Source organism: Bacillus sp. RC242 (genome assembly GCF_044908245.1).
In the GTDB taxonomy this organism is placed as follows: domain Bacteria; phylum Bacillota; class Bacilli; order Bacillales; family Bacillaceae_G; genus Bacillus_A; species Bacillus_A mycoides.
In genome coordinates, this window is the sequence record NZ_JBIYCZ010000001.1 from 632,615 (window position 1) to 686,460 (window position 53,846).

Sequence of the window (53,846 nt, forward strand, 5' to 3'; positions counted from 1 at the left end):
ACGGACCTTGATTCGTATAAATTTTCATTACACTTCCGTGCTCTTCCATATGCTGAGTGTCCAATCTATATTGCCTCACAATGGGTTCATAGCGATTTCGTAATTCAATATCCATACGAATAACCCTTTCTTATTCAAAACATAGCTTCTAGGAAAAGAAAAGAGGTGAGTGAAAAAACTCACTCACTTATTTCACTGTTGCTTTTGAAACAGGAATATATATAATTTGCCCTGTAGTTAAATATATATCTTCTGATTGATTTACACGATATAAGCTTTGTACAGTCGTTTCATAACGTTCTGCAACCGATTCAATTGTATCTCCTTCTTGTACGAAGTACATTCTTAACTTCGTAAATTCTTCTTCTGGTTCTTTCGTAAATAATTTCGTTAAATAAAGTGCATTTTCATCTCGCTGTGAATATGCTTCTTCCTCTGGCTCTTCCTGCTTTTTCGCTTTTTCTTTCTTGAAATTTTTCCGCCCGAACAATTCAAATTGTGGCGTCTTTTCTTGCTCCTCTTCACGCTCCACAAGTTCATGTTCTTCTAATGCCTCTTCTTCTATTTCTTGCTCTTTTCTTTCCTCTAGCTGAAACGGTTCAAATGCATAATCTTCCCATCCATCTGATTCTTTATAGACTGGTACCTCTTCGTGCAGCACAGGTCTACTTTCATCCTCTTCAGCTGAATCAGCTTCCAACTCAGCATACACCGTCTCTTCCTCTTCATCCTCGGTTCTTTCCTCATCACATAAGCCTGTAATAGATATATCCGCTAATAGTTGTAAGCAACCATTTTCCTTTAATTCATAATCAAATTCCTCGATTGATACATATAATTCTTCAATTACTTTCACTCGATTTCTTGGAATTGATATTTCGAGCGGAAAGGAATGGACAAGCTCATTAACCCCGTCTCCCCTTGTTTCTACATAATCAATTGCCTTTGCTGGTGATAGCTCTCTTAATGAATAAGCTGAATCATCTTGCCTTGCAACGTACTCTCCCGTTAAATCTAATTGCCCCCTCACGATAACTTCATGATCGAGCTCCTCTATCTCAACGTCTGGATCTAACGAAATTGACAAAAGTTCTTCGACTTCCTGTCCCTTCTGGAACCAAACAGATTCTTTTAATGAAAATCGTAATGAATGATCTGTTGCCACTTCTTTTCCCCCTCCCAAACTATATGTCATTACAGATTTATGTTCCCTAAGGCTACTTTATGAATAAAAAAAATCGCTCCCCTAATGGAAAGCGATTTTCTCTAAGAAATTATGCTTTTAATTTTGACATTGCAATTTCGGCCGCTGCAATTGTCGCCTCAATATCTGCATCACTATGTGCTGTCGATAAGAATAAACCTTCAAATTGAGAAGGTGGTAAAAATACACCTTGTTCTACCATTTCACGATAGTAAGCTGCAAAGAATTCTAAGTTTGAAGATTTTGCTGCATCATAATTAATAACTTGCTCATCCGTAAAGAAAATACCAATCATAGAACCTGCACGATTAATGTGATGCGGGATATTATGCTTTTCAGCTGCCTTACGTAGTCCAGCCTCTAATATTTCTGCTTTACGCTCAAATTCCACATATGATTCTGGCGTTAACTGCACTAACGTTTCATAACCTGCTGTCATTGCAAGTGGATTACCCGATAATGTTCCAGCTTGGTAAATCGGTCCGCTTGGTGCAACTTGACGCATAATCTCTGCCTTCCCACCGTATGCTCCTACCGGCAAGCCACCACCGATTACTTTACCTAAACAAGTTAAGTCAGGAGTTACACCGTAATAACCTTGTCCACAATTATAAGCAACACGGAATCCTGTCATTACTTCATCAAAAATAAGTAGTGCACCGTTTTGCTCTGTCACTTCACGAAGTCCTTCTAAAAACCCTGGTTGCGGGGGAACAACACCCATATTCCCTGCCACTGGTTCTACAATTATACAAGCGATGTCATCACCGAATTGTTCGAAAGCATATTTTACACTTTCTAAATCGTTATACGCTACTGTAATCGTATTTTTCGCTACACCTTCTGGTACACCAGGGCTATCTGGTAAACCTAGCGTTGCTACACCCGAACCTGCTTTAATCAATAAAGAATCACCATGACCGTGATAACAACCAATGAATTTCAAAATTTTGTTACGTCCAGTGTAACCACGAGCTAAACGTAGTGCACTCATTGTCGCCTCTGTTCCAGAGTTAACCATACGCACAATCTCAATTGATGGTACACGCTCAATAACAAGCTGCGCTAATTTATTTTCAATTTCTGTTGGTGCACCAAAGCTTGTTCCTTTTTCAGCAACAGCTTTTAAAGCCTCAACAACACGATCATTCGCATGACCATGAATTAAAGGTCCCCACGATAATACGTAATCGATGTATTCATTCCCATCGATATCATATACTTTAGAGCCTTTTCCGCGCTCCATAAACAGCGGATTCATACCAACAGACTTAAAAGCACGAACAGGGCTGTTTACGCCTCCAGGCATTAAATTTTGAGCCTCTTCAAACGCCGCAATCGACTTATCAAATTTTTTCATTATTTAGCGCCTCCTTCTTGTAACCATCTTGCTGCATCTTTTGCATGATACGTAATAATCAAGTCTGCTCCTGCGCGTTTCATGCTAATTAATTTCTCAAGTACAACTTCTTTTTCATTAATCCAACCATTTTGTGCTGCTGCTTTAATCATCGAATATTCACCACTTACGTTATAAGCAACGACTGGTAAGTTAAAGTTATTTTTCACATCACGAACGATATCTAGATAAGAAAGAGCTGGCTTTACAATTAAGAAGTCTGCCCCTTCCATTACATCTGATTCTGCTTCACGGAATGCTTCCATACGGTTCGCTGGGTCCATTTGATATGTTTTACGGTCACCAAACTGCGGTGCACCGTGTGCTGCATCACGGAACGGTCCGTAAAATGCTGATGAATATTTCACAGCGTACGACATAACTGGTACGTGCGCGAAACCATTTTCATCTAATGCATGGCGAATTGCTGTTACAAATCCGTCCATCATGTTAGATGGTGCAATAATGTCTGCCCCTGCTTTCGCTTGACTTACAGCTGTTTTTGCAAGAGCTGCAAGAGACTCATCATTTAAAATAACGCCATCTTCAATAACACCGCAATGACCATGGCTTGTGAATTGACATAAACATGTATCTGCAACTACTACTAGCTCTGGGAACTCATCTTTAATTTGCTTAATTGCACGCTGTACAATTCCATGCTCACAATATGCCGATGATCCAACTTCGTCCTTTTCAGCAGGTAAACCAAATACAATAACAGAACGAATACCTAAATCAACGACCTCTTGCATTTCAGCTTGCAATAAATCTAAAGACATTTGATATACGCCTGGCATAGAAGGAACTTCATTACGAGTATTTTCTCCTTCTAATACAAAAATAGGGTAAATAAAATCTTCTGTATGTAAAAATGTTTCACGTACAAGCGCACGCATGCCCCCGCTTTGTCTTAAACGACGATGACGATTAAATTGTAAAGAATTCATAGATTTCTATCCCCATTCTTTTATTTTATAGATTCACAAATGCATTGCAGTAATGCTTCTACAGTGTACTCTTTTGGCACAATAACATGTGGAAAATAGAGGTTCGCCTCTTTTTCCGTAATAGGCCCTATACAAGCAATTGTACATTTTTTCGTCCATTCTCTCCAGTTTGTACCCTCAAGTAAACGAACAAAACTATCAACAGTTGAAGGGCTCGTAAATGTAATAATATTTACTTCTCCTAATTTCAATGCTGTTATAAGTTCTTGTTTTTTCTCTACATTCACCTTCGTACCATATACAATTAACTCATCTAGAAAAACACCAAACTCCCTAAGTTTAACCGGGATTACATCTCTTGCTAAATTCCCTTTCGGAAATAAAATACGCTCGTTTCCACTTAATTCTTTTAGAAACTCTTCGGCAAATGTTTCTGCAACAAACGAGGTCGGAACAAAATGAACTTGATAGCCCCTTTTTTCTAACTCTAATTTTGTTTTCACGCCTACCGCAGCGATTTTAATAGTTAATGGTATTTTTGTTTCTAAACCATCTAGAAAAAAAGCTACACCATTTTTACTCGTAAAAATAACCCAGTCATACGAATGTAGTTGCCTTGTTATACGTTGAATTTGCCTATGAGATGTGCCTTTCATACGCAAAAGCGGAATTTCCAATGGAATTCCGCTCCTTTCTTTCACTGCTACACTCATTTGTTTCGCTTGATGCTGGGCACGTGTAATCAATACTGTTTTGCCAGCGAGAGCGTTCATATTTATTGTTGCTCCTTATTTGCAGCAAGGATGAGCTCTTTTGCTCCTTGTTTAATTAAACGGTCCGCAGCCTCTAATCCAACTTGCTTCGGATCATTGCCTACTACTATCTCTTTCAATAAAACAGAACCGTCCATAGAACCGACAAGCGCTGTTAATTCGATTGCATCATTTTCTTTAAGAGTTGCATATCCAGCGATTGGAACTTGGCATCCACCTTCAAGTTTATGAAGAAATACTCGTTCAGCAGCCACTGTTCTTTCTGTTACTGCATCATTAATATGCGCTAACAACTGAAGTAAATCCGTATCATCCTCACGACATTCAATCGCTAATGCACCTTGTCCTACGGCTGGTACACATAACGTTTCATCTAAATGTTCTGTAATAACTTCTCCGTCCCAGCCCATTCTCTGTAATCCAGCTGTCGCTAAAATAATTGCATCGTAATCTTCATCTTTTAACTTACGTAAGCGTGTATCGATATTCCCACGAATCCATTTCACTTGTAAATCTGGTCTCGCAGCTAGTAGTTGTGCACTACGTCTCAAACTACTCGTTCCTAAGATCGCGCCTTCTGCTAAGTCTTTAAACGATTCTCCGTTTTTAGAAATAAAAGCATCACGAGGGTCAACGCGCTTTGGCGTACAACCAATCGTTAATCCATCTGGAAGTACAGCTGGCATATCTTTCATACTATGTACAGCCATATCAATTTCTTTCGTAAGTAACGCATGTTCAATTTCCTTTACAAATAAACCTTTTCCGCCTACTTTTGAAAGAGTAACATCTAAAATAACATCACCTTTTGTGACGATTTCTTTCACTTCAAATTCATATGGTAAACCAAGCGCTTTTAATTGATCAATAAACCAATTAGTTTGTGTTAATGCTAGTTTACTCTTTCGTGAACCTACAATAATTTTGCGCATAATTCTCTCTCCTCATTATAAATACCAAAAGTGGAAATTAGATAAACTGCTTAATAGAAAAATGTTAACTAGCATTACGAGAAATGCCCCGATATTCCACTGCACAATTTTCTTACCTTGCAACACATCTGCCGCTCGTAAATATAAGCCCACGCAATATACAAATAGAACGACAAAAGACCCAATTACTTTCGTATCATACCAATGGAAATTATCCAATTTTGTATATCCCCATATGCATCCTAATATAATTGCTAATAAGAAAAACGGAACAGAAAATAAATTTAATCCGTAAGACATAGATTCAAGCTTCGGCAAATTTCCTAATCTTCTTAATCTCGCATTCCACTTTTTCTTTTTTAATAGTCGGTATTGCAATAAATACATAATAGAAAAAATAAACGATACAGTAAACGTTGCATAAGAAATAATCGCCATACCGACATGCACGTATACAAGTTCTGAAACTAGTTGCTCTGCAAGTACTGGCGACATCTTCCCGAGCGGTGTAAAAATAGAAAAAGCGCTTACGCCAAATGCTACAACATTTGTAAAAAAGACTAAAAAGTCAATACGCATAAATCGATTAATGACTAATGACATCGTAATCAATAACCAAACATAAAAATAAATCCCTGATAATAAAGTTAAAATAGGATTCGTTTCTGAATCTGTAGCCCTAAGCAACATAAAGATAGACTGCAGAACCCATACAATCGAAAGTAACCAAAAAGCAAAGCGGTTCGCCTTTCGGTTACTTTGGAAATAATCTATAAAATATAAACTAATGCTACAAGCATATAAAATAATTGCAATATGATAAATAATACTGTTATTTAAAAAACTCATCCGATCATCCTTCCAAGTTATAAAGATGGAACGGATGGTGTCCACGCTCTTTTATGTTCTACTTCTTCCGTATTTCCCGCTTCTTCCACTTCTAAATCAAAAATCTTCGCAAATAAAGCTAATTTTTCGCCAGCTCCCTCTTCAACAGCTAATTCTTTAGCTACTAAAATTGGGTCTTTTAACAATTGGTTAATAATACTTTTCGTATGTTTACTAATTACTTTTTTCTCACGATCACTAAGGTTTGGTATTTTTCGCTCAAGGCTTTCCATCGTATCACTTTGAATTGCTAGCGCTTTATCACGAAGAGCTGATATTAACGGTACAACACCTAGCGTACTTAACCACGTTTTAAATAAAACCATTTCTTCTTCAATCATAAATTGAATTTTCTCTGCTTCTTTTAAACGTTCAGCACGGTTTGCTTCAACTACACCTTGCAGATCGTCGATATCATATAAGAAAGAGCCTTCTAATTCATCAATCGCCGGATCAATATCACGTGGTACTGCAATATCAACCATAAATAACGGACGACCAGAGCGCATTCTCTCTACTTTTGTCATCATTTCTTTCGTAATGACATATTCTGATGCACCCGTTGAACTAATTAAAATATCCGCTTCTAATAATGCACATTGCAATTCACTTAAAGGCTTTGCATGTCCCATATATTTCTCAGCCATCACTTCCGCTTTCGTAAGCGTCCTATTCATAACCGTTACTTTACGAGCTCCACTTCCGTATAAGTTTTGCAGTGCAAGTTCACCCATCTTACCCGCACCAAGAATAAGTACATGACAATCTGTTAAATCGCCAAATATTTTCTTTCCGAGCTCAACAGCAGCATAACTAACAGACATCGCACTTTCACCAATCGTTGTTTCTGAGTGCGCACGTTTTGCTAACGTAACCACTTGCTTAAACAACTCATTAAAAATTGTACCTGTCGCTTTTACTTGTTGTGCTTCTAAAAAGCTATCTTTTATTTGACCTAAAATTTGCGTCTCTCCAACAACCATAGAATCCAAACCGCATGTTACGCGGAATAAATGATCTATTGCGCCATCTTGTTCAAAAATAGACAAGTATGGTGCGACTTCTTCTATTTCAAGCTGAAACCAATCAGCTAAAAACTTCTTAATGTAATACCGTCCCGTGTGTAATTGATCGACAACAGCGTAAATCTCAGTGCGATTACAAGTTGATACAATGACATTTTCTAGCACGCTCTTTTGGTTTTGTAATGTAGTCATTGCTTGCTCTAGCTCTGCTGCCTGAAATGTGAGTTTCTCACGAAATTCTACAGGGGCTGTTCGATAATTTACACTAACAACAAGAATATGCACGCAGCATGTCCCCCTTCACCCGTTTTATCACTTTATCTACTATCATAATACAACTTTCCTCTTATGAATCTGACAATCGTGTGAACAACTGATTATTTTTTATTTATTCTCCATATGTAATAAAGGAGCTTCAGTAAGATTAATAAAGAACTTTCTACTTTATAATAATTATAAAATAATAACTCTATTTGTACGTTACCAAAAAAAGTCCTCATAATCAAGTGATGGAAACTATTCCATATTAATTATAACATCATCTTTTCTATCTTCTTTCATCATGAAGGAAAATATGTATGATTGTTCCAAAATATAGTACTCACTTTCTCGATGCAATGCATTTGACATTGTATTTCTTTTTCGTTATATTGGTTTTACAAAATTAAATTGTGCACAACTTAAAAATATAAGGAGTTGCCTATGAAAGAAAATCCTTTGCATCTAGATAACCAACTTTGTTTTTCTATTTACGCTTGTTCTAGAGAGGTTACCCGTTTTTACCGCCCCTATTTAGAAGAAATGGGCATTACGTATCCCCAGTACATTACTTTACTCGTACTCTGGGAACAAGACGGACTAACAGTGAAAGAAATTGGAGAACGTCTATTTTTAGATTCTGGTACTTTAACACCTATGTTAAAACGGATGGAATCATTAAAACTTGTACAACGTGTTCGTTCAAAAGAAGACGAGCGAAAAGTTTGTATTGAATTAACAGAACAAGGTAAAGATTTAAAAGAAATAGCTTGTTCATTACCAACAACGATGGCTACAAATTTAGGAATTACAGAGCAAGAATATCATTCTTTATTAATCCAATTAAACACATTAATTGAAACAATGAAAAAAATTAATGACAGAAAAGGGGAATAAACATGGATAAATTATATACTGCTTCAGTAACAGCAACAGGTGGAAGAAACGGTAAGGTAGTTTCAGATGATGGCATATTAAATCTTGATGTAAAAATGCCAAAAGCATTAGGTGGCGCAGGCGGAGAAGCAACAAATCCAGAACAATTATTTGCAGCTGGTTATGCAGCTTGCTTTGATAGTGCATTGCAACTTGTAATTCGTACAAAACGTATGAAGGTGGAAAGTACAGAAGTGGCTGCACACGTTTCTATCGGTAAAGATACAGATGGTGGTTTCGGACTATCTGCTGTACTTGACGTACATGTTGCTGGTGTTTCTCATGCCGAAGCACAAGAACTTGTAGAAGCCGCTCACGGTGTATGTCCTTACTCTAAAGCAACAAGAGGAAATATTGAAGTTACATTAAACGTACGCTAAAAATTTAGTAAATAAAAAAAACGCGCGACATTCGTCACGCGTTTTTTGTTTTTGTCATTTTATGAATTGCTTTCCATGCTTCTTCTTTTCCAAGTCCTGTTTCAGAAGAGAATAGAACGATTTCATCGCCAATTTCAACAGCAAGCGTTTCTTTTACAACTTTTAAATGCTTTTGCCATTTCCCTTTCGGAATTTTATCGGCTTTCGTTGCAATAATAATTGTTGGGATTTCATAATGCTTTAAGAAATCATACATCATAATGTCATCTTTTGTTGGTTGGTGACGTAAATCAACTACTAATACAGCTGCGTCTAATTGCGTACGTGTTGTAAAGTAAGTCTCAATCATTCTGCCCCATGCCGCGCGCTCTGTTTTAGATACTTTCGCATATCCATAACCTGGAACGTCAACAAAATGCATCATTTCATTGATTAAGAAAAAGTTCAGCGTTTGCGTTTTTCCTGGTTTAGAAGAAATACGTACTAACTTTTTACGATTTAAAATTTTATTAATAAAGGAAGACTTCCCGACATTAGAACGACCTGCTAAGGCAATTTCTGGTAAATCACTGTCTGGATATTGTTCCGGTTTAACGGCACTAATTACAATATCTGCTTTTGTTACTTTCATTGTTTCACTCCTACTAATGCGTGCTCCAATACTTCGTCTAAATGAGATGCAAGCACAAACGTAAGGTTTTCTTTTACGCTCTCTGGAATATCATCTAAATCTTTCTCATTTTCCGCCGGTAAAATAATTTTTGTTAATCCCGCGCGGTGAGCACTTAATGTTTTTTCTTTCAAACCACCAATCGGTAATACACGACCACGAAGTGTAATTTCACCTGTCATACCAACTTCTTTACTTACAGGAATACCTGTTAGTGCAGAAATAAGTGCCGTTGCCATCGTAATACCTGCTGACGGTCCATCTTTTGGAACTGCTCCTTCTGGAACATGAATATGAATATCGTTTTTCTCATGGAAATCCGGATCAATATGAAGTTCTTCTGCACGAGAACGAATATAGCTAAACGCGGCTTGTGCGGATTCTTTCATAACATCCCCAAGTTTCCCTGTTAAAATTAATTTCCCTTTTCCTGGCGCTACAGACACTTCAATTGCAAGTGTATCGCCGCCCGCTGCTGTGTAAGCTAAACCTGTTGCCATACCAACTTGGTCTGTTTTTTCAGCTTGACCATAACGGAATATATGCTTACCAAGTAAATCAACAATATTTTTCTCTGTTACAACAATGCGCTTGCGTTCTGCTGTAACGATAATTTTTGCTGCTTTACGGCAAACTTTTGCAATTTGACGCTCTAACGTACGAACACCAGCCTCGCGTGTATAATAACGAATAATTTCAAGAAGCGCTTCATCACGTACTTGCAAATTACCTTTTCGCAAACCGTGCTCTTTTAATTGTTTCGGCAATAAGTGCTCACGAGCAATATGCACCTTTTCAAGTTCTGTATAACCAGCAATCGAAATGATTTCCATACGGTCAAGCAATGGGCCTGGAACACTTGCAAGTGTATTAGCAGTTGCAACGAACATAACTTTCGATAAATCATATGGCTCTTCAATGTAATGATCACTGAAGTTATGGTTTTGTTCTGGATCTAACACTTCAAGTAACGCCGCTGATGGGTCTCCCCTGAAATCGTTAGACATTTTATCAATCTCATCTAATAAGAAGACTGGATTAACTGTTTTCGCCTTTTTCATACCTTGAATAATACGTCCTGGCATCGCTCCTACATATGTACGACGGTGACCACGAATTTCAGATTCATCACGCACACCACCAAGAGAAACACGTACAAAATTACGATTTAACGATGTTGCAATAGAACGTGCTAACGAAGTTTTCCCAACCCCAGGAGGTCCTACTAGACAAAGAATTGGCCCTTTTAATGAATTCGTTAACTTCTGTACAGCTAAATATTCAAGTACTCGCTCTTTCACTTTTTCAAGACCGTAATGATCTTTATTTAAAATTTCTTCCGAATGAGTGAGGTCAATCATATCCTCTGTTGCTGTTGTCCATGGGAGAGCTAATAACCAATCAATATAATTACGAATGACACCACTCTCAGCAGAACTTACAGGTAATTTTTCATAACGATCTAATTCTTTCAGTGCAGCCTGCATTGTTTCTTCAGGCATTCCTGACTGTTCAATTTTCTCACGAAGTTCTTCAACTTCCCCGCCCTTGCCTTCTTTATCACCAAGTTCAGTTTGAATTGCCTTCATTTGCTCACGTAAGAAATATTCTTTTTGCGTGCGCTCCATTGAACGTTTCACTTTTTGTCCAATTTTCTTTTCTAGGCTAAGTAACTCTTGTTCATCTTGAATAATTGAAATAAGTGTATGTAGTCGTTCTTTCACAGATACAATCTCTAAAATCTCTTGTTTCTGCTTCGTTTTAATCGGTAAGTGAGAAGCAATTAAATCAGCTAGTCTTCCCGGTTCTTCTACATCAGCTACCGTTGCAAATGTTTCATTTGAAACTTTTTTCGAAACTTTAATATATTGTTCGAAATGCTCCAGTAACGTACGCATAAGAGCCTTCTCTTCTAAATCATCTTCTACTTCTTCCGTTACCGTTTTAATAGAAACTTGCACTATATTTTCTTCTTCGATAAACTCTACTACTTCTGCTCTATGTAAACCTTCTACAAGGACACGAAGCGTACCGTTCGGCAATTTTAACATTTGCTTCACTTTCGCCACTGTACCTACACTATATATGTCATCTTCTTTCGGATCGTCGATATTCATTTCTTTTTGCATTGCTAAAAAGATGATATTTTCATCCATTGCCGCCTGCTCTAGTGCTTGTATCGATTTATCACGTCCTACATCAAGATGCAGAACCATCGTTGGATATACGAGAATGCCTCTTAATGGTAGGAGGGGCACAATTCTTTCATTCGTATTCATACTAGACATAGCACCTCCATAATAAATTAAACTCCTGTTCAACTATTTTATATTACAATACATCTAGATGCAATTGCAGAGATTCTTCGCAATTGTTAATCCCCTGTTTTTTTGTGCCTCACGAAAAGAAAAAAGACTCCGCTTAAGCATACAAACTTAAACGAAGTCTGGCAAATTTTTATTATTGTATATTCTCACATTGATTGTGCATCTGTTTCGTCCAAATCATTATGTGCATCAAGCTCACGATGCATATTTTCCTGCATAAATGTTAATTCAAATACTTCTTTTAATTTGCGAACAGGAATGATCTCAATTCCCTTTATTGTATACAAAAATGGTTGCATGTTTTCAGCCGGAATGATGACTTTCTTAGCTCCCGCTTTTTTCGCAGCTTTTATTTTTGCGTACACACCACCAATAGGTTTCACTTCTCCGTGGATACTTATCTCACCTGTCATCGCTACTTCATTATTCACATACGTACGATGCACTGCTGAATAGACACCTGTTGCCATAGCAATACCTGCTGAAGGACCATCAATCGGGATACCACCAGGAAAATTAATATGTATATCATATCCTTCTGGCAACACATCTAGAGAACGAAGTACTGTTAACACATTATCAACAGAACCTTTCGCCATACTTTTACGGCGGATTGATTTCGTTTGATTTCCAATACTTTCCTCTTCTACAATTCCAGTGACATTTACTGATCCTTTATCTTTCGCAGGAATAGCTGTTACCTCAATTTCTAATAACGCACCTGTATTCGGCCCATATACAGCAAGCCCGTTCACAAGACCGATTCTCGGAATTGGATAAATACGTTTTTCGTACTTTGGTGTAAGCTGACTAGAATGAACAACCCACTCAATATCTTCATCTTTAATGAAAGGTCGTTCTTCATTTATCGCCATACCAGCAGAAATTTGCACGAGATTAATTGCTTCTCGTCCATTTCTTGCATACATTCCAATCATTTCGATACCGTTCTCACCTACTTGCATCTCCACTTTGTCAGCTGCATTTTTCGCTACTTTTTGAATTTCTTCTGTATCTAACTCACGGAAGAACACTTCTAAACAACGCGACCTAATTGCAGGAGGAATTTCCTCTGGTGAACGTGTCGTTGCACCAACTAAGCGAAAATCTGCAGGTAAACCTTTTTGAAAAATATCATGTATATACGTTGGAATCATCGAATTTTCTTCACTATAATACGCACTTTCCAAAAACACTTTCCGATCTTCTAACACCTTTAGCATTTTATTCATTTGAATTGGATGTAATTCACCAATCTCATCAATGAACAAAATACCACCATGCGCATCTGTTACAGCCCCTTTTTTCGGTTGCGGGATACCCGCTTGTCCCATTGCACCTGCTCCTTGATAAATAGGATCATGCACTGAACCAATTAATGGATCCGCAATACCACGCTCATCAAACCTAGCTGTCGTCGCATCAAGTTCGATAAATGTTGCATTTGTACGAAATGGAGATTTCGGATTTCGTTTCGCTTCTTCTAATACAAGGCGTGCTGCCGCTGTCTTTCCGACACCTGGCGGACCGTATATGATCACATGTTGCGGATTAGGACCACAAAGAGCCGCTTTTAACGACTTAATCCCGTCTTCTTGCCCTACAATGTCTATAAAGGATGTAGGACGTACCTTTTCCGCAAGCGGCTCTGTTAAAGAAACCTCACGCATTTTACGAAGCTGCTCTAATTCTTTTTTCGATTCTCGATCAATTGAAACTTTTTGTGTTCGCTGATTTCGAAGTAAATGCCAAAAATACAATCCGACAATTACGCCAAAAACAAGTTGAACAAGTAAAAATATATTTGTCCAGCTCATAATTCATTTCCTCCCGCTATGTTTTACCTTTTAGTATTTCCTGGGAGGAATAGTGCTAAACATAAAGAAAAACAGCAATTATAAAAATTGCTGTTTCTTCTTCGAATTATGCAGATGTTTTTGTATCAAGTACAGTACCGTCTTGTAACACCAATTTCGGCGGTTCATTATCAGCTACTGTTTCTTTCGTAAGAATACACTTCTCGATATCTTTGCGAGATGGAAGTTCGAACATTACATCAAGCATCAAACCTTCAATAATAGAACGAAGTCCACGAGCACCTGTTTTACGTTCAATTGCTTTTTTCGCAATCTCAACTAGTGCACCTTCTTCAAACTCTAACTCAACATCGTCAAGCTCCAATAATTTTTGGAATTGCTTAACAAGTGCATTTTTCGGTTTAGTTAAAATATCTACAAGAGCATCTTCATCAAGCGGCTCTAGGTTCGCAATAACTGGAAGACGACCGATAAACTCCGGAATTAAACCGAATCTTAAAAGATCCTCTGGTAAAACGTGAGATAAAACATGCTTCTCATTTACATCAGCATTTTTCTTCTCAGCACCAAATCCAATTACTTTCTCACCAAGGCGACGTTTAATAATAGGCTCGATGCCATCAAACGCTCCACCACAAATGAATAGGATGTTCGTTGTATCAATTTGAATAAACTCTTGATGTGGGTGCTTACGACCACCTTGAGGTGGAACGCTTGCTACAGTACCTTCTAAAATTTTCAGAAGTGCCTGCTGTACACCTTCACCAGATACATCACGTGTAATTGATGGATTTTCGGACTTACGTGCCACTTTATCAATCTCATCAATATAAATAATTCCTTTTTCCGCTTTTTCTACATCGTAATCAGCCGCTTGAATTAGTTTTAGTAAGATGTTTTCTACATCTTCCCCAACGTATCCAGCTTCTGTTAAAGATGTTGCGTCCGCGATTGCAAATGGAACATTTAAAATACGCGCTAATGTTTGTGCCAATAATGTTTTACCACTACCAGTTGGCCCAATAAGTGAAATATTACTCTTCGCTAATTCTACATCATCAATTTTGCTGTTAGAATTAATGCGTTTGTAATGGTTATATACCGCTACCGCTAGTGCTTTTTTCGCGTTATCTTGTCCGATGACATACTCATCTAAGATTTCACGAATTTCTACCGGTTTCGGTACATCTTTGAATTCTACTTCTTCGTCCTTCGCAAGCTCCTCTTGTACAATTTCAGTACAAAGCTCGATACACTCGTCACAAATGTAAACACCTGGACCTGCAACTAACTTTCGAACTTGCGTTTGTGTTTTACCACAGAAAGAACATTTTAATTGACCTTTTTCATCATTAAATTTAAACATATTTTCACACCCCTTACAAAGTGCTAACCTCTTGCCTTCGTATGTACACGATAAATGTATCGTATGTAAATACATATTATGTCACTACGTAGCGAGAAATACAAATAATATGACTAGTTATGTACAAATAAAAAAATTTTAAAACTTTTGAAATATGTATATTCGACTTACAAAGGCACTTTTCCTTCTTCATCGAAAAGTTTTATAAATATATTTCTATATTTATAAAACAAGGCACGATTAAAATCGCGCCTTGTTATTTTATTATGCAGCGTTGTCTACTAAGAAGTCTACAGCTTTACGCACTTTAAGATCTTCAGATAAAGCGTCTACGCTTCCAAGAGCTTGCTTGATAGCGTCTACTGGCATACCGTACATTTCAGCCATTTTTTCAACTTCTGCAGTTACTTCTTCTTCAGTAACTTCGATGTTTTCAGCTTCAATGATAGCTTCAAGAACAAGATTGATTCTTACACGTTTTTGTGCGTCCTCTTTCATTTGCTCTTTTAATTTGTCAGCGTCAGTACCTGTGAATTGGTAGTAAAGCTCAAGGTTCATACCTTGTTGGCTTAAACGTTGCTCGAATTCACGAACCATACGATCTAACTCAGTGTCGATCATAGCTTCTGGAATGTCGATTTCAGCGTTAGCAGCAGCTAATTCTACTACTTCGTCACGTACTTTGTGCTCAGCTTCGTGCTTTTTGCCTTCTTCTAAGTTTGTACGAAGTTTTGTTTTTAATTCATCAAGAGTTGCAACTTCTTCGTCAGCATCTTTAGCGAACTCGTCGTTTAACTCAGGAAGTTCTTTTGTTTTGATTTCGTGAATTGTTACTTTGAATGTTGCTGGTTTACCAGCTAATTCAGCAGCATGGTACTCTTCTGGGAATGATACTTCAACTTCTTTAGAATCACCAGATTTAAGACCAATTACTTGCTCTTCGAAACCTGGGATGAAAGTACCAGAACCGATTGCAAGAGAATAGTTTTCGCCTTTTCCGCCTTCAAATGCTTCGCCATCAACGAAACCTTCGAAGTCGATTACAGCTGTATCACCATCTGCAGCAGTTCCTTCTTCTTTAACAACTAGTTCAGCTTGACGCTCTTGTAAAGCTTTTACTTCGTTTTCTACATCCTCGTCAGTTACAGTTGTTTCAACTTTTTCTACTGCTAAACCTTTGTAATCACCTAATTTAACTTCAGGTTTTACAGTAACTTTTGCAGTGAAAATTAAGTTTTGGCCTTTTTCGAATTTCTCGATGTCAATCTCAGGATGAGCAACTGGGAAGATACCAGCTTCATCGATTGCTTCACCGTATGCTTTTGGTAAGATGATATCTAAAGCATCTTGGTATAAAGATTCAATACCAAAGCGTTGTTCGAATAATGGACGAGGCATTTTCCCTTTACGGAAACCTGGTACATTAATTGTTTTTACTACTTTTTTGAATGCAGCGTCGATAGAGTTATTTACTTCTTTAGCATCAACTTCGATTGTTAAAACGCCAACGTTACCTTCTAATTTTTCCCATTTTGTAGACATTTATTCTTTCCCTCCAACTATAATAATGTATGCACATACCTTTATAGATCAAAATTTTTATTATCTCTTTCTTGAAATAACAAATGTACAAATAACCCTCTAGCAAAAAGCTTTCAGATACAATGTTCCAATCTACTAATTGTCTAAAAGACAACTACGGTATATTTTGTTCGAGACTAATATGAAACATATTAAGTAAGAGAATTATACTCCTCTTCTCTTACAAACAGGCAGATTTCTGCCTTTTGCAACCCTTACATTATAACATAGAATGTGCTCGTTTCAATAACTGAACGATTCTTTTTCATAATTATACGGGCAAATACCCTTCTCTTTCAATGCGCAGTAACCATTGATAGGCAATATGAAATTCCTCAAACTCAATATTGTATGCTGTCATAAGTTCTTCTTCATCAATAGCCAATCCGAAACGCTTTCTTCCAATTCTCTCTAAGACAGCAGCCCAAATTTCTACTTTATCCATTAATAGAGGGAACGGAAAAATGCTAATTTGTAATTCTTTCCAGTATGTAACCATCGTACTAAATATATCTGGATAATTTTGCTCTAATCGGTTTGAGAATTTATGTATAATTTTATCGGATTGCTCCTCATTATGACCTGTAAATGCTGGAATCACCTTTATCGTATTTCCAAACTTCTCTACTTCTATCTCTTCTTCTATTTGATTTTCTACCATTTTATACAAAATAGAAGTTTTTAAATAAGGATGCTGATCTTCGTCTATTAAAAATTTCTTTAAAGTAGGAAGTGCGAGATCCAGGTCTTTTAACGAAAGTTTCTGGATCACTCTTAGCTTTTGACCAAAGTTTTCTCCAAAAAGCCCATCGGTAAATTCTTCTAATTCAAAATTCGAATCCACTAGCGGTTTATCTTCTTCATTCAGCATCCCTTGCGCAAACAAAGCAAGCTGCGCCAATTTTTCCTTTTGCTCAGGAATTATATCTTTCGTTTGCAAAACTTCCTCAACAGTTTCAATGACACCTTCATAATCATTTGTTTGAACTAAAATAGTTACATACGTTTCAAGAATATCACCAAATAATACAGCTCCTGTTTCAAGCAACTGCTCACATTTTTCTTTCGCTTCTTCCATACGTTTTAATTCTAGCAAACAAATAACGGAAGCTAATTCTGTTTGTTCCGTTTCTGCATTATACTGACGTAATATTTCAAAGCAGCGCAATGCATCTTCGAATTCCCGCTCTTTCAACGCTAAAAAACCTTTATCAATATAGCGTTCTGATAGTTGCGGAAACAATACGACCGTATTTTCTTTTTTATCCATACGTCCGCCTCTTTTTCTAGATTTTAATGATCTTCAAAGTAAATATATCAAATGCGTAATGAGAACACAACATTCCAAAATCATTTATTCGAAATATAGGAATATTCTATTTTCATAACAAAAAAGCAACAAACTTCTAAATGAAATTCATTTTTCACAAACAAAAACCCTCAGCAACAGACGGCAGAGGGTTCATCATTAATGGAAAGCTTTTATAATTGTGGGGTATATAACAAGGGTAATAATTTGGAGAACAATAATTGCCATAACAATCATGCTAAAATAGAAGATTGGTTTACTTCGCTTCATTAAAAACATAATAATGAGCATCGTACAAGCAAACAAACTTAAAAAAAACAAACTCGTTGTCGAACTGAGTATACCACTCGGGACAAAGAACAATAAAACTACACTACAAGTACCTATAATTCCAAATAACCATTCCATTCATTCACTCATTCCCTTTCCCTCTCATGGCAGTTTTTTCTACGCTACTAAATGTTTTACAACATCAATTACATATGTTAACTTTTCATACGCCACAAACCCAAAAGCTACTGTTAAACCCGTTACGATTAATCCTTTCATCATCTCTTCCTCCTCATTTATCGTTGTTATCTTCATTATATAGGATTAGTAATTTGTTACCATCGAACTTCCTTACACTTACCTTACAGAATTGTAAGATTTCAAAAATAGATTTAAAATCATGTTAATATATTTTTGTACAATTAAGAATTTAATTTACAAGGGGGATTATATATGTTCAAAAAAATGGCAGCTGACGTTTTAGGATTAAGCGATGTAGGTTCCGTTATCACACCAAAAGATTACGATAAGGTCGATGCTGATGATTACGTAATGCATGAAGATGGGGAGAAAATTTACTTTCTTATTAAATCAAAATCAGATGAATATTGTTTCACAAACAAAGGATTAATTCACCTAGATGGTACAAGTGCCACAAGCAAAAAACGTACATTACGCCGCTTTAGCTATAGTAAATATCAAATTAAAAACGTAGCACTTGAAACTGCAGGAACGATTGATTTAGATGTAGAAATTAAATTTCAAATGGGAGATGAGCATTACTCAATTGATGTTCATAAAAAACATATTGAAGAATTAAAAGATTTATATAAGGCTCTTCTTAAAATCGAAGAAATTTCATACGACAACGACATTAAATTGCAGTATGCACATAAAAGTTTAGATATGGCATCTAACGCTTTCAGCCGTATTTCAAATGCACAAGTAAATTTAGCAGAACAGTTTAAAGAGATGAACGAGATCGCCTTTAACTGGCTCGTTGATACGAAAAAGCAATATAACGTGAAAGATTACGGTTTTGTCTTTGAAAAATTTATTAATAACTAATTTAAAACAAACAAAAAACCTTGTTATCAAAAGATAACAAGGTTTTGTTAGCGTCCCAGGAGAGATTCGAACTCCCGACCGTACGCTTAGAAGGCGTATGCTCTATCCGGCTGAGCTACTGGGACATGGAGCGGGTGAAGAGAATCGAACTCTCGACCAGAGCTTGGAAGGCTCTTGTTTTACCACTAAACTACACCCGCATATGTTATTTTATTTTTCTTCGTTAGCGCCGTTGCCCTATCGACAATATTTATTATATTCATAACTACTTATAAAGTCAACACTTTTTTAAAAGAGGATAATTTTTCTTATCCTCTTTTAAAAATTGCTTGTTCCACCAGCTGTCCATCTAATGTTTCAAAACGAACTTCTATATGATTTTCATCCATTTCTAATAAAGCGAATGTCTTTTCCACACGAGAGCGTGGGAGCAAAATACTTCCTGGATTAATAAATAAAATCCCATCAATTAATTCTGCCCCTAATATATGAGAATGTCCAAAGCATGCTACTTGCGCTCCTACTTCTCCTGCATGATACGCTAACGTTTGTAACGTCATTTTCACATTATGACGATGACCGTGTACAACTAAGAAACGAATTCCATCTACATCAGTTACAATTTCATCTTGAAAGTTAGCATAATCACAATTCCCTTTTACAACTTGGAAACCTTGTAGCTCTTCGTGAGCAGGCGTTAGCTCTGAATCACCACAATGAATCATGGCATCTACTTTCCCTTCGTAATTCTCTTTTAACTGCTGTAATTCCTTCACAGAGCTATGACTATCGCTTACGATTAAAGCTTTCATCAATCTCTCTCCCTTATTCTTCTAAAAACCATTCTGGGATTTTTTCTTCTAATTTACGAAGAGCGCGTCCGCGGTGACTAATCGCATTTTTCTCATCCGAATTTAGCTCAGCCATCGATTTTTTATATTCTTCTACATAAAAAATCGGATCGTATCCGAAACCATTTTCCCCGCGGCGCTGTTCTAGAATTTTCCCTTCGCACGTTCCGTTTACAATAACCGGCTCTTTATCCACTTCAGGGAAAGCAACTGCTAGCGCACAGTAAAAACGAGCTGTACGTTTTTCTAAATCGAAGTCAGTTAACCCTTGTAACACCTTATCTATATTCGCCTGATCATCTTTCGGCTCCCCAGCAAAACGAGCTGAATACACACCTGGTTTCCCGTTTAAGGCATCTACAATAAGACCAGAGTCATCCGCAATTACGATGGAATTCAACTGTCTACTAAGACTGTCCGCCTTTAAAATTGCATTTTCTTCAAATGTTTCACCAGTTTCTTCGACTTCTTCAATATGAGGAAAATCGTGTAAAGATTTCACTTCTAAGTCAAATCTCTCAAATAACTCAGCAAACTCACGTACTTTCCCAAGATTTTTCGTCGCTACAACAACTTGCTTCATATTTTCCACCTCTACTCTATATGAGATACGATGTCACCTAATGCTTCTTTTTGCTTTTCAACAAGTTGGAAAATCCCTTGTTCAGCAGCATCAAGTAATTCATTTAATTCAGCTCTGCTAAACGTCGCTTCTTCTCCAGTTCCTTGCACTTCAACAAACTGACCTTTTCCAGTCATAATAACGTTCATATCAACGTCTGCTTTAGAATCTTCAGCATAATTTAAATCTAAAACAACACCTTGTTCTTCAACAACACCTACTGACGTTGCCGCTAAATAATCTTTCACCGGAATTTTAGATACTTTGTCTGCTTGCAATAATTTTTCAAAAGCTAATACCATCGCTACATAAGCACCTGTAATAGAAGCTGTTCTCGTTCCGCCATCCGCTTGAATTACATCGCAGTCAATCCAAACCGTTCTTTCGCCAAGCGCTTCTAAATCAACAACCGCACGCAATGCTCGTCCAATTAAACGCTGGATCTCCATTGTGCGCCCTGTTACTTTCCCTTTACTTGACTCCCTGATTGTACGTTGCTCTGTCGCACGTGGAATCATTGAATATTCTGCTGTTACCCAGCCTTTTCCTTCTCCGCGCATAAACGGCGGTACACGCTCTTCAATTGTCGCTGAACAAATTACCTTTGTATCCCCAACTTCAATTAGTACTGATCCCTCTGGATGTTTTAAATAATTTGTATGAATATGTATATGGCGTAGCTCTGCTTTTCCTCTACCATCTACTCGCATAAAAATAACCCCCTCATAAATACTCTCATTAGTATAGCCAAATTTAAATGTACGATATGTATAACAATAAAAGAAGGGGAACTCAAAAAGCAATTCCCCTTTCTTACATAAGTATATCAAATTATTCGCGATTAAAAACTACCTGTATTCACGTTTTGTGGACGATTAACAGGTTTTATTAACTTTTCACCTTTCTCATCCATAAGATTTGCTTTCCCATTCACTTCAATAGAAACATTTTTCACACCTTGTTTTTCCGTTAAAGATAAGACTAACGATTTCAACACATAATTTGAAATCATATTTTTGTCTGGGTTCACAAATATATTTTCATTAAAGTTTAATGTAATATTTCCGTCCTTCACTTTCGGATTCGTAATAAGCTTAGCTCCTGGATTAAAATCATTTAGTAGTGATCCTTGAATCGGACCTTTTACAAGCTCATCCACAATTGCCGAGTAATCATTTTCTTTTCCTTCTGCAACGCGCCTTGTTACCGGTACGTAATATTGCTGCTTATTATTTTGCGCCATAAAGTAAAGTGTAACCGGTTTTGTATGCGTCACATCTGCTACTTGTTCATCATCAAAGTTAATTCCATTCGCACGACTTACACCTTCACCAAGCGGTGTACCCGCAACAGGCATCTTCGCTAACTTTTCACCATTTATTTGGAACTGCACTTGTTTTATTTCTGTAAATTGAGTCAAAGTCCACGCTACTGATTCAACAATTTGACGTTCTTCTTCTTTTGAATAATTTTTCATTTCTTTAGAGAAATCAATTACTGCTGTCCCGCCTTTTTTCAAATTCAAGGTCATCGTCGTATTCGCTGGAAGGACTGCTCGAAATCCATTTGGCAATAAATTTGTAACTGGTCCATCTTTCACAAGATACTCTAACGTTTGCTGTACAACTTCATTCGCTTTCGGAGTAGGCATTGCAATAGTTTGCGGTACGACATATCCATTTTTATCAACGAGGTATAACTCTCTATTTACTGTTTGCTCTTGTTTATCTTTTTTAGCAGTTTCTTTCTTTTCACCTTCTGTATACGTAACTTTTTTTGGCGGATCAATTTGTTCTGTCGCTTTCTCTTGATTTAACAAGCCACACCCTGATAATAAAATCGCACTCACAGTAGCACCAACAACCCATTTAAAAGTGGATTTAGGCATGCCATTCCCCCCTAAAATCTAAGTTTGTACTTTTATGTATACGAGCTGTTTCATATTTTAGAACAAGCTATAGCTACTTACACAGAAAAAACCCCTGATTTCTCAGGAGTTCTCTTATATGAATCTACTATTATTCTGTTTCTAAATTGATATGCTTCACATTTTCAATCGGCTGACCGAACCACTTTGATGCAATTTCTTTAAACAGACCTATTTTACCAGTCGTTAAGAAGAGATGATCACTTTGTTCTTCTCCCTCATTTAACATCTTACTATGGTATAAAATCGTGCTTACCTCACGCGCTGTTTCATCACCCGAACTAATTAATTGTACTTGATCCCCCATTACCTTTTTAATAACAGGACCTAAAATCGGATAATGTGTACATCCTAGAATAAGCGTATCAATGTCAGTACTTTTCAACGGTTGCAATGTTTCTCTTACAACTTCATACGCCATTTCACTTTCGAAATTCCCACTCTCTACAAGCTCAACGAAAGGTGGGCACGCTAAACTTTCTACCATAACACGGTTATTAATAGACTTTAGTGCCTCTTCATAGGCGCCACTTTTTACTGTTCCAATCGTTCCAATAATCCCAACATGATACGTATTTGTCACTTTTAAAGCTGTACGTGATCCTGGATGAATAACTCCAACTACTGGAATTGGTAATTGTTTCTGCATTTCTTCTAAGACAACCGCAGTTGCTGTATTACACGCAATAACTAACATTTTGATATTTAAATCTAATAAATGCTCCGTCATTTCCCACGTAAATTGACGCACTTCTTCACGAGAACGCGGACCATAAGGGCAACGTGCTGTATCTCCTAAATATATAATACGTTCTTTCGGCAACTGACGAATTAATTCCTTCGCTACTGTTAAACCGCCCACTCCTGAATCAATAACACCGATCGCTCTATTCAACTTAATCACCCGTTTTCTCATTCATCATCTTATTTTATCATTATATTTTATACACTTTAAGTTCGCTCACTTAAACTGCTTCTGTATGAAAATTTTCATTTGTACCTGTATAGACTAGGACCTTTTTTATTTTGCTCCTTTTTTTCATAATTTGCAAGACAGAAAAATAACCGACCTTCTATATGAAAGTCGGTTTCTTCCATACAAAATACGCATTTATCCCACTAATTAAAGTTTCACTTTATTGCTCCATCTTTTTTTGGAAAGAAGACATCCCTATTAATAAGAAGAAATGAGCAGAAATTAAAATGATGATTAAAATAAAATTCAAACGATAACTATTTGTAGATTCCATAACTTTGCTCGCTACAGCTGGTCCAAATGCCATACCGAAAAAGTTAATTAAATTATATAAACCAAGACCGACTCCAACTTTAGCTGGATGTAATGTTTTCGGTATAAATGTGTTTAATGATACTTGAATAGCTGAATAACTCATAAATGTTAAAATAATCGCCAATACAATAACGACTATGCTTCCATTCGGAATAAACCCTAAAATTAAAAAGCCAACGATCATAATGACAGACGCTACATAAATCATATTCACATTTCCAAACGAAGGGACAATCTTTCCCGTAATAAAACTAGATACAATACCAAAGAGTGATGCAACAAACAGTGCAATTCCGATAACGAATGGCGACAATCCGTGCACTCTTCCTAACAGTGATGGCAATAATAATAGACTAGCACATAACGCCACATTAATTATAAACCCGACCGCTATTAAACGAAGAAATGGTTTGTTCGAAAATAACTCAATATCAATAAATGCATGCTCCGCGTTCTTCATACGAACCGTGAATAAAAATAAGAAAGCTACCGATAACACAAATAGCCAACTATTAATATTGACACCTAATAAAACAGTCGTAATGAATGCAAATAATAACGCCGCTCCAATGTAATCAAAATGAAACGCTTCATCCGTATGCTGCGCTTCTTCTGGCATAAATTTTATAAGCAAGAAAATCCCAACTACTGAAATAACCATAAATAAAAATAAATATGGCCACCCTAATGTATTTGTAATAGCCCCGCCAACTAAAGGACCAATGCCTATTGCTAATGCAATAGAAGAACTAATCATCGCTAATGCACCAGGCTTCTTAGCAGGAGCAACTAATTTTGCCACTACAATCATACTAAGCGCAATAAACGCCGCGCCCCCACTCGCCTGCACTAATCTTGCAAGAATGGTAATCGCATAAGATTGATTCATAAATCCAATAATAGAACCCGCTACAAATATGATAATTGAAATAATCAATAGTTTTTTTACGCTATAACGATCAGCCAACTTCCCATATATCATCGAACCAATACCGACAACTAAGGAATAACCTACTACAACCCAACTTACTTTCTATTGACTAATAGATAAATCATTAGCAATATCCTCTAACGCTACATTAAATAAAACCGCATTCATCGGTCCTAATAAAACGATAAAACATAATGTGAAAACAAACCATTTTGAATGGTTACTTATATCTTTCCCCATGCGTAACACCTCTTCTGATTGTAGTAACTGTAAATGAAAAATAAAGTTGTTTAGCTCCTCTATCACTACTAAACAACTTCATCAAATGTATAAATTTATCGCGCGACAAATTGAATTCGAAACGTAACATTATGTTGTTCGATATTCATGGAACTATCATAGTTTCAGCATTACAGTTTGTCAACGAAAAATATACAAAGTAAACTAATTTAGTGTTTTTAGTTTACTTTGTCCAAAAATTGTTATACACTAATTTCGAATCCGGTATAAGGGGGACTGACATGGTTATTCAAATTTGCAATTTCTAACTTAATAAAATCAAGTAAATAAAGAACTTTTATATAGAAGAAACATTACAGGAGGATTATGATGAAGAAAAAAATGTTAGTTGTATTAACGAGCGTAGAAAAATACCCAAATTTAAATAGAGCTACTGGGCTTTGGCTTGGTGAAGCTGTCCATTTCGTTAAAAAAGTAGAAGAAGCTGGTTACGAAGTAGATTATGTCAGTCCACAAGGCGGCTATACACCGATTGATCCGCATAGTTTAGCGATGGCGGAGAGCATCGATTGGGAATGGTATCAAAAGAAAGAATTTATGAATCGTCTCGGCTCTACAATGAAACCGAGTGAAGTGGATCAAGAAGACTACGCTGTTATTTATTACGCGGGTGGTCACGGAGTTATTTGGGACTTCCCAGAAAACAAAGAACTTCAAAATATTAGCCGCAACATTTATGAAAATGGCGGAATTGTTTCCTCTGTTTGTCACGGAGCTGCTGGTTTATTCCATATCACATTAAGTAACGGGGATCGTTTAATTAACGATAAAAAAGTAACAGGATTCTCAAATGAAGAAGAGAAACTAGCTGAATTGGATCAATTCGTTCCATTTTTAACAGAAGATGAACTCATTAAAAATGGAGGGCTTTACGAAAAAGCTGCGCAGCCTTGGGAAGCTTACGCTGTAGAAGATAATCGTGTAATTACTGGTCAAAACCCTGCTTCAGGTGGTCCAGTAGCTGAATTAGTATTAAAACAGTTGCAAAAATAATATGTACTAAAAAAGCAGATTTCCCTCTAGTAAGGGAAATCTGCTTTTTTTACGAAATCATTTGTAAATTAGCTTTAATTTCTTTTTCAATTTCAGAATCATCAACTACATCTAAAAATTCCGGTTTAAACAGTTGATATTTCTTCAAATTGTAGAAATCAAGTATCGCTTGCTTTAACGTAATATCGTACTGAATGCAAAAAGTATGATCTATAATGCGTCTTAACATCACATCATCTTGCACCATAAATAGTTGCGCATTCATTTTATTAAAGTAACCTTGTTCCATACCCGACTCAAAAAACATTTGCAAATTACGATTGCGATTTTGTTGTGCAGCGACTAATTGATCCGACAAATGCGGATACGCTTCTTTCAAATCTTGTAAAAAGACATCCGAAATATACGTCACACATTTTAAAGAATGGATAAACGTCTTTTGGAAACGTTCTGTAAACGACATACTTTCATCTTGATTATCCGCATCTCCTTCAAGAAGATAGTTTATAAAATCCTCTACTACTGCCTCAATAATCTCATCTTTCGAAGAAAAACGTTTATATAAAGTAGCTTTACTAATATCCATATATTTCGCAATTTCATCTATTTTTAATTGGCTAAAACTCGTCTTTCGAATAACGGGCTTTATTTTATTAATATAAGTATTTGCACACGCTACTTTTCTCATTTAAAAGAGCCTCCTCTTTTGTTCATACAAAATAGTATAGCAAATTCATGAATGTTTATAAATGAAGTTATTATACTCATTACGTCTTTTTAGTTTATTACAATTTCAATCTACGCTATACATAAAAAGTACCCGCTACCTTTGTTAGTAGCGGGCACCTTTTCTATAACTTATTTACAGCTCTTTTTATAGCCTTACCTATTCCCATACTAGACTGCGGATTCTGCCCTGTAATCAAACGCCCATCTACTACAACATGCGGCGTGAAATTAGGTGCTACATAAAATAATGCCCCTTCTTCTTTCAACTTACTTTCTAGCAAAAAAGGAACTCGATTTTCTAAATGTACAGCTTTTTCTTCATCGTTTGTATAACCTGTTATACGCTTACCAGCAACAAAAAACGAGCCATCTTTATTTTTCACACCAACTAAAGAACTTACCCCGTGACAAACAGCCGCTACAACCCGGTTATTGTTATACATATTTACAATCAAATTCGCTACATATGTATTACCAGGAAAATCTACAATAGCCCCGTGCCCACCACCAAATAAAACTGCATCATAATCTGAAAAATGAACCTTCGAAATCGGCTTCGTATTTTGCAATATCGTAGCTACCTGCTTAAATTCACGAGGTATCCCATTTGGAATTGACACTCTATCAATAGGTACCCTTCCACCTTCTATAGATACAAGATCAACATCGAACTTAGCCTTTTTAAATAAATTATACGGAGCTGCGAGCTCTTCAAGCCATAAACCAGTCGGGTGTCCATTCAAGTTATGAGCGCTTGTTGAAACTAATAATACCCTTTTCAACATATCCCCTCCTTACTACCTATTTATGTAGGAAACATTCTTATCATTCATATGGAGCATGAAATAAATAGAAAAATAGCCGACCTCTTTTATAAAAGTCGGCTGCTTTCTTATAGTTCGAGCTCTCCCATACGAAGAAGCTCAACAACTGCTTGTGAACGTCCTTTAACCCCTAGCTTTTGCATTGCGTTTGAGATGTGATTACGTACTGTTTTTTCACTTATAAACAGTTCACCTGCAATTTCCTTCGTCGTTTTATCTTGAACCAGTAATTCAAATACTTCTCTTTCTCTCTTTGTGAGTAACGGTTTAGATTGATACGCTTTTTCCTTCAACTGGTATAACCCTCCTTGCTTAAGCCAGAGCTGTATATGTGTAAGTTGGGTGTTTATTTAGTCAAGATATTGTATGAACGAAATGTGCAGGTGGTGAATGAAAATGGGCTTTATTTCTTATGTTATTTTAGACTTTTATACAGTGCGTACACTCTTTTTATCCACTTACTTTTCAGTACGCCATATTTGTTCTAGTAATATGCTGACAACTGTACCTACGAACAAGCCATTTCCGAATATATATTGCATCACAGACGGCAAGGATTGGAGTGCTCCAGACGGTAAAAACATAACACCACTTCCAAATAATATAGCAACTCCTAAAATCGTTATATTCCTTTCGCTCATTGGCACTTGTTTTATATTATGAAACCCAATTCCAATTAACTGTACGAACGAAGCCATTAAAACCGCAGATGCGACCGCGGATGGCAGAGAGGCTAAGTAGCGGATAATACTTGGAAATAGCGACATACCGACTAATAGTACACATGCAAATAAGAATGAACGCATGTACTTTTGATTTGTTAAACGTATGAAACCTGCCGTTGCTGGTAATGGAACGACACCTACAGTTGAAAACAAAGAGGAAATCATATGCGAAATCCCTCCGACCCACGTACCATTTCTCAACTGTTTTTGTTCAATAGTCGCTTTATGAATCGTAGCTTGATTGATTGCTATAATAGCTGCCACTGTATTTGAAACTAAAATACATACCATAACGAAACTTGATACAGCCATACCTGTATTCCATTTTGGAATTCCCCACGCGAATATATGTGGAAGTTGCACAAAATGAGTTACTTGAGATGGGATCGTCACTTTTCCTGCAATGAGAAAAATAATCCAGCCACTAATTAACCCTATTAAAACCGCATAACTTTTAACAAACCCTTTTCCGAAGTTGGAGAGTATGACTACGAATAAAAATATGCCAAAAGCAATTAATGCTGTAAATCCATCAATTTGAGAAACAGTAGCTGTAATTCCTAGCATTCCTTTTAAAAATACACCACTTAATTGTAAACATAATAAAAGTAAGAACGTCCCTGTCACGAGCGGCGTAAATAAAAATAAAATACGCCCAATAACTCCCGTTACTCCTAGCGCTATTAAAACAACTCCCGCAACCATCATTCCTAATTCTAAAATTTGCAATGTACTATGTAATTGATCCTGCCCTACAGTTGCATAAGCAAGCACGGTAAATACACCAACCCAAGATCCAGCTGGTCCATCCGCAATCGGAAGCTTATGTCCAAGCCATCCTTGTAAAAAAGAAGATATACCAACTACGAAAAACGTACGCTGCATTAAATAAAATACTTCTTCCGTCGTAAGATGAAATAATCCGCCAACAACAATTGGTAGCGCGATTGAGTTTGCTAATAAAAAAATAAACCATTGCAAAGTTCCCATAATATGATTTTGATTATGTTGATTGTCCAAACTTTTCATCCCTTCTTGCTTCCTTATAAGGAAGTATAGTACTTCCCTGTTTCTACTAAATAAAAAAGAAGGGTTCTATTTTCACAATTAGAACCCTTCTCAAAACATCTAAACGATTCCTCTATACAAGATTATCAGATTTCACTTGATCTAAATCTCCTATAACAACATTCCCTTTATACATAACTACACGCTTCTCTGTTTGACGAGCCACTGCTTCCGCGGCGCATGTTGCATTCGTCAAGACAAAACTTGCCTCATCTCCTACATTTGGCCATAATCTCTTGCCTTCATCGTTTAGCGTAGCTTTCCCTCCTGTAATAAAACGAAGAGCTTTTCCTAAAGATTTTTCATCACTCCAACCAAATCGTTCTGCCAATCGATTTGCCTTTTGAAGCATATCACCTGTGCCAAACGGAGACCAATGATCTGTAATACTATCATTTCCTAATGAAACTTTAACTCCTTTTCGATCTAGTAACGGAATTGGGATTACTTGTTTACCGATTGGAACGGTTGAAGTGATATCAATCTTTAATGCTGCTAGTCTTTCTGCCACTTCTTCAGCTTCTTTATTAGTAACACCACCAAGTCCAAGCGCATGACTAATTGTTACACGACCTTGCCATCCTGCTTCCTCTGTTAGACTTGCCAATCTCTTCATTGTAAACGTTCCAAGGTTATTTGCATCATGCAAATGAATATCAACATCCGCGTTAAATTCTACCGCAATGTCCATAATCGTATGTAATGATTTTTCAATATCATTATCTACTGTAGCTGGGTCCACTCCGCCAACTAATTGTGCGCCCATACGCATCGCATCTTTCACAAGTTGCATAGAATTACTTCGCAATAATCCATGTTGCGGAAATGCAACTATTCTACCAGACAACCGATCTTTATATGTTTCTAAAGCTGCTAACGTTGCCTCTAAATTACGAAGTCCAATAACCGGATCCACATTACAATGAGTTCTAATATTTGTTGCGCCATTTCGAAGCAATAACTCTAGCATATTTTCCGCCCTGTCTTGAGCAGTTGCTAATTGCTTTGGTAAAATCGTTTTTTCTTCATTAAAACGTGTAAAAATATTTTTTGCTGGCATACAAGCTTTCCAAGGCCCACTATAATATGTTTTATCAATATGAATATGCATCTCTTCAAAAGCTGGTAAAACTAATAAACGATTAGCATCAAAAGTTAACGTCCCTTCCTCTTGGGCGATTCCCGATATAATTCTTTTAATTCGCCCATCTTCAATAAGAAGACTGCATATCTCAGTTTCCGTTTGTGAAATTTTCGCTTCTTCATATGTATAACCTGTTTCAAGCTTTACATTAGTCAACCAATATAATGTCATTACCATTTCCCCACCTTATATTAGAAAATACGTCACACCCTCATTTTCATTTTAATACCAACTGAAAATTAAGACAATTAATCCACTGTATTGTCCTTTCACAAAAAAATGTAATATAACCTAATGGTCTTCTCATAAAGTGAAACTATAATCAGTGGGGGGGTTCATCCTCCACTGATTATTAGCCTTCACCAATCGGGCGTTTACGGGCAGTTGATCTCCCACCTAACTTCTTTGCTTCAGCCGAATTTTGAGGTGGGAGTTTTACTGCCCACAAATAGCGGGATAAATTTCCATATAGAATAAAAGTACACTGTATCACTCATACATAACAGCGGTGATATAAAAAGGAGAGGATCATAATATGTCGAAGAGGTTATATAAATCCGAAACTGATAAAATGTTATTTGGTATATGCGGTGGTTTAGGAGAATATTTTGATATTAGCTCTACTCTCATTCGTATTATTTGGGTCATTGCTATTCTATGTTTTGGAACGGGATTTTTAGTTTATTTTATTTGTTTATTACTTATGCCACGCGCGTACTAACTGGTATCATTCCATATACGTAAGAAGAGCATATAAAAAATCACCTATAGAATTCTTTTCTATAGGTGATTTTTTCATGAAGAATATTTCATCGTTAAATGTAATACCGCCACTTCATCCTCTTCATTTTTATAACTATGTTTCTTATTCGCTTCAAACTGAATGGAGTCAAACTCATTTAGCACATATACGTCATTCTCAACTTGAATAGAAACTTTCCCTTTCATTACTGTTACAAGCTCAATTGCTCCTTCATGATGAGCTTCCGGTTCATATATACTATTCGCTCTTAAACAAGCACGGTGCATTTCCATCCCTGTTTCTTTCGTGTAACGGAACATCGTTTCTAAATGCCATGCTTGTCCTACATCTACTGCAAATCCTTCTCCGCAGCGCGCAACAGCTACAGGTTCTCCAACAACCATTAATCTCGATAAAGGAATCGATAACCCTTTCGTTATTTTCCAAATGACAGCTAACGTTGGATTCGTTTCACCTCTCTCAATTTTCCCTAATGTTAATTTACTAACCCCTGTTTTTTGGGCTAAATCTTCTAAACTTAATTTTTGTTCATTTCGAATTTGTCTTAATAACTGACCTACTTGCTGGATCACTTCTTTTGTTTGCATGTCCTCATTTTCTTTCATCTATAAAACCACCTTAAAATATAAAATAGTTTACTTTTATTCACTTTAAGTATATTATACTATACATAAATACTCAATTTCGAAAGGAGTGCCATACTTCATGCGCGCAATACTACTAGGTCTTTTATCATCGGCCTTTTTTTCTGCAACCTTTATTATTAACAGAGCAATGAATGTATCTGGAACAAGCTGGGCTTGGACTGCTTCCTTCCGTTTTCTATTTGCTCTCCCTATTTTATTCCTTATCGTTTTATTTCGCAAAAACTTAGGAGCTTTATGGGAAGAATTAAAAAAACATCCATTTGTATGGATCGGGTGGGGCTCTGTCGCTGGCATCGGCTTCTATTCTTTATTAAGTTTCGCAGCTGTTTTTTCTCCAGCTTGGCTCGTTGCTGGAACTTGGCAAGTTACGATATTAGCAGGTTTACTTTTATCGCCATTATTCTTCATTAAAATAGAAACAAAATCAGGTACAAAACTTGTACGTGGAAAAATCCCACTGCGCAGTTTATACGTCGCTTTATTTATTTTACTTGGTGTACTTTGTATGCAAGCTACTGAAGCAGGGCATATTACAATGACTCAATTCATTTCTGGTTTTTTACCTGTCGTTTTAGCAGCTTTCTTATATCCCTTCGGTAACCGAAAAATGATGGAACTTGTTGGCGGGCGTCTTGATACATTCCAACGTGTATTAGGAATGGCAATCGGAAGTCTCCCTATTACAATTCTACTTGCTATATACGGATTTTCCACTACCGGTATTCCATCATCAAATCAAATGATGCAAGGATTTTTGTTAGCATTATGTTCCGGAGTTATTGCGACGATGACATTTTTCTTTGCTACTGACTTAGCAAAAAACAATCTTGCTTTACTTGGAGCTGTTGAAGCAACACAAGCTGGAACGATGGTCTTCACTGTGCTTGGTGAGATTATTTTCTTAAATGGTTCATTCCCTAGCGGTCTGTCACTGATTGGGATGATTATTATCATGCTAGGAATGGTCGTAAATAGTGTTTTAAACCGTTCTGTTCCAGTCATTAAACAAAAAAAATCAGCATAAAAATGGATATGGTTCTTCTTTATAGAACCATATCCATTTTTATTGTCTCCCTATTTCGCCTTATCAGAATAGTATTTCATTAGCTATTTATACTAAAACCTATGTTATAATACGTTTCATGCGCATTAATAGGAGGTAAATTATGTTAAAAAAAGCAATTGCTGAATTTATTGGTACATTTGTACTTGTATTATTCGGAACTGGAGTAGCTGTCATTGGTGGCGGAATTGAAGGAATTGGAACGTTAGGTATCGCTATGGCTTTCGGATTATCTATCGTGGCTATGGCATATAGTATTGGAACAATTTCTGGGTGTCATATTAATCCAGCAGTATCAATCGCTATGTTCATCAATAAAAGAATGAACGCTATGGAACTTAGCTATTATTTATTAGCCCAAATTTTAGGTGGTTTATTAGGAACTGCAACGTTAGTAACAATTTTACGATCTGCTAAATTACCTTTAGATAATTTAGGACAAAATAGTTTTGGAACTCTTGGTTTATCTGGAGCATTTTTAGTTGAATTCATTTTAACTTTCGTATTTGTTTTAGTTATCGTTGCTGTAACAGGTAAAAAGGGAAGTTCTTCTTTAGCTGGACTAGTAATTGGTTTCACATTAGTATTAATTCACTTATTAGGTATTCCGTTAACTGGAACATCTGTTAACCCAGCTCGTAGTATCGCACCAGCTCTATTCGCTGGCGGAGAAGCAATTTCTCAACTATGGGTGTTCATCGTTGCCCCAATTTTTGGTGGTATCGTAGCAGCTGTTGTAGGAAAGTTTATTTTAAATACTGAAAAATAGAATTTTCAATATTTCCGAATAAAAAAATGCGAGCCCTCATCATGAGGAAGCTCGCTTTTTTTTATTCTTTAATTTTCGACTTTAAATTTGTAACTAATTGCTGCACCGTTACATTTGCAAGTACGTTTTCCATCGCTTCTTGCGATTGTATTAAAACAATCTCTAATACCGATTGAATATTAGCTCCTACTGGACATTCAATGTTGGGATTTTCATGGAAAGAAAATAGATGTCCTTCTTCTACAACTTCCACAGCTTTATATACATCAAGTAATGTAATTTCATCTAAATCACGAGCAAGTGTCGTACCACCTTTACCAGCTTGTACATCAACAAGTCCTGCTCTCTTCAACATTCCTGTAATGCGACGAATCACAACTGGATTTGTATTCACACTACCAGCAATCCATTCAGAGGTACAGCGAGAGTTTCGATCTATTGCAAGTAACGTTAACATATGAACACCTACTGTAAAACGACTACTAATTCCCATCTGCACACCCTCCTTTTTATTCATTCTATTAAAAGACAACTCTTATTATTATATACTATTTTTAATTTATACATAAAGTGAAACTTTAATCAGTGGGGGTTTTGTTCATCCCCCACTGATTATTAGTTGAACCAATCGGGCGTTTACGGGCAGTTGATCTCCCATCTAACTTCTTTGCTCCAGCTGAATTTTGAGATGGGAGTTTTACTGCCCGTTAATGCGGGGTAAAGAAAAAGCATGATTCCATTAGAAAATCATGCTTTTCTCCCATTATTGACGCTTTATAAATTTCGCCAAATCTTTAAACTTCACTTTATCAGAGTAATTCATTACACCATTTACATAGATACGGCTTGTAATAGCATTTAATATACCAATCGTCGCCAATAAAACTACTAATGTTATCGTAATCTCTAACATACCAGCTTCACCAGCTACAATCCGCGAGAAGGTAACCATCGGTGTGAAAAACGGAACATACGAACTTACAACAACAATAGTACTATTCGGATCACTTAATGATTTAATACTAATGAAGAATGCAGCCATGATCAAAATCATTACTGGGAAAGATACAGCTTGTAAATCCTCTGTCTTAGACACAACAGCTCCAGCCGCAGCGTACATCATCGCATAAAGTAAATACCCCGTAATGAAATAAACAAGGAACATACTTATAACCTTTGCATCTAATTTTGTAAAGTCAATGGGAACACCAAATAATGAAGCACTTTCTAAATCGACCCAACCTAACAAATAAGGAATAAGATAACCACAAGCCAATATTACAAGTTGCAATAACGCCGTTGAAACAACCGCTAAGATTTTCGCATACATCATCGTAAGAGGCTTTACTTTCGGAAGCATTACTTCCATTACACGTGACGCCTTTTCAGATGCAATATTCATTGCGATTGTATTTCCGAAAGCTACAATAAACATATACAAAGCAAATGTAAAGAAATATGCAATTCCGAAAGAAGATGTACGATCTTTTATCGCTTCTTGCTTCACTTGAATTTCTGCTTGTAATTGCTGCGCAATTTCTGGTGAAACATTATTTTTTGCAATCGTCACCTTCGTATATTGTTGTTTTAAATAACCCGCCATAATCGCAGAAGTCGCTTGGCTTGGAAATCCATTATACATATATGTAACTGCTGGAGTCCCATCCTTTTCCGTCACATGGAATAGACCATCTAAATCTCCCTCTTCTACTTGCTTATGTAGTTTATCAAAATCATCTTTTGAACCGACCGTTATTTTTGCTGATGGCAATAGCTTATTTAGCTCTTCTTTTTGTACTTTGTATGTGGAACTCTCTACTACAACTGCAATTTTATCTTTATCCTTATTTTTATCATCGCCTGAAGTAAAATGATTAAATGCAAAAATCCCAAACACAACCAAAAATAAAATCGCACTCGTAATTAATGATTTTTTAGATAAAAATGCTTCTTTAAAATAAAATGAAAATACATGAGAAAATTTACGCATCTTTATTTCGCCCTCTCTACAAAGATTTCGTTTAACGTCGGCTCTAACATTTTAAATTGTCGTAAACCAACACCTTGTTCTTGCAACTGTTGCAAAATCTTTAGAGCTTCTGCATCGCCTTGTACTTTTACATAAAGAAGGCCTTGTTGTTTTTCATACGGAACGTGTATAGCTTCTAATCCCTTTTCATTCTCTACTGTATCTTCAATCGTTAAATTACGAAAACCGTATTCTTTCTTAATATCACTTAACTGTCCTTCTACAACCGCTTCGCCTTTTTTCAAAATACATACATGTTGGCAAAAAGCCTCTACTTGCTCCATACGGTGACTTGATAAAATAATTGTCTTTCCGTCCTGTACTTGTTCTCCAATAATACTAGCTAGCATTCCCGCATTAACTGGATCAAGTCCGCTAAATGGTTCATCTAAAATAAGAAGTTCTGGATCATGAAGAAGAGCAGCAATCAATTGAATTTTTTGCTGATTCCCTTTCGAAAGTTCTCCCGCCGTTTTAAATTTATATTCTGGAATTGCTAAGCGTTCTAACCAGTGATCAATTGCAAGATCCACTTCTTTTTTCGTCATTCCTTCTAATCTGCCAAAATATCGCAACTGATCTATTACTCTACTTTTTGTATATAATCCTCTTTCTTCTGGTAAATATCCAATTGTTACCCCGCTATCACCAAATGATTTTCCATCCCACGTAATAGAACCTTCATTTGGCGTTAATAAACCTAGTAACATTTTAATTGTCGTTGTTTTCCCTGCACCATTTCGGCCAAGTAACCCTAACACTTCACCTTTCGGTAACGAGATTTGCAAACCATTAACTGCTTTAGATTCTCCGAATATTTTTGTTAAGTTTTGAATTTGTAAACTCAATGTATAAAGCCTCCCCTTTAGTATCATTCGTACCCTCTGTTAAAGCCTATGATTGTTCAGAATGAAATATAGTACTATATTTCATTCTCTTATATGTATCACTACATCTAACCCATCATTTGTTTCATTTGGTTAAAATTGTAAATAAAAATCCTGTTTTTGTCAATTATAATTGTCATTACGACAATAAAACTTGTCAAAATAATTATTATTATTTAACCCATCTTTCTAATATAGGACAAACTACTACATATACAAAAGACAATATGCAAATGTTCATAAAAAAAAATATAAAAAGCATTATATTTTAATATATAATATTAAATGATTTACTAACATCAAGGAGGATACATATGAAGATGAAGAGGGGTATTACCACTTTATTATCTGTAGCCGTTCTTTCCACATCGCTTGTAGCATGTTCAGGAACAGCTGAGAAAACAGTGGCGAAAGAAGAAAAAGTAAAATTAACAGACCAGCAATTGATGGCTGATTTATGGTATCAAACAGCTGGTGAAACGAAAGCACTATACTACCAAGGATATAATATTGGTCAATTGAAGCTTGATGCAGCTCTTGCAAAAGGCACAAACAAAAAACCTGCTATCGTACTTGATTTAGATGAAACTGTTTTAGATAACAGTCCTCATCAAGCAATGAGCGTAAAAACAGGAAAAGGCTATCCTTATAAATGGGACGATTGGATTAGTAAAGCTGAAGCTGAAGCTCTTCCAGGCGCGATTGATTTCTTAAAATATACAGAGTCTAAAGGTGTAGATATTTACTACATCTCAAATCGCAAAACGAATCAACTAGATGCAACTATTAAAAACCTTGAGCGCGTAGGGGCTCCTCAAGCAACGAAAGAGCATATCTTATTACAAGATCCGAAAGAAAAAGGGAAAGAAAAACGTCGTGAACTTGTTTCTCAAACACATGACATCGTCCTATTCTTCGGTGACAACTTATCTGATTTCACTGGTTTTGATGGAAAATCTGTAAAAGATCGCAATGAAACAGTGGCAGAATCAAAAGCACAATTTGGTGAAAAATTCATCATTTTCCCTAACCCAATGTACGGTGACTGGGAAGGCGCTTTATACGATTATAATTTCAAAAAATCAGATGCAGAAAAAGACAAAATTCGTCATGAAAACTTAAAATCATTTGATGCAAAATAACAAAGAGGATGGCTTGCGCCATCCTCTTTTATTGCATATTTCTTGTTAAAGGCAAGATAAACACTTCAACACGTCTATTTTTCGCTTTTCCTTCTGGCGTATCATTTGGTGCAATTGAGCGGTATTCTCCATAACCAACTGCACTAAATTTTTCTGGTTGCAATTCTTTATTTTGGAGTAACACCTGCATGAAATTAACTGCACGCTGTGTACTTAACTCCCAGTTTGATGCAAACTGAGCATTTGCGATAGGAACCGTATCTGTATGACCCGACACTGTAATTTCACGAGGTGATGCTGAAACAAGTAGGTTAGACATCTCTTTTGCAATCCCTAACGATTCCAACTTCACATCTGCTTTCCCTGAATCAAATAGTACATTTTCTAATATCGTTAACATTAATCCTTTTTCAGTTAACTTAGTTTGAAAAGAAGAGGATAATTGTTTCTCATTAATATATTGATCAATCTTTTTTTGTAATGCTTTCAACTCATCCATTTCTTTTTTTTCTTTAGCTCTATCTTCCGCTTGTTTTTTTGCTTGTTCTGCCTCAAGGCTATTTGCTGATAATTCTTTTTCCTCATTTGGTTTTTGATCGCTTAAAAATTCTTTATTTCCTGTTCCACCGGCTAACTCACTTCGAAAAGCAACTGCCATCTGTTTAAACTTCGCAGCATCTATACTACTCATTGCGAATAATACGATGAACAATGCAAATAACAACGTTAACATATCAGAATATGGAATTAACCAAGTTTCATCGATATGCTCATCATGTTTTTTCTTTTTACCTCTTCTATTTTTCTTACTCCGCATTTTTTTCTGCTCCTTTTTCTAGCTTTTTACGCTCAGTTGCAGAAAGTGCACCTAAAATACGGTTCTTCATAATAAACGGATATGTACCTTCTTGTAACATTAATAAACAATCAATAATTAAACGTTTCTTCTCTAATTCAGCAGCAGACTTTTGCTTCAATTTGTTTGCAAATGGATGCCATAATACGTAACCTGAAAAAATACCGAAAATCGTTGCAATAAACGCACCTGAAATAGCATGCCCTAGCTTTTCAATATCAGTTAAATTTCCAAGTGCAGCTACAAGACCAATAACAGCACCTAAAACCCCTAGTGTAGGTGCATATGTACCAGCTTGCGAAAAAATAGCAGCCCCTTTTGCATGTCTCTCTTCAATCGCTTCTAATTCGGCTTCTAAAATTTGTTCTAAATCCTCTGCAGATACACCATCAATAACAAATTTCATACCACGCAAAAGAAATTCATCTTCAATTTCATCTAATTGTTGCTCTAAAGACAAAATACCGTATTTTCTACTCTCAGATGTCCAATGAACAAATAATTCTAGCAATTGTTCATAACTTAAATCTTTTTTATTTGAACCAAAAAGAACTTTAAATAATTTTGGAACTCTTTTTAGTTGATTCATCGGAAATGCAATACACACTGCAGCAAATGTACCGACGAAAATAATTAGTGCTGCCGCAGGGTTTAGTAAGGCTGTTATGTCAGCACCCTTGACGACCATTCCTACTACTACTGCCAACACTCCTAAAATGATTCCAATAATTGTTGCAAAATCCATTCCCATTCACTCCTAGTCTATACAAGAAGTCCTTTATCCTTAATAATCGCTACATCTTCTTATATACATATATTACATAAAAAATGAACTTCATGAAAGATAATAAATGAATTATATGAAAAAACACTACATTTTCTGACATTTTCTTTGCGTTTCTATTACGTTATGACTCTTATATTTCTTTTTCAATAAACTAGACTTATAATAAAAACGATACATATTTTATTAAGAAAGGACAGTGATTACAAGGTATCATGAAAAAGATAATAATTATTTCTGTCACTACTATTGTAATCGGTATCACATCTTTCGCTTACTTTGGTTCTAAATCACCACTGCAAAATGAGGCGAAAGCTGTCGAAAGTCAAAAACATAGTAACCATCCAAAAGAAGAGATTCCTGCTTTCCCAAAAGCTGATCATAATGCAAAGAAACTAGATGATAATTTTTCCGTTGTAACAAACCCAGATTCTGCTCTTGTGTTAGTCAATAAACATCGTAAATTACCAGATGGGTACATTCCAGAAGATTTAACGAAACCGAACGTACCATTTACTAGTCCAAAAGATAAAGAGAAAACATTACTTCGCAAAGATGCTGCAGACGCTCTTGAAAAAATGTTCCAAGCAGCGAAAAAAGAAAGTTTAGAACTTACAGCAGTTTCAGGTTACCGTTCTTACAAACGCCAACAGTCATTACATAATACATATATTAAACGCCAAGGAAAAGCTGAGGCTGATTCGGTAAGTGCAATTCCTGGAACAAGTGAGCATCAAACTGGTCTAGCAATGGATATTAGCTCAAAATCCGCCAAATTCCAATTAGAACCAATTTTCGGAGAGACAGCAGAAGGAAAATGGGTTGCAGAACATGCCCATGAGTTCGGATTTGTCATTCATTATTTAGAGGATAAAACAGAGACAACAGAATATTCATATGAACCGTGGCACTTACGCTACGTTGGCAATCCATATGCCGCATACATATATAAGCACCACCTAACATTAGAAGAGGCAACGAAGGACAAAAAATAAGAGAGCGAATCGCTCTCTTATTTTTCTTTTATTCTATTATTGTAATAATTCCTTCCATTCCTCAGGCCACGGTTCGCCTCTTCCAGTTTTTTTCGATGCTTGGACCATCATACCGCGTCCAACTAAACAAACTTCTCCTTCTGCATTTTTGACCATATAGTGTAAATCTAAAGAGGAATTCCCAACCGCTCCCGCCTTTACATATACTTTCAACTGCTCATCAAAATAAATTTGTTTAATAAAATTGCATTGTAGATCTGCGACGACTATCATCGTTTCTGATGATTCATGTGTCCATTCTTGCATAAATCCGAGTTCTTTAAACAATGCGATACGCGCTTCTTCAAAATATGTAAAAGCAACGACATTATTTACATGTCCAAACATATCTACTTCACCAAAACGAACTTTGACAGGATTATAAAATGAAAAACCACTTTCCCATTGCTCAAAGTCTTCAATATAAGAAATTCTCTTCATCGTTCCCTCTCCTTTTCGCCCTTAAAATAAAGTGAAACTTTAATCAGTGGGGGTTTTGTTCATCCCCCAATGATTATTAGTTGAATCAATCGGGCGTTTACGGGCAGTTGATCTCCCACCTAGCTTCTTTGCTCCACCTGAATTTTGAGGTGGGAGTTTTACTGCCCGTTAATGCGGGATAAACAGAAATATAAAGTTATAAATATTGCCTCTTCAACATGAAGAGGCAATATTTATTAATAGTTATTGTCGCTACCAAAGAAATCTTTGAACGATTGAATTGTTGTATCACGGTTTAATGCTGCAATTGAAGTTGTTAATGGAATACCTTTCGGACATGATTGCACACAGTTTTGAGAGTTACCACAGTTTGCAAGTCCTCCATCACCCATAATTGCACGTAAGCGATCTGCTTTATGCATTTCACCAGTTGGATGCGAGTTAAATAAACGCGCTTGTGAAAGCGGTGCTGGTCCAATAAAGTCAGACTTACTGTTTACGTTCGGACATGACTCTAAGCAAACACCACATGTCATACATTTCGAAAGTTCATATGCCCATTGACGCTTTTTCTCTGGCATTCTTGGACCTGGCCCTAGGTCGTACGTACCGTCGATTGGAATCCAAGCTTTAACACGTTTTAACGCGTTAAACATACGGCTACGGTCAACTTGTAAATCACGTACAATCGGGAATGTCTTCATCGGCTTTAAGCGAATTGGTTGCTCTAACTGGTCAATAAGGGCTGTACATGATTGACGTGGTTTTCCGTTAATCACCATCGAACATGCTCCACATACTTCCTCTAAGCAGTTCATATCCCATGCGATCGGAGTTGTTTGGTTCCCTTTTGAGTCGACAGGATTACGGCGAATTTCCATAAGCGCCGAAATAATATTCATATTAGGACGATATGGAATTTCAAACTCTTGGTCAAACTCTTGTGCATCTGGGCCATCTTGTCTCGTAATGATGAGGCGGATTGTTTTCTCAGACATGTTGTTTATCCCCCTTCTCTTCACCCTTAGCAGCTACATCATGTTTTGAGGAATAGTCACGTTTACGTGGTTTAATTAATGAAACATCCACTTCTTCGTAATGGAATGCTGGTGCCTTTCCTTCTCCCTCAAATTTCGCCATCGTAGTTTTTAAGAAGTTTGCATCATCACGATTTGGGAATTCTGGTTTGTAATGCGCTCCGCGGCTTTCATTACGGTTATATGCGCCAATTGTAATAACACGTGCTAACTCGAACATATTTGCAAGTTGGCGTGTAAATGAAGCACCCTGGTTACTCCATCTTGCTGTATCGTTAATGTTAATGCGTTTGTAACGCGCCATTAACTCTTCAATTTTCGCATCAGTTTCTAGTAACTTTTTATTTTCACGAACTACTGTAACGTTATCTGTCATCCATTCTCCAAGCTCTTTATGAAGAACATATGCATTTTCGTTACCATCAAGCATTAAAATATTGTTAAATTTCTCTGTTTCGATTAATTCATTTTGCTCATATACAGTAGATGAAACAGCATCAGATGATTTAGAAAGACCTTTCATATACTCAATTGCGTTCGGTCCTGCTACCATACCACCGTAAATTGCTGATAATAATGAGTTCGCACCAAGGCGGTTACCACCGTGCATAGAATAATCACACTCACCTGCTGCAAATAAACCTGGAATGCTTGTCATTTGCTTATAATCAACCCATAATCCGCCCATTGAATAGTGAACTGCTGGGAAGATTTTCATTGGTAGTTTACGAGGATCATCACCTGTAAATTTCTCATAGATTTCAATAATTCCACCAAGTTTAATATCTAGTTCTTTCGGATCTTTATGAGAAAGATCTAAGTACACCATGTTTTCACCGTTAATACCTAGTTTTTGCTCTACGCAAACATCAAAGATTTCACGCGTTGCAATATCACGAGGTACAAGGTTTCCGTAAGCTGGATATTTTTCTTCTAAGAAGTACCATGGCTTACCATCTTTATACGTCCAAACACGTCCACCTTCACCACGTGCAGATTCACTCATAAGACGTAACTTATCGTCTCCAGGAATTGCCGTTGGATGAATTTGAATGAACTCACCGTTCGCATAATATGCACCTTGTTGATATACAGCAGACGCTGCTGTACCTGTATTAATAATAGAGTTTGTTGATTTTCCAAAGATGATACCAGGGCCCCCTGTTGCCATAATCACGGCATCAGCTTGGAAACTTTTTATCTCCATAGTTTGTAAGTCTTGCGCGACGATTCCTCGGCACACACCTTCATCATCTACAACAGCTCGTAAGAAATCCCAACCTTCATATTTCGTTACAAGTCCTGCTACTTCATGACGACGTACTTGCTCATCTAATGCATATAGTAATTGTTGACCAGTTGTTGCGCCAGCAAATGCTGTACGGTGATGTTGTGTTCCACCGAAACGACGGAAATCCAGAAGTCCTTCTTCCGTACGGTTGAACATAACACCCATGCGGTCCATTAAATGAATAATACCAGGTGCTGCATCACACATCGCTTTAACTGGTGGTTGGTTCGCTAAGAAGTCCCCACCATAAATTGTATCGTCAAAGTGGATCCATGGAGAATCCCCTTCACCTTTTGTATTTACGGCACCGTTAATTCCACCTTGGGCACATACAGAATGTGAACGTTTTACTGGTACTAAAGAAAATAGTTCAACATTTACTCCTGCTTCTGCCGCTTTAATCGTTGCCATTAAGCCGGCCAAGCCACCGCCGACTACTATAAGTTTCCCTTTCATGCTCTCCCACTCCTTACTGGTTTGCTAGCTGTGGATCGATGAACGCTAATAATGCACTCACACCTACATAAGATAGACCTAAGAAAATAGCTAATGTTACATAAGTAGAGATTCTTTGTGAACGTGGAGATACTGTAATTCCCCAGCTTATGCAGAATGTCCATAGTCCATTTGCAAAGTGGAAAATTGTTGAAACAACACCAACTAAATAGAAACCAAACATAAATGGGTTGTTTAAAATATCTGCCATCATATCATAGTTTACCTCTTTACCTAACAATGCTTGAATACGAGTTTCCCAGACGTGCCAAGAAATGAAGATCAGCGTAACGATACCTGAAATTCGTTGGAAGACGAACATCCAGTTACGGAAATAGCCGTAAGATACCGCATTGTTCTTAGCTGTAAATGCAATATATAAGCCATATATAGCATGGTACAGTATAGGTAAAAAGATGATGAAAATTTCTAGCGCATACCGGAATGGAAGGAGCTCCATAAAGCCTGCAGCTTTGTTAAAAGCCTCTGCTCCTCTTGTTGCAAAGTTGTTTACAATTAAATGTTGCGTCAAAAAGACACCAACCGGGATGACCCCCATTAATGAGTGCCACTTACGAAACGTATACTCGCGGCCTTTCATGTCCCCATTACCCCCTTGAATGTTTGACTGCTGTTTTCAGATTAATTTACAACAATAATGTTTTTTCACTATTGGCATAAGAAAAACTGAAAAAATTATTCAAAATATTTCAGCATAATTTGATTCCAAGTTCATTTTACCCCTATTTTTGTCGAAGCGTCAAGAAAACGTATACATAATTTGCATATAATTTGCCAATTCTTTTTTTTTCTTATATATTCAGATTTACCCAAAGAAAAATCTGTTTTTATAAATGAAAAATGTTATATAATAATCCCTATAGAAAGAGGGGAATATTGTGAGCAAAAATACAATCGATATAACATCTTTAGAAGATGTTTCATTGAACGCCTTCGCTTATGAATTGCTACGTGAAGAATTACTACCTGATTTAATTGGTAACGATTTAGATGGTATTTTATACTGGGCCGGTAGAAACCTTGGGAGAAAATATCCGCTAGAAACAATTGAAGAAGTCATTCAGTTTTTTGAAAAAGCTGGTTGGGGCACTTTAAGCATCATTGAACATAAACGTCGTGAAATGCAGTTTCAACTTAAAGGTACACTTATTACTGAGCGTCAAAAACAAAAAAGACATTCATCTTATCAATTAGAAGCTGGATTTATCGCCGAGCAAATTCAAAGACAAAGAAACGTCGTTGCAGAGTCCTATGAGGAACAGAAAAAACGTTCAGACTCTATTACATTTCTTGTTAAATGGGATATGAAAGATCTCATTGAAGTGTAGCATCTACTTACAGTCAACTAGACATATAAGTTTAGTTGACTTTTTTGTATATTCATTCAGGTGAGTTTATTTTAAATATTCAGAAATTATACCAAAAAACAGAAGACGTTGTAAACTACAACGTCTTCTTATCTGTTAAATAAGTATATATCATCTCTGCAACATTTTTCGGCATACCTGCTTCGACAAATTCAGCTATGGAAGCTTCTTTCATCTTTTTTAACGAGCCAAAATGTTTTAACAATACCTTTTTTCGTTTATCGCCGATTCCTGGAATATCATCCAATGCTGATTGAATGACCGATTTCCCGTGCAACTGGCGATGGAATGTAATTGCAAATCTATGCACTTCATCTTGAATGCGTTGTAATAAATAAAATTCTTGGCTATTCCTCTCAAGCATCACAGGTTCAGGCGGATCTCCAATGATTAAATGTGATGTTTTATGTTTGTCATCTTTTACAAGCCCTGCCATTGGAATATATAATCCGAGTTCATTCTCCAGAACATCACTTGTAGCGGCCAGATGGCCTTTTCCACCATCAATAATGATTAAATCTGGTAAAGGTAAATTTTCTTTAAGCGCCCTCGTATAACGGCGTCTTACAACTTCCCTCATAGACTCGTAATCATCAGGACCTTGAACCGTTTTAATTTTATATTTCCGATATTCTTTCTTCGCTGGTTTCCCATCGATAAAAGCAATCATTGCTGAAACAGGATTTGTTCCTTGAATATTCGAATTATCAAACGCTTCAATACGATATGGTGTTTCAATCCCTAGTTGCTTCCCGAGATTATCAACAGCTTTAATCGTCCGTTCTTCATCACGTTCAATTAAGTGAAATTTCTCTTCTAGTGCAATTTTTGCATTTTTATTTGCTAATTCCACAAGATCTTTTTTCTTCCCACGCTTCGGCTGTGTCGCTTCAACTTCTAAAAAGCGCTCTACTAATTCTGAATCTATACTTCCTGGAACAACAATTTCCTTCGGCTTGAAATGACTACTGTTTTCATAAAATTGACCGATAAAAGTTAAAAATCCCTCTTCTGGTTCATCATAAATCGGGAACATAGAAACATCACGTTCAATTAGCTTTCCTTTTCGAACGAAGAAAACTTGAACACACATCCACCCTTTATCAACTGCATATCCAAACACATCACGATCCACTAAATCACTCATAATCATCTTTTGCTTTTCCATAATTGCATCAATATGAGCAATTTGATCTCGCAACTCTTTCGCCCGTTCAAATTCTAGCTTTTCTGAAGCCTCATACATCTTCGTTTCTAATTCTGAACGAATTTCTTTATGCCCACCGTTTAAGAATTTAATAATTTCATCAACAATTTCTTTGTTTTGCTCATCCGTTACTTCTTTCACACAAGGTGCTAAACATTGACCCATATGATAATACAAGCAAACTTTATCTGGCATATTTGAACATTTACGAAGTGGATACATACGATCTAATAATTTCTTTGTTTCATGTGCCGATTGCGCATTTGGATAAGGCCCAAAGTACTTTCCTTTATCCTTTTTTACATTTCGCGTAATGAGTAAGCGCGGCTGTTTTTCAGCTGTAATTTTAATGAAAGGATATGTTTTATCATCTTTTAATTGAATATTATATTTTGGATCATATTTTTTTATTAAATTTAACTCTAAAATAAGAGCCTCCAAATTTGAGGAAGTCACAATATATTCAAAATCAACAATTTCTCCAACAAGCCGAAGTGTTTTCCCATCATGCGAACCAGTAAAGTACGAGCGCACACGATTTTTGAGTACCTTTGCTTTTCCGACATATATAACCGTTCCCTGCTTATCCTTCATTAAATAACAACCAGGTTGATCGGGCAAAATTGCTAACTTCTCTTTTAAATGCTCGTGCACTCGTCTCCCTCCATTTCTACATGCTTATCATTTTTATTTTCACATAAAAACATACTATGCCAAAACACCCAACATACGTTCTTTTATTGTAACGGAAAGGTTGTAAAAAAGAAAATAAAAAAAGCTACCAACTGGTAGCTTCTTTATTTTAGAAGTGTTTAGAAACTAATTCTACTAACGCTTCTTTCGGTTTATATCCTAACGCTTGATCAACCACTTTACCATCTTTTAATACGAAAAGAGCTGGAATGCTCATTACTTCGAATTGACGAGCAGTTTCTTGGTTTTCATCAACGTCAACTTTTACTACTTTTACTTTCTCGCCTAACTCTGAATCGATTTCCTCTAATACAGGAGCGATCATTTTACAAGGTCCGCACCAAGGCGCCCAGAAATCTAATAGTACAACACCTTCGCTAGTTTCAGCTGCGAAGCTTTGGTCATTTGCATTTATAATTGCCATTTTATTTCCTCCTTCAAGTATATTCTACCAAGAGTATATCATTAACTTTTATACGTGGCGAATATTATGTATCGTTATGTATTGTAACAAAAAAATGTTCCTTTATACTATATAAAAATATGGATGAAATACTAAAAAGATGAGAGACAGGGGATCTCTCACCTTTTTCTATATATAGGGGTACTTCACTTGGAACTCAAGGGTACTCAAATCATGAATGTACTTTTAACTTTTTAAACTCTTCTGTTAAAAGAGGTAATACTTCAAACAGATCACCGACAATACCATAGTCAGCTACTTTGAAGATACTAGCTTCTGGATCTTTATTAATCGCAACAATTATTTTTGAATTAGACATACCAGCTAAATGCTGAATCGCACCAGAAATCCCGCATGCAATGTATAGGTCTGGTGTAACAACTTTACCTGTTTGACCAATTTGTAATGAATAATCACAGTACTCTGCATCACAAGCACCACGAGATGCTCCAACAGCGCCGCCTAGTACGTCAGCTAATTCTTTTAACGGTTTAAATCCTTCTTCACTCTTCACACCACGTCCACCAGCGATAATAACTTTCGCTTCAGAAAGATCAACACCTTCTGCCGTTTTACGGACAACGTCTTGAATGATTGTACGTAGATCTTTCACATCAACTGTAATAGAAGACGCTTCACCTGTGCGAGATTCATCTTTTTCAAGAGTTGCGATATTATTTGGGCGCACTGTCGCAAATAATATACCATCTGTTACAATCTTCTTCTCGAATGCTTTACCAGAGTAAATTGGACGAGTGAAGATAACATTTCCACCTTCAACTTCTAAAGCCGTCACGTCAGAAATTAAACCAGCTTCAAGCTTCGCTGCTAATTTTGGTGATAAATCTTTACCAAGTGCTGTATGTCCAAATACAATGCCTTCTGGATTTTCTTCAGCATATACAGCTAAAAATGCTTGTGCATAACCATCAGATGTATATGATTTTAATTTATCATTTTCAACTGTCACAACGCGATCTGCACCGTAATGAATCAATTCATTTGCAAAAGAGGCAACGCTGTCTCCAACTAGAAGACCTACCACTTCACCGCCTTCTGCAATTGTTTTTGCTGCTGCTACCGCTTCAAACGAAACGTTACGTAGCGATCCATCACGAACTTCACCCATTACTAATACTTTACGAGCCATAGATTTTCCCTCCTGCATATATAATTTCGTATTTTATTAGATTACTTTCGCTTCTGTATGGAGCAACGATACAAGTTCTTTTACTTGATCTTGCAGCTCGCCTTGTAACACTTTTCCTGCATCTTTCTTAGGAGGCAAATAGATTTCAATTGTTTTTGTTTTTGCTTCCACATCATCTTCTTCTAAATCTAAATCATCTAATTCTACTTCTTCTAGTGGCTTCTTCTTCGCTTTCATAATACCTGGAAGTGATGGATAACGCGGTTCATTTAAACCTTGTTGCGCTGTTACTAGAATAGGTAATGATGATTCAATTACTTCTGTATCCCCTTCAACATCACGCTCAATCTTCACATTTGTACCATCAATTTCAAGCTTCGTAATCGTCGTTACGTATGGGATATTTAACGCTTCAGCTAATCGTGGACCAACTTGTCCAGATGCACCGTCAATCGCAACGTTCCCGCCTAAAATTAAATCTATTTCTTTATCTTTTAAATATTCAGCAAGTACTTTTGCTGTTGTAAATTGGTCACCATTCTCAACATCATCTTCAATGTTAATTAGTACCGCTTTATCGCAGCCCATCGCCAATGCTGTGCGAAGTTCTTTTTCACTATCCTCGCCACCAACTGTTATAACAGTAACTTCTCCACCTTGTGCATCTCTTACTTGAATTGCTTCTTCAATCGCATATTCATCGTAAGGGTTGATGATGAATTCCGCTTCGCCATCGTAAATTGCACCGTTTTTAATTACGATTTTTTCTTCTGTATCAAATGTTCGTTTCATGAGTACGTAGATGTTCATTTCATTTACCCCCTTATTTTTCAGAAAGATTCTATCAATTTTAAAATTCTGTTAATTTGCATTAAAAAAATAATTGGATTACCTACCACTAAATGAAGGCTTACGTTTTTCTAAAAACGCTGCTACGCCTTCTCTTCCATCTTCACTCGTAAATACTTCACCAAAAATCTGTGATTCACGCTGTACACCTTCATAATAATGAGACGATTTTGTCGTTTGTAATAACTCTAGCACAGCACGAGTTGTTGCTGGGCTTTTTCCAGCAATCTGTTTTGCAATTTTAAGCGTATCTTCTAAAATGGATTCTTCAGAAAACACTCCGTTAACAAGTCCCCATTGTAATGCTTCTGCGCCAGTAATTGGTGTACTTGTTAACATCATTTCACAAGCTTTCGCTTTACCAACATAACGTGGTAAGCGCTGTGTACCTGCAAAACCAGGAATTAATCCAAGTGTTAATTCAGGTAAACCAAGCTTTGTACTTTCAGTTACAAAGCGCATGTGGCAAGACATAGCAAACTCCAGGCCGCCGCCAAGTGCCGCTCCATGAATTGCCGCAATAACTGGTTTTGAACATTTTTCAACACGCTCAAACGTAACTTGTCCAAGCTGTGCTAACTCTGTTGCTTGCTTCGCTTCAGTAACAGATGTAAATTCTTTAATATCTGCCCCTGCTGAGAAGAAGCGTCCTTCACCATGTAGAACAACAACACGAATGTTATCATCCTTTTCCACTTGATCGATTAATTCAGTAACGTCATGCATAACTTGTGAAGACATCGCATTAGCTGGAGCATGGTTTAACGTCGCCACCGCGATATGATCTTCAACTTTTACAGATAGGAATTTCAACATGATCCCTCCCATTATTTACGATAACCACAAGCTGCAATAAGTAGCCCATGTACCGTTTTTGAAAGTGCGACCAGATCATACTTATGATCGCTCATTACCCAATTGGTCACAACTTCATCTACTGTTCCAAAGATCATTTGTCTTGCCACGCGAACGTTTAAATCCGCCTGAAATTCACCTTGCTTTATACCTGTCTCTAAAATCTCATCCATAACTTGTAAGTAGCCTTTTAATACTTCATTTATTTTAAGGCGCAAGTCTTGATTGGACTGCCTTAGCTCTAATTGCGTAACGATAGCAAGAGGATCATTCTGTGACAACAGCAAGAAGTGCGTTTCTACCAACATGAATAACTTCGCTACAGCGCTTTCAATTCCTGCTATTTTTTGACGAATTGTTTCAACAAATTCTCCCATCTTCTCTTGGAATAAGGATATTAATATATCTTCTTTATTTTTAAAATATAAATAAATCGTGCCATCAGCTACCCCAGCTTGCTTTGCAATTTTAGAAACTTGCGCTTGATGGTATCCATTCTCCGCAATCACAATGACTGCAGCATCAATAATCTGATTGTATTTCGGTCTATTTTTCTTCACTTTACTGTCCCCTTCAAGAAGATGACTGAATGAATAGTCATTCATATTCTTATAATACTGACTATTTAGAAAAGTGTCAATCCTATTTTTTCAAAAAGAAAGGGCCTTAGCCCGTTTGCTCATCCTCATTCTTTCTCTTCTCTTCATCTATTAGGACACGACGTAAAATTTTTCCGACTGTCGTCTTCGGCAACTCACTTCTAAACTCATATACCTTCGGAACTTTGTAAGCTGCTAAATATTTACGTGCAAACTGATCTAATTCTTCTTCAGAACACTCAGCGCCTTCTTTCAAAACAACAAACGCTTTTACAGTTTCCCCTCGATACGGATCAGGAACACCGATTGTTACCACTTCTTGCACCTTTTCGTGCTCATATAACACTTCTTCTACTTCACGAGGATATACGTTAAAGCCACTAGCAACGATCATATCTTTCTTACGATCTTTCACATAGAAAAAGCCATCCTCATCCATGCATCCTACATCACCTGTATGGAGCCAGCCATCTTGCAGTACAGCTGCCGTTTCTTCTGGCTTATTCCAATACCCTTTCATAATTTGTGGGCCCTTTACAACAATTTCACCAATTTCACCTGGAGGTAATGACTCTCCTGTTTCAAGTGACATGATGATTGCCTCTGTATCCGGCCACGGTACCCCAATACTTCCCGGCACACGCTTTTCCCACAAAAAATTCCCATGTGTAACTGGTGATGACTCCGTTAATCCATAACCCTCTACTAATTTACCACCTGTAACTCTCTCAAACTCCTCCTGCACTTCTACAGGAAGCGGTGCAGAACCACTAATACAAGCCTGAATTGAAGAAATATCATATTCTTTTAAAAGAGGACTATTTAATAGAGCAATATAAATGGTTGGTGCTCCTGGAAATAGTGTAACTTTATGTTTCTTAATTGCTTCAAAAACCATTTTCATATCAAACTTCGGAATAAGCACCATTTTATATCCTTGCATAATACTTAAATTCATTACAGCTGTCATCCCGTACACATGAAAAAACGGAAGAACACCAAGAATTACCTCTTCTCCTTCTTTACAATTATATAACCAATGCGCTCCCATTAAAGTGTTCGAAACGAGGTTTTTATGCGTTAACATAACCCCTTTTGGAAACCCTGTCGTTCCCCCTGTATACTGCAAAAGGGCTAAATCATTTTCAGGATCACATGGAACTTCAACATTAGTACTACTTTCTCTTTCTACCGATTTCCAAAGATGAATCGTTTCGCTTTCCGACACATTCACAACAAGATTTGCCTGCTTTTTTTGTACAAATGGATAAAGTAAATTTTTAGGAAATGGTAAAAAATCTGCAATACGGGTCACGATAATGTGCTCAAGCTTTGTTGCAGTTTGAACGTTAGTAACTCTCGGAAACACTAAATCCAGGCAAAGAATAACTTTTGCCCCTGAGTCATGAAGTTGGTACTCCAGCTCTCTTTCTGTATAAAGAGGATTCGTTTGTACGACAATCCCTCCCGCAAGCAAAGTACCATAATAACCAATTACAGATTGCGGACAATTCGGTAACATAATCGCAACTCTATCGCCTTTTTCAATACCAAGCCTTTGAAGGTAATTCGCAAATTTCTTTACCTTGTCATGAAAATCTGAAAATGTAACATCTTTACCTAAAAAGTGAAGCGCTTTCTTTTCTGGATAACGAGCAGCCATTTTCTCTAAATATCCATGAAGTGGCTGAATATCATAAGAAATTGTCCCTGGAATTTCATCTGGATAACTCTGCAGCCAAGGTTTTTCCACTCTCATTCCCCCTTCCAATACTTGTGAAAATAAATGAATGTTCATTCATGATAGTTGTTTTCATTATATTATAGTCATAACAGCGTTACAATCATAATATTCTGACTTTTTTATAACTATGCTTTACTTCCTTAACTTCTTATTATATGTAGAAACTCTCCTAATTTTAAAAGAATAAGAGAGTTCACGTTACTTAGCTTAATCTTATAATCGTTAAAACTGCACCAGGTGTAGTCGTTGATAACGTGGCAACAGCTAACAATCCAAATAACTGCAAACTAATTGCACTCCCCGCTGCAAGAGTCGTAATAATTGTTGCACTAAATGATGTCGTTGCTAATGCAGGGGAATTGATAGTTCCAGCAAGCGGTGCACCATTAATTGTAATTCGCGAACTAACTAATAATGAAGCCGTTATATTAATTGTATATGAAATATAATAATTCCCCGCATTTGCGGCCGTAAATACTGTGTTCCCCCCCGATACTGTAATTCCTGGACCGATATTTTGATTATTTGGAAGTGGGACATTTGTTCCACCAAGAAGCACTGATATTGCCGCTCCTGATGTATTATTCGCAAATGCATACGTCGCAGTTATACTTGTACCTGTTACTCCCGTCGCTCCTGTTTCACCCGTTGCTCCCGTTATTCCCGTTGCTCCTGTTGCTCCTGTTGGGCCTGTTGGACCTGTTGGACCTGTCGCTCCTGTTGCTCCCGTTGCTCCTGTTGCTCCCGTTGCTCCTGTTGCTCCCGTTGCTCCTGTTGCTCCTGTTGCTCCTGTTGCTCCTGTTGCTCCTGTTGGGCCTGTTGGACCTGTTGGACCTGTCGCTCCTGTTGCTCCCGTTGAACCTGTCGCTCCCGTTGCTCCCGTTGCTCCCGTTGCTCCCATTATTCCCGTTGCTCCTGTTGCTCCCGTTGCTCCCATTATTCCCGTTGCTCCTGTTGCTCCCGTTGCTCCCGTTATTCCCGTTGCTCCCGTTGCTCCTGTTGCTCCCGTTGCTCCTGTTGCTCCTGTTGCTCCTGTTGCTCCTGTTGCTCCTGTTGCTCCTGTTGCTCCTGTTGCTCCTGTTGCTCCTGTTGCTCCTGTTGC

General features: G+C 36.9%; 54 protein-coding genes, 2 tRNA genes and 1 pseudogene (1 of these 57 cut by a window edge). 10 read left to right on the forward strand and 47 right to left on the reverse strand.

All coding sequences use genetic code 11. The features are described 5' to 3' along the window. The 8 genes from ysxE to hemA all read right to left on the reverse strand — a co-directional run. Positions 1-115, reverse strand: the 5' end (the start) of a protein-coding gene (gene ysxE / locus ABH957_RS03405; RefSeq protein ID WP_002088823.1) for a spore coat protein YsxE. 911 nt of this gene lie to the left of the window's left edge; the window shows 115 of its 1,026 coding nt (coding positions 1-115); its start codon is at positions 113-115; the stop codon falls past the left edge of the window. 72 nt (positions 116-187) lie between these two features. Continuing rightward, on the reverse strand, positions 188-1,195 hold the full coding sequence (gene spoVID, locus ABH957_RS03410) for a stage VI sporulation protein D (RefSeq protein ID WP_181777885.1): 1,008 nt from the start codon (positions 1,193-1,195) through the stop codon (positions 188-190). A 79-nt stretch (positions 1,196-1,274) separates the two neighbouring features. Then, a complete protein-coding gene (gene hemL, locus ABH957_RS03415) occupies positions 1,275-2,564 on the reverse strand; it encodes a glutamate-1-semialdehyde 2,1-aminomutase (protein ID WP_002138492.1) in 1,290 nt (429 codons plus the stop codon). Continuing rightward, complete coding sequence (hemB, locus tag ABH957_RS03420) at positions 2,564-3,553, reverse strand: porphobilinogen synthase (protein ID WP_002015358.1); 990 nt, start codon at positions 3,551-3,553, stop codon at positions 2,564-2,566. The genes hemL and hemB overlap by 1 nt, the downstream gene beginning before the upstream one ends. A gap of 20 nt (positions 3,554-3,573) precedes the next feature. Then, on the reverse strand, positions 3,574-4,326 hold the full coding sequence (hemD, locus tag ABH957_RS03425) for a uroporphyrinogen-III synthase (protein ID WP_113935653.1): 753 nt from the start codon (positions 4,324-4,326) through the stop codon (positions 3,574-3,576). Between the two features lie 2 nt (positions 4,327-4,328). Next, positions 4,329-5,258 carry a hydroxymethylbilane synthase gene (gene hemC / locus ABH957_RS03430; RefSeq protein WP_002034194.1) on the reverse strand — a complete coding sequence of 310 codons (930 nt, stop codon included), beginning with the start codon at positions 5,256-5,258 and terminating at the stop codon, positions 4,329-4,331. Between the two features lie 15 nt (positions 5,259-5,273). After that, positions 5,274-6,107 (reverse strand): cytochrome c biogenesis protein, encoded by an 834-nt coding sequence (locus ABH957_RS03435; protein WP_002015354.1) that lies wholly within the window; start codon positions 6,105-6,107, stop codon positions 5,274-5,276. A gap of 17 nt (positions 6,108-6,124) precedes the next feature. Then, complete coding sequence (hemA, locus tag ABH957_RS03440) at positions 6,125-7,456, reverse strand: glutamyl-tRNA reductase (protein ID WP_002034196.1); 1,332 nt, start codon at positions 7,454-7,456, stop codon at positions 6,125-6,127. A 417-nt stretch (positions 7,457-7,873) separates the two neighbouring features. On the opposite strand from hemA, the gene ABH957_RS03445 reads away from it, so the two are divergent. Beyond that, positions 7,874-8,326, forward strand: coding sequence for a MarR family winged helix-turn-helix transcriptional regulator (locus ABH957_RS03445; RefSeq protein ID WP_002015350.1), 453 nt, complete (start codon positions 7,874-7,876; stop codon positions 8,324-8,326). A gap of 2 nt (positions 8,327-8,328) precedes the next feature. Then, entirely contained in the window at positions 8,329-8,745 is a 417-nt protein-coding gene (locus ABH957_RS03450) for an organic hydroperoxide resistance protein (protein WP_002067365.1), read from the forward strand. Positions 8,746-8,779: 34 nt separating this feature from the next. Here ABH957_RS03450 and yihA read toward each other — a convergent pair whose 3' ends face one another. The 8 genes from yihA to ABH957_RS03490 form a co-directional block, all read right to left on the reverse strand. Beyond that, entirely contained in the window at positions 8,780-9,376 is a 597-nt protein-coding gene (yihA, locus tag ABH957_RS03455; RefSeq protein ID WP_002088829.1) for a ribosome biogenesis GTP-binding protein YihA/YsxC, read from the reverse strand. Further along, complete coding sequence (gene lon / locus ABH957_RS03460) at positions 9,373-11,703, reverse strand: endopeptidase La (RefSeq protein ID WP_002067361.1); 2,331 nt, start codon at positions 11,701-11,703, stop codon at positions 9,373-9,375. Before lon ends, yihA begins: the two co-directional genes overlap by 4 nt. Positions 11,704-11,888: 185 nt before the next feature. Beyond that, positions 11,889-13,559: an ATP-dependent protease LonB gene (lonB, locus tag ABH957_RS03465; protein WP_002034202.1), complete on the reverse strand. Its 1,671-nt coding sequence runs from the start codon at positions 13,557-13,559 to the stop codon at positions 11,889-11,891. Positions 13,560-13,665: 106 nt separating this feature from the next. Then, a complete protein-coding gene (gene clpX / locus ABH957_RS03470; protein ID WP_000472285.1) occupies positions 13,666-14,925 on the reverse strand; it encodes an ATP-dependent protease ATP-binding subunit ClpX in 1,260 nt (419 codons plus the stop codon). Between the two features lie 264 nt (positions 14,926-15,189). Further along, on the reverse strand, positions 15,190-16,467 hold the full coding sequence (tig, locus tag ABH957_RS03475) for a trigger factor (protein ID WP_002034203.1): 1,278 nt from the start codon (positions 16,465-16,467) through the stop codon (positions 15,190-15,192). A 310-nt stretch (positions 16,468-16,777) separates the two neighbouring features. Beyond that, positions 16,778-17,776 (reverse strand): hypothetical protein, encoded by a 999-nt coding sequence (locus ABH957_RS03480; RefSeq protein WP_113768839.1) that lies wholly within the window; start codon positions 17,774-17,776, stop codon positions 16,778-16,780. Positions 17,777-17,974: 198 nt separating this feature from the next. Beyond that, positions 17,975-18,223, reverse strand: a complete 249-nt coding sequence (locus ABH957_RS03485) for a hypothetical protein (protein WP_001983650.1) — start codon at positions 18,221-18,223, stop codon at positions 17,975-17,977. Positions 18,224-18,262: 39 nt separating this feature from the next. Beyond that, positions 18,263-18,400 (reverse strand): hypothetical protein, encoded by a 138-nt coding sequence (locus ABH957_RS03490; protein WP_002015343.1) that lies wholly within the window; start codon positions 18,398-18,400, stop codon positions 18,263-18,265. 138 nt (positions 18,401-18,538) lie between these two features. Here ABH957_RS03490 and ABH957_RS03495 point away from each other — a divergent pair, with 138 nt between their 5' ends. Then, positions 18,539-19,153 carry a PH domain-containing protein gene (locus ABH957_RS03495; protein WP_016092377.1) on the forward strand — a complete coding sequence of 205 codons (615 nt, stop codon included), beginning with the start codon at positions 18,539-18,541 and terminating at the stop codon, positions 19,151-19,153. 51 nt (positions 19,154-19,204) lie between these two features. Here the strand turns inward: ABH957_RS03495 and ABH957_RS03500 are convergent. The 8 genes and pseudogenes from ABH957_RS03500 to ABH957_RS03535 all read right to left on the reverse strand — a co-directional run bounded on the left by ABH957_RS03500 (position 19,205) and on the right by ABH957_RS03535 (position 25,015). Then, positions 19,205-19,278, reverse strand: a tRNA-Arg gene (locus tag ABH957_RS03500). Between the two features lies 1 nt (position 19,279). Then, positions 19,280-19,353: transfer RNA gene (locus tag ABH957_RS03505), tRNA-Gly, on the reverse strand. Positions 19,354-19,461: 108 nt separating this feature from the next. Continuing rightward, positions 19,462-19,965, reverse strand: a complete 504-nt coding sequence (locus ABH957_RS03510; RefSeq protein ID WP_404491119.1) for a metallophosphoesterase — start codon at positions 19,963-19,965, stop codon at positions 19,462-19,464. Between the two features lie 13 nt (positions 19,966-19,978). Next, positions 19,979-20,587 carry an XTP/dITP diphosphatase gene (locus tag ABH957_RS03515; RefSeq protein WP_113935654.1) on the reverse strand — a complete coding sequence of 203 codons (609 nt, stop codon included), beginning with the start codon at positions 20,585-20,587 and terminating at the stop codon, positions 19,979-19,981. An 11-nt stretch (positions 20,588-20,598) separates the two neighbouring features. Continuing rightward, the gene (rph, locus tag ABH957_RS03520) at positions 20,599-21,336 is read right to left on the reverse strand and encodes a ribonuclease PH (RefSeq protein WP_002138500.1); all 738 of its coding nucleotides are present in this window, start codon (positions 21,334-21,336) and stop codon (positions 20,599-20,601) included. A gap of 131 nt (positions 21,337-21,467) precedes the next feature. Beyond that, a complete protein-coding gene (locus ABH957_RS03525) occupies positions 21,468-22,514 on the reverse strand; it encodes a GerMN domain-containing protein (RefSeq protein WP_113935655.1) in 1,047 nt (348 codons plus the stop codon). A 130-nt stretch (positions 22,515-22,644) separates the two neighbouring features. Further along, positions 22,645-23,457, reverse strand: coding sequence for a glutamate racemase (gene racE, locus ABH957_RS03530; RefSeq protein WP_002015338.1), 813 nt, complete (start codon positions 23,455-23,457; stop codon positions 22,645-22,647). A 232-nt stretch (positions 23,458-23,689) separates the two neighbouring features. Continuing rightward, positions 23,690-25,015, reverse strand: a pseudogene (locus tag ABH957_RS03535) (MFS transporter). A gap of 369 nt (positions 25,016-25,384) precedes the next feature. Between ABH957_RS03535 and ABH957_RS03540 the strand changes: the two are divergent. Next, entirely contained in the window at positions 25,385-26,068 is a 684-nt protein-coding gene (locus tag ABH957_RS03540) for a type 1 glutamine amidotransferase domain-containing protein (protein WP_404491120.1), read from the forward strand. Positions 26,069-26,117: 49 nt separating this feature from the next. On the opposite strand, the gene ABH957_RS03545 is transcribed toward ABH957_RS03540, so the two are convergent. From ABH957_RS03545 to ABH957_RS03565, 5 genes are all read right to left on the reverse strand, one after another. Further along, complete coding sequence (locus tag ABH957_RS03545) at positions 26,118-26,756, reverse strand: TetR/AcrR family transcriptional regulator (RefSeq protein ID WP_242307490.1); 639 nt, start codon at positions 26,754-26,756, stop codon at positions 26,118-26,120. A 163-nt stretch (positions 26,757-26,919) separates the two neighbouring features. After that, complete coding sequence (locus ABH957_RS03550; RefSeq protein WP_404491121.1) at positions 26,920-27,582, reverse strand: type 1 glutamine amidotransferase domain-containing protein; 663 nt, start codon at positions 27,580-27,582, stop codon at positions 26,920-26,922. 107 nt (positions 27,583-27,689) lie between these two features. After that, positions 27,690-27,914: a spore germination transcription factor GerE gene (gene gerE, locus ABH957_RS03555; protein ID WP_000659484.1), complete on the reverse strand. Its 225-nt coding sequence runs from the start codon at positions 27,912-27,914 to the stop codon at positions 27,690-27,692. Between the two features lie 165 nt (positions 27,915-28,079). Beyond that, positions 28,080-29,375, reverse strand: a complete 1,296-nt coding sequence (locus ABH957_RS03560) for a purine/pyrimidine permease (RefSeq protein ID WP_113935681.1) — start codon at positions 29,373-29,375, stop codon at positions 28,080-28,082. Positions 29,376-29,487: 112 nt separating this feature from the next. Next, the gene (locus tag ABH957_RS03565) at positions 29,488-30,729 is read right to left on the reverse strand and encodes an amidohydrolase family protein (protein WP_404491122.1); all 1,242 of its coding nucleotides are present in this window, start codon (positions 30,727-30,729) and stop codon (positions 29,488-29,490) included. A gap of 364 nt (positions 30,730-31,093) precedes the next feature. Between ABH957_RS03565 and ABH957_RS03570 the strand changes: the two genes are divergently transcribed. Continuing rightward, on the forward strand, positions 31,094-31,279 hold the full coding sequence (locus tag ABH957_RS03570; RefSeq protein WP_002088845.1) for a PspC domain-containing protein: 186 nt from the start codon (positions 31,094-31,096) through the stop codon (positions 31,277-31,279). A gap of 74 nt (positions 31,280-31,353) precedes the next feature. Here the strand turns inward: ABH957_RS03570 and ABH957_RS03575 are convergent, their stop codons facing one another. After that, positions 31,354-31,926 (reverse strand): helix-turn-helix domain-containing protein, encoded by a 573-nt coding sequence (locus tag ABH957_RS03575; protein ID WP_002015333.1) that lies wholly within the window; start codon positions 31,924-31,926, stop codon positions 31,354-31,356. Between the two features lie 100 nt (positions 31,927-32,026). On the opposite strand from ABH957_RS03575, the gene ABH957_RS03580 reads away from it, so the two are divergent. After that, entirely contained in the window at positions 32,027-32,992 is a 966-nt protein-coding gene (locus ABH957_RS03580) for a DMT family transporter (protein WP_002145507.1), read from the forward strand. A 142-nt stretch (positions 32,993-33,134) separates the two neighbouring features. Continuing rightward, the gene (locus ABH957_RS03585) at positions 33,135-33,800 is read left to right on the forward strand and encodes an aquaporin (protein ID WP_002067333.1); all 666 of its coding nucleotides are present in this window, start codon (positions 33,135-33,137) and stop codon (positions 33,798-33,800) included. Positions 33,801-33,861: 61 nt separating this feature from the next. Here ABH957_RS03585 and ABH957_RS03590 read toward each other — a convergent pair whose 3' ends face one another. The 3 genes from ABH957_RS03590 to ABH957_RS03600 all read right to left on the reverse strand — a co-directional run bounded on the left by ABH957_RS03590 (position 33,862) and on the right by ABH957_RS03600 (position 36,677). Next, entirely contained in the window at positions 33,862-34,293 is a 432-nt protein-coding gene (locus tag ABH957_RS03590; RefSeq protein ID WP_002112095.1) for an Rrf2 family transcriptional regulator, read from the reverse strand. Positions 34,294-34,563: 270 nt separating this feature from the next. After that, on the reverse strand, positions 34,564-35,790 hold the full coding sequence (locus ABH957_RS03595) for an ABC transporter permease (protein ID WP_404491123.1): 1,227 nt from the start codon (positions 35,788-35,790) through the stop codon (positions 34,564-34,566). Between the two features lie 2 nt (positions 35,791-35,792). Then, positions 35,793-36,677 carry an ABC transporter ATP-binding protein gene (locus tag ABH957_RS03600; protein ID WP_404454173.1) on the reverse strand — a complete coding sequence of 295 codons (885 nt, stop codon included), beginning with the start codon at positions 36,675-36,677 and terminating at the stop codon, positions 35,793-35,795. Between the two features lie 353 nt (positions 36,678-37,030). On the opposite strand from ABH957_RS03600, the gene ABH957_RS03605 reads away from it, so the two are divergent. Continuing rightward, the gene (locus tag ABH957_RS03605; protein WP_404443469.1) at positions 37,031-37,858 is read left to right on the forward strand and encodes a 5'-nucleotidase, lipoprotein e(P4) family; all 828 of its coding nucleotides are present in this window, start codon (positions 37,031-37,033) and stop codon (positions 37,856-37,858) included. Positions 37,859-37,886: 28 nt separating this feature from the next. Here the strand turns inward: ABH957_RS03605 and motB are convergent, their stop codons facing one another. After that, positions 37,887-38,675 carry a flagellar motor protein MotB gene (gene motB, locus ABH957_RS03610; RefSeq protein ID WP_002184884.1) on the reverse strand — a complete coding sequence of 263 codons (789 nt, stop codon included), beginning with the start codon at positions 38,673-38,675 and terminating at the stop codon, positions 37,887-37,889. After that, a complete protein-coding gene (gene motA, locus ABH957_RS03615) occupies positions 38,665-39,459 on the reverse strand; it encodes a flagellar motor stator protein MotA (RefSeq protein WP_002129301.1) in 795 nt (264 codons plus the stop codon). Before motA ends, motB begins: the two co-directional genes overlap by 11 nt. Positions 39,460-39,713: 254 nt before the next feature. Here motA and ABH957_RS03620 point away from each other — a divergent pair, with 254 nt between their 5' ends. Beyond that, positions 39,714-40,493, forward strand: coding sequence for a M15 family metallopeptidase (locus ABH957_RS03620; protein WP_404491124.1), 780 nt, complete (start codon positions 39,714-39,716; stop codon positions 40,491-40,493). 36 nt (positions 40,494-40,529) lie between these two features. On the opposite strand, the gene ABH957_RS03625 is transcribed toward ABH957_RS03620, so the two are convergent. From ABH957_RS03625 to sdhC, 4 genes are all read right to left on the reverse strand, one after another. Continuing rightward, on the reverse strand, positions 40,530-40,973 hold the full coding sequence (locus ABH957_RS03625) for an acyl-CoA thioesterase (RefSeq protein WP_002015410.1): 444 nt from the start codon (positions 40,971-40,973) through the stop codon (positions 40,530-40,532). Positions 40,974-41,209: 236 nt separating this feature from the next. Beyond that, positions 41,210-41,971 (reverse strand): succinate dehydrogenase iron-sulfur subunit, encoded by a 762-nt coding sequence (sdhB, locus tag ABH957_RS03630; RefSeq protein ID WP_002088861.1) that lies wholly within the window; start codon positions 41,969-41,971, stop codon positions 41,210-41,212. Next, positions 41,964-43,757: a succinate dehydrogenase flavoprotein subunit gene (gene sdhA / locus ABH957_RS03635; RefSeq protein ID WP_002034228.1), complete on the reverse strand. Its 1,794-nt coding sequence runs from the start codon at positions 43,755-43,757 to the stop codon at positions 41,964-41,966. The genes sdhB and sdhA overlap by 8 nt, the downstream gene beginning before the upstream one ends. Positions 43,758-43,770: 13 nt before the next feature. After that, a complete protein-coding gene (gene sdhC / locus ABH957_RS03640; protein WP_002015407.1) occupies positions 43,771-44,397 on the reverse strand; it encodes a succinate dehydrogenase cytochrome B558 in 627 nt (208 codons plus the stop codon). 298 nt (positions 44,398-44,695) lie between these two features. Here sdhC and ABH957_RS03645 point away from each other — a divergent pair, with 298 nt between their 5' ends. Further along, the gene (locus ABH957_RS03645) at positions 44,696-45,145 is read left to right on the forward strand and encodes a YslB family protein (RefSeq protein ID WP_404454176.1); all 450 of its coding nucleotides are present in this window, start codon (positions 44,696-44,698) and stop codon (positions 45,143-45,145) included. 115 nt (positions 45,146-45,260) lie between these two features. Here the strand turns inward: ABH957_RS03645 and uvrC are convergent, their stop codons facing one another. The 8 genes from uvrC to ABH957_RS03685 all read right to left on the reverse strand — a co-directional run. Next, a complete protein-coding gene (gene uvrC, locus ABH957_RS03650) occupies positions 45,261-47,045 on the reverse strand; it encodes an excinuclease ABC subunit C (RefSeq protein ID WP_002088863.1) in 1,785 nt (594 codons plus the stop codon). A gap of 148 nt (positions 47,046-47,193) precedes the next feature. Next, the gene (gene trxA, locus ABH957_RS03655; RefSeq protein WP_000974757.1) at positions 47,194-47,508 is read right to left on the reverse strand and encodes a thioredoxin; all 315 of its coding nucleotides are present in this window, start codon (positions 47,506-47,508) and stop codon (positions 47,194-47,196) included. Between the two features lie 211 nt (positions 47,509-47,719). After that, positions 47,720-48,697: an electron transfer flavoprotein subunit alpha gene (etfA, locus tag ABH957_RS03660; protein WP_404454182.1), complete on the reverse strand. Its 978-nt coding sequence runs from the start codon at positions 48,695-48,697 to the stop codon at positions 47,720-47,722. Positions 48,698-48,733: 36 nt separating this feature from the next. Beyond that, positions 48,734-49,507 (reverse strand): electron transfer flavoprotein subunit beta, encoded by a 774-nt coding sequence (gene etfB / locus ABH957_RS03665; RefSeq protein WP_404491125.1) that lies wholly within the window; start codon positions 49,505-49,507, stop codon positions 48,734-48,736. A gap of 78 nt (positions 49,508-49,585) precedes the next feature. Continuing rightward, entirely contained in the window at positions 49,586-50,362 is a 777-nt protein-coding gene (locus tag ABH957_RS03670) for an enoyl-CoA hydratase (protein WP_002088868.1), read from the reverse strand. A gap of 11 nt (positions 50,363-50,373) precedes the next feature. Further along, positions 50,374-50,961: a fatty acid metabolism transcriptional regulator FadR gene (locus ABH957_RS03675; protein WP_087945806.1), complete on the reverse strand. Its 588-nt coding sequence runs from the start codon at positions 50,959-50,961 to the stop codon at positions 50,374-50,376. A gap of 106 nt (positions 50,962-51,067) precedes the next feature. Then, entirely contained in the window at positions 51,068-52,753 is a 1,686-nt protein-coding gene (locus ABH957_RS03680) for a long-chain-fatty-acid--CoA ligase (protein WP_404454185.1), read from the reverse strand. Positions 52,754-52,946: 193 nt separating this feature from the next. Beyond that, positions 52,947-53,846: BclA C-terminal domain-containing protein (locus ABH957_RS03685; RefSeq protein WP_404510650.1), on the reverse strand; the 900-nt coding region annotated here is incomplete at its 5' end.

Coding starts and splice junctions, on each gene's coding strand:
- ABH957_RS03605 (WP_404443469.1), top strand. CDS start 37,031: ATGAAGATGAAGAGGGGTATTACCACTTTATTATCTGTAGCCGTTCTT.
- sdhA (WP_002034228.1), bottom strand. CDS start 43,757: ATGAAAGGGAAACTTATAGTAGTCGGCGGTGGCTTGGCCGGCTTAATG.
- clpX (WP_000472285.1), bottom strand. CDS start 14,925: ATGTTTAAATTTAATGATGAAAAAGGTCAATTAAAATGTTCTTTCTGT.
- motB (WP_002184884.1), bottom strand. CDS start 38,675: ATGCGGAGTAAGAAAAATAGAAGAGGTAAAAAGAAAAAACATGATGAG.
- ABH957_RS03435 (WP_002015354.1), bottom strand. CDS start 6,107: ATGAGTTTTTTAAATAACAGTATTATTTATCATATTGCAATTATTTTA.
- ABH957_RS03580 (WP_002145507.1), top strand. CDS start 32,027: ATGCGCGCAATACTACTAGGTCTTTTATCATCGGCCTTTTTTTCTGCA.
- ABH957_RS03620 (WP_404491124.1), top strand. CDS start 39,714: ATGAAAAAGATAATAATTATTTCTGTCACTACTATTGTAATCGGTATC.
- ABH957_RS03550 (WP_404491121.1), bottom strand. CDS start 27,582: ATGTTGAAAAGGGTATTATTAGTTTCAACAAGCGCTCATAACTTGAAT.
- ABH957_RS03480 (WP_113768839.1), bottom strand. CDS start 17,776: ATGGATAAAAAAGAAAATACGGTCGTATTGTTTCCGCAACTATCAGAA.
- ABH957_RS03445 (WP_002015350.1), top strand. CDS start 7,874: ATGAAAGAAAATCCTTTGCATCTAGATAACCAACTTTGTTTTTCTATT.
- ABH957_RS03595 (WP_404491123.1), bottom strand. CDS start 35,790: ATGCGTAAATTTTCTCATGTATTTTCATTTTATTTTAAAGAAGCATTT.
- rph (WP_002138500.1), bottom strand. CDS start 21,336: ATGCGAGTAGATGGTAGAGGAAAAGCAGAGCTACGCCATATACATATT.
- trxA (WP_000974757.1), bottom strand. CDS start 47,508: ATGGCAATTATAAATGCAAATGACCAAAGCTTCGCAGCTGAAACTAGC.
- hemL (WP_002138492.1), bottom strand. CDS start 2,564: ATGAAAAAATTTGATAAGTCGATTGCGGCGTTTGAAGAGGCTCAAAAT.
- ABH957_RS03450 (WP_002067365.1), top strand. CDS start 8,329: ATGGATAAATTATATACTGCTTCAGTAACAGCAACAGGTGGAAGAAAC.
- spoVID (WP_181777885.1), bottom strand. CDS start 1,195: ATGACATATAGTTTGGGAGGGGGAAAAGAAGTGGCAACAGATCATTCA.
- hemD (WP_113935653.1), bottom strand. CDS start 4,326: ATGAACGCTCTCGCTGGCAAAACAGTATTGATTACACGTGCCCAGCAT.
- ABH957_RS03490 (WP_002015343.1), bottom strand. CDS start 18,400: ATGAAGATAACAACGATAAATGAGGAGGAAGAGATGATGAAAGGATTA.
- ABH957_RS03485 (WP_001983650.1), bottom strand. CDS start 18,223: ATGGAATGGTTATTTGGAATTATAGGTACTTGTAGTGTAGTTTTATTG.
- ABH957_RS03670 (WP_002088868.1), bottom strand. CDS start 50,362: ATGTTGAAATTCCTATCTGTAAAAGTTGAAGATCATATCGCGGTGGCG.
- sdhB (WP_002088861.1), bottom strand. CDS start 41,971: ATGTCTGAGAAAACAATCCGCCTCATCATTACGAGACAAGATGGCCCA.
- ABH957_RS03560 (WP_113935681.1), bottom strand. CDS start 29,375: ATGAAAAGTTTGGACAATCAACATAATCAAAATCATATTATGGGAACT.
- tig (WP_002034203.1), bottom strand. CDS start 16,467: ATGTCTACAAAATGGGAAAAATTAGAAGGTAACGTTGGCGTTTTAACA.
- lon (WP_002067361.1), bottom strand. CDS start 11,703: ATGTCTAGTATGAATACGAATGAAAGAATTGTGCCCCTCCTACCATTA.
- hemC (WP_002034194.1), bottom strand. CDS start 5,258: ATGCGCAAAATTATTGTAGGTTCACGAAAGAGTAAACTAGCATTAACA.
- ABH957_RS03575 (WP_002015333.1), bottom strand. CDS start 31,926: ATGAAAGAAAATGAGGACATGCAAACAAAAGAAGTGATCCAGCAAGTA.
- ABH957_RS03570 (WP_002088845.1), top strand. CDS start 31,094: ATGTCGAAGAGGTTATATAAATCCGAAACTGATAAAATGTTATTTGGT.
- ABH957_RS03565 (WP_404491122.1), bottom strand. CDS start 30,729: ATGACATTATATTGGTTGACTAATGTAAAGCTTGAAACAGGTTATACA.
- etfA (WP_404454182.1), bottom strand. CDS start 48,697: ATGGCTCGTAAAGTATTAGTAATGGGTGAAGTTCGTGATGGATCGCTA.
- ABH957_RS03495 (WP_016092377.1), top strand. CDS start 18,539: ATGTTCAAAAAAATGGCAGCTGACGTTTTAGGATTAAGCGATGTAGGT.
- ABH957_RS03515 (WP_113935654.1), bottom strand. CDS start 20,587: ATGAAGCAAGTTGTTGTAGCGACGAAAAATCTTGGGAAAGTACGTGAG.
- etfB (WP_404491125.1), bottom strand. CDS start 49,507: ATGAACATCTACGTACTCATGAAACGAACATTTGATACAGAAGAAAAA.
- yihA (WP_002088829.1), bottom strand. CDS start 9,376: ATGAAAGTAACAAAAGCAGATATTGTAATTAGTGCCGTTAAACCGGAA.
- ABH957_RS03540 (WP_404491120.1), top strand. CDS start 25,385: ATGAAGAAAAAAATGTTAGTTGTATTAACGAGCGTAGAAAAATACCCA.
- ABH957_RS03585 (WP_002067333.1), top strand. CDS start 33,135: ATGTTAAAAAAAGCAATTGCTGAATTTATTGGTACATTTGTACTTGTA.
- motA (WP_002129301.1), bottom strand. CDS start 39,459: ATGGATTTTGCAACAATTATTGGAATCATTTTAGGAGTGTTGGCAGTA.
- lonB (WP_002034202.1), bottom strand. CDS start 13,559: ATGAGCTGGACAAATATATTTTTACTTGTTCAACTTGTTTTTGGCGTA.
- sdhC (WP_002015407.1), bottom strand. CDS start 44,397: ATGAAAGGCCGCGAGTATACGTTTCGTAAGTGGCACTCATTAATGGGG.
- ABH957_RS03525 (WP_113935655.1), bottom strand. CDS start 22,514: ATGCCTAAATCCACTTTTAAATGGGTTGTTGGTGCTACTGTGAGTGCG.
- ABH957_RS03625 (WP_002015410.1), bottom strand. CDS start 40,973: ATGAAGAGAATTTCTTATATTGAAGACTTTGAGCAATGGGAAAGTGGT.
- hemB (WP_002015358.1), bottom strand. CDS start 3,553: ATGAATTCTTTACAATTTAATCGTCATCGTCGTTTAAGACAAAGCGGG.
- ABH957_RS03510 (WP_404491119.1), bottom strand. CDS start 19,965: ATGAAAGCTTTAATCGTAAGCGATAGTCATAGCTCTGTGAAGGAATTA.
- ABH957_RS03545 (WP_242307490.1), bottom strand. CDS start 26,756: ATGAGAAAAGTAGCGTGTGCAAATACTTATATTAATAAAATAAAGCCC.
- ABH957_RS03590 (WP_002112095.1), bottom strand. CDS start 34,293: ATGGGAATTAGTAGTCGTTTTACAGTAGGTGTTCATATGTTAACGTTA.